This window comes from Neobacillus sp. D3-1R (assembly GCF_052180215.1).
Classification (GTDB): Bacteria; Bacillota; Bacilli; order Bacillales; family Cytobacillaceae; genus Pseudoneobacillus.
This window is the reverse complement of the sequence record NZ_CP197471.1, coordinates 346,029-403,699: the sequence shown is the minus strand read 5'-3', so window position 1 is coordinate 403,699 and position 57,671 is coordinate 346,029. Positions and strand designations below refer to the sequence as shown.

At 34.5% G+C, this 57,671-nt stretch carries 52 protein-coding genes (2 of these 52 cut by a window edge); 16 read left to right on the top strand and 36 right to left on the bottom strand.

What is annotated here, in order from left to right:
- The 6 genes from ACSBPO_RS01950 to ACSBPO_RS01925 form a co-directional block, all read right to left on the bottom strand.
- Positions 1 to 1,006 carry the 5' portion of an MBL fold metallo-hydrolase gene (locus ACSBPO_RS01950; protein WP_442598251.1) on the bottom strand. 131 nt of this gene lie to the left of the window's left edge, so the window shows 1,006 of its 1,137 coding nt (coding positions 1–1,006); its start codon is at positions 1,004 to 1,006; its stop codon lies beyond the left edge, outside the window.
- A gap of 15 nt (positions 1,007 to 1,021) precedes the next feature.
- Positions 1,022 to 1,411, bottom strand: a complete 390-nt coding sequence (locus ACSBPO_RS01945; protein WP_442598249.1) for a DsrE/DsrF/DrsH-like family protein — start codon at positions 1,409 to 1,411, stop codon at positions 1,022 to 1,024.
- Positions 1,412 to 1,424: 13 nt separating this feature from the next.
- Positions 1,425 to 2,000 (bottom strand): sulfurtransferase TusA family protein, encoded by a 576-nt coding sequence (locus ACSBPO_RS01940; protein ID WP_442598247.1) that lies wholly within the window; start codon positions 1,998 to 2,000, stop codon positions 1,425 to 1,427.
- Positions 2,001 to 2,299: 299 nt separating this feature from the next.
- A complete protein-coding gene (locus ACSBPO_RS01935) occupies positions 2,300 to 2,440 on the bottom strand; it encodes a hypothetical protein (protein WP_442598245.1) in 141 nt (46 codons plus the stop codon).
- Positions 2,441 to 2,708: 268 nt separating this feature from the next.
- Positions 2,709 to 3,425: a thermonuclease family protein gene (locus ACSBPO_RS01930; protein WP_442600289.1), complete on the bottom strand. Its 717-nt coding sequence runs from the start codon at positions 3,423 to 3,425 to the stop codon at positions 2,709 to 2,711.
- Between the two features lie 246 nt (positions 3,426 to 3,671).
- On the bottom strand, positions 3,672 to 4,157 hold the full coding sequence (locus ACSBPO_RS01925; protein WP_442598243.1) for a nitroreductase family protein: 486 nt from the start codon (positions 4,155 to 4,157) through the stop codon (positions 3,672 to 3,674).
- A 121-nt stretch (positions 4,158 to 4,278) separates the two neighbouring features.
- On the opposite strand from ACSBPO_RS01925, the gene ACSBPO_RS01920 reads away from it, so the two are divergent.
- Together ACSBPO_RS01920 and ACSBPO_RS01915 are read left to right on the top strand one after the other, a co-directional pair.
- Entirely contained in the window at positions 4,279 to 5,049 is a 771-nt protein-coding gene (locus ACSBPO_RS01920) for a metallophosphoesterase family protein (protein WP_442598241.1), read from the top strand.
- A gap of 38 nt (positions 5,050 to 5,087) precedes the next feature.
- Positions 5,088 to 6,017 carry a diacylglycerol/lipid kinase family protein gene (locus ACSBPO_RS01915; protein WP_442598239.1) on the top strand — a complete coding sequence of 310 codons (930 nt, stop codon included), beginning with the start codon at positions 5,088 to 5,090 and terminating at the stop codon, positions 6,015 to 6,017.
- A gap of 569 nt (positions 6,018 to 6,586) precedes the next feature.
- On the opposite strand, the gene opp4C is transcribed toward ACSBPO_RS01915, so the two are convergent.
- The 5 genes from opp4C to ACSBPO_RS01890 all read right to left on the bottom strand — a co-directional run bounded on the left by opp4C (position 6,587) and on the right by ACSBPO_RS01890 (position 12,624).
- Positions 6,587 to 7,405 (bottom strand): oligopeptide ABC transporter permease, encoded by an 819-nt coding sequence (gene opp4C, locus ACSBPO_RS01910; protein WP_442600288.1) that lies wholly within the window; start codon positions 7,403 to 7,405, stop codon positions 6,587 to 6,589.
- 115 nt (positions 7,406 to 7,520) lie between these two features.
- Complete coding sequence (locus ACSBPO_RS01905; RefSeq protein WP_442598237.1) at positions 7,521 to 8,486, bottom strand: ABC transporter permease; 966 nt, start codon at positions 8,484 to 8,486, stop codon at positions 7,521 to 7,523.
- Between the two features lie 287 nt (positions 8,487 to 8,773).
- Positions 8,774 to 10,537: a peptide-binding protein gene (locus ACSBPO_RS01900; protein ID WP_442598235.1), complete on the bottom strand. Its 1,764-nt coding sequence runs from the start codon at positions 10,535 to 10,537 to the stop codon at positions 8,774 to 8,776.
- An 89-nt stretch (positions 10,538 to 10,626) separates the two neighbouring features.
- Complete coding sequence (locus ACSBPO_RS01895) at positions 10,627 to 11,640, bottom strand: ABC transporter ATP-binding protein (protein WP_442598233.1); 1,014 nt, start codon at positions 11,638 to 11,640, stop codon at positions 10,627 to 10,629.
- 12 nt (positions 11,641 to 11,652) lie between these two features.
- Complete coding sequence (locus tag ACSBPO_RS01890) at positions 11,653 to 12,624, bottom strand: ABC transporter ATP-binding protein (protein ID WP_442598231.1); 972 nt, start codon at positions 12,622 to 12,624, stop codon at positions 11,653 to 11,655.
- 255 nt (positions 12,625 to 12,879) lie between these two features.
- Between ACSBPO_RS01890 and ACSBPO_RS01885 the strand changes: the two genes are divergently transcribed.
- Positions 12,880 to 13,785 carry an ABC transporter permease subunit gene (locus ACSBPO_RS01885; protein WP_442598229.1) on the top strand — a complete coding sequence of 302 codons (906 nt, stop codon included), beginning with the start codon at positions 12,880 to 12,882 and terminating at the stop codon, positions 13,783 to 13,785.
- A 50-nt stretch (positions 13,786 to 13,835) separates the two neighbouring features.
- A complete protein-coding gene (locus ACSBPO_RS01880) occupies positions 13,836 to 14,699 on the top strand; it encodes a peptide ABC transporter permease (protein WP_442598228.1) in 864 nt (287 codons plus the stop codon).
- A gap of 52 nt (positions 14,700 to 14,751) precedes the next feature.
- On the opposite strand, the gene ACSBPO_RS01875 is transcribed toward ACSBPO_RS01880, so the two are convergent.
- Together ACSBPO_RS01875 and ACSBPO_RS01870 are read right to left on the bottom strand one after the other, a co-directional pair.
- Positions 14,752 to 15,843, bottom strand: a complete 1,092-nt coding sequence (locus ACSBPO_RS01875; RefSeq protein WP_442598226.1) for a threonine aldolase family protein — start codon at positions 15,841 to 15,843, stop codon at positions 14,752 to 14,754.
- A gap of 90 nt (positions 15,844 to 15,933) precedes the next feature.
- On the bottom strand, positions 15,934 to 16,539 hold the full coding sequence (locus tag ACSBPO_RS01870) for a methyltransferase (RefSeq protein WP_442598224.1): 606 nt from the start codon (positions 16,537 to 16,539) through the stop codon (positions 15,934 to 15,936).
- 123 nt (positions 16,540 to 16,662) lie between these two features.
- Between ACSBPO_RS01870 and ACSBPO_RS01865 the strand changes: the two genes are divergently transcribed.
- Positions 16,663 to 17,475, top strand: coding sequence for a DegV family protein (locus tag ACSBPO_RS01865; RefSeq protein WP_442598222.1), 813 nt, complete (start codon positions 16,663 to 16,665; stop codon positions 17,473 to 17,475).
- Positions 17,476 to 17,602: 127 nt separating this feature from the next.
- Here the strand turns inward: ACSBPO_RS01865 and ACSBPO_RS01860 are convergent, their stop codons facing one another.
- Positions 17,603 to 19,300, bottom strand: a complete 1,698-nt coding sequence (locus ACSBPO_RS01860) for a methyl-accepting chemotaxis protein (protein ID WP_442598220.1) — start codon at positions 19,298 to 19,300, stop codon at positions 17,603 to 17,605.
- Between the two features lie 230 nt (positions 19,301 to 19,530).
- Here ACSBPO_RS01860 and ACSBPO_RS01855 point away from each other — a divergent pair, with 230 nt between their 5' ends.
- The 5 genes from ACSBPO_RS01855 to ACSBPO_RS01835 all read left to right on the top strand — a co-directional run bounded on the left by ACSBPO_RS01855 (position 19,531) and on the right by ACSBPO_RS01835 (position 24,427).
- The gene (locus tag ACSBPO_RS01855; protein WP_442598218.1) at positions 19,531 to 20,244 is read left to right on the top strand and encodes a cytochrome c biogenesis CcdA family protein; all 714 of its coding nucleotides are present in this window, start codon (positions 19,531 to 19,533) and stop codon (positions 20,242 to 20,244) included.
- A gap of 15 nt (positions 20,245 to 20,259) precedes the next feature.
- Entirely contained in the window at positions 20,260 to 20,958 is a 699-nt protein-coding gene (locus ACSBPO_RS01850; RefSeq protein ID WP_442598216.1) for a response regulator transcription factor, read from the top strand.
- Positions 20,945 to 22,015, top strand: a complete 1,071-nt coding sequence (locus ACSBPO_RS01845) for a sensor histidine kinase (RefSeq protein ID WP_442598214.1) — start codon at positions 20,945 to 20,947, stop codon at positions 22,013 to 22,015. Before ACSBPO_RS01850 ends, ACSBPO_RS01845 begins: the two co-directional genes overlap by 14 nt.
- A gap of 65 nt (positions 22,016 to 22,080) precedes the next feature.
- The gene (locus ACSBPO_RS01840) at positions 22,081 to 22,668 is read left to right on the top strand and encodes a peroxiredoxin family protein (RefSeq protein ID WP_442598212.1); all 588 of its coding nucleotides are present in this window, start codon (positions 22,081 to 22,083) and stop codon (positions 22,666 to 22,668) included.
- Positions 22,669 to 23,419: 751 nt separating this feature from the next.
- Entirely contained in the window at positions 23,420 to 24,427 is a 1,008-nt protein-coding gene (locus ACSBPO_RS01835) for a hypothetical protein (RefSeq protein ID WP_442598210.1), read from the top strand.
- A 136-nt stretch (positions 24,428 to 24,563) separates the two neighbouring features.
- Here the strand turns inward: ACSBPO_RS01835 and ACSBPO_RS01830 are convergent, their stop codons facing one another.
- The 7 genes from ACSBPO_RS01830 to ACSBPO_RS01800 all read right to left on the bottom strand — a co-directional run bounded on the left by ACSBPO_RS01830 (position 24,564) and on the right by ACSBPO_RS01800 (position 31,581).
- Positions 24,564 to 25,712, bottom strand: a complete 1,149-nt coding sequence (locus ACSBPO_RS01830; protein WP_442598208.1) for an AlbA family DNA-binding domain-containing protein — start codon at positions 25,710 to 25,712, stop codon at positions 24,564 to 24,566.
- 98 nt (positions 25,713 to 25,810) lie between these two features.
- Complete coding sequence (locus tag ACSBPO_RS01825) at positions 25,811 to 26,992, bottom strand: hypothetical protein (protein WP_442598207.1); 1,182 nt, start codon at positions 26,990 to 26,992, stop codon at positions 25,811 to 25,813.
- A gap of 26 nt (positions 26,993 to 27,018) precedes the next feature.
- Positions 27,019 to 27,552, bottom strand: coding sequence for a hypothetical protein (locus ACSBPO_RS01820; RefSeq protein ID WP_442598205.1), 534 nt, complete (start codon positions 27,550 to 27,552; stop codon positions 27,019 to 27,021).
- Positions 27,553 to 27,845: 293 nt separating this feature from the next.
- Complete coding sequence (locus ACSBPO_RS01815) at positions 27,846 to 28,478, bottom strand: hypothetical protein (protein ID WP_442598203.1); 633 nt, start codon at positions 28,476 to 28,478, stop codon at positions 27,846 to 27,848.
- A gap of 53 nt (positions 28,479 to 28,531) precedes the next feature.
- Positions 28,532 to 28,957 carry a GIY-YIG nuclease family protein gene (locus ACSBPO_RS01810; protein ID WP_442598201.1) on the bottom strand — a complete coding sequence of 142 codons (426 nt, stop codon included), beginning with the start codon at positions 28,955 to 28,957 and terminating at the stop codon, positions 28,532 to 28,534.
- A gap of 138 nt (positions 28,958 to 29,095) precedes the next feature.
- Entirely contained in the window at positions 29,096 to 31,243 is a 2,148-nt protein-coding gene (locus ACSBPO_RS01805; protein WP_442598199.1) for a phospholipase D family protein, read from the bottom strand.
- A gap of 32 nt (positions 31,244 to 31,275) precedes the next feature.
- Positions 31,276 to 31,581: a hypothetical protein gene (locus ACSBPO_RS01800; protein ID WP_442598197.1), complete on the bottom strand. Its 306-nt coding sequence runs from the start codon at positions 31,579 to 31,581 to the stop codon at positions 31,276 to 31,278.
- Between the two features lie 344 nt (positions 31,582 to 31,925).
- Between ACSBPO_RS01800 and ACSBPO_RS01795 the strand changes: the two genes are divergently transcribed.
- Positions 31,926 to 32,192 carry a DUF7417 domain-containing protein gene (locus ACSBPO_RS01795; protein ID WP_442598195.1) on the top strand — a complete coding sequence of 89 codons (267 nt, stop codon included), beginning with the start codon at positions 31,926 to 31,928 and terminating at the stop codon, positions 32,190 to 32,192.
- A 284-nt stretch (positions 32,193 to 32,476) separates the two neighbouring features.
- Here ACSBPO_RS01795 and ACSBPO_RS01790 read toward each other — a convergent pair whose 3' ends face one another.
- The 7 genes from ACSBPO_RS01790 to ACSBPO_RS01760 form a co-directional block, all read right to left on the bottom strand.
- Positions 32,477 to 34,003, bottom strand: coding sequence for a TnsD family Tn7-like transposition protein (locus ACSBPO_RS01790; RefSeq protein WP_442598193.1), 1,527 nt, complete (start codon positions 34,001 to 34,003; stop codon positions 32,477 to 32,479).
- Positions 33,979 to 35,466, bottom strand: a complete 1,488-nt coding sequence (locus ACSBPO_RS01785; RefSeq protein ID WP_442598191.1) for an ATP-binding protein — start codon at positions 35,464 to 35,466, stop codon at positions 33,979 to 33,981. Before ACSBPO_RS01785 ends, ACSBPO_RS01790 begins: the two co-directional genes overlap by 25 nt.
- Positions 35,453 to 37,603, bottom strand: a complete 2,151-nt coding sequence (locus ACSBPO_RS01780; RefSeq protein WP_442598189.1) for a Mu transposase C-terminal domain-containing protein — start codon at positions 37,601 to 37,603, stop codon at positions 35,453 to 35,455. The genes ACSBPO_RS01785 and ACSBPO_RS01780 overlap by 14 nt, the downstream gene beginning before the upstream one ends.
- 11 nt (positions 37,604 to 37,614) lie before the next feature.
- Complete coding sequence (locus ACSBPO_RS01775) at positions 37,615 to 38,430, bottom strand: TnsA endonuclease N-terminal domain-containing protein (RefSeq protein ID WP_442598187.1); 816 nt, start codon at positions 38,428 to 38,430, stop codon at positions 37,615 to 37,617.
- Between the two features lie 130 nt (positions 38,431 to 38,560).
- Positions 38,561 to 39,058 (bottom strand): recombinase family protein, encoded by a 498-nt coding sequence (locus ACSBPO_RS01770; RefSeq protein ID WP_442598185.1) that lies wholly within the window; start codon positions 39,056 to 39,058, stop codon positions 38,561 to 38,563.
- A 358-nt stretch (positions 39,059 to 39,416) separates the two neighbouring features.
- Complete coding sequence (locus ACSBPO_RS01765) at positions 39,417 to 39,605, bottom strand: hypothetical protein (RefSeq protein WP_442598183.1); 189 nt, start codon at positions 39,603 to 39,605, stop codon at positions 39,417 to 39,419.
- A gap of 210 nt (positions 39,606 to 39,815) precedes the next feature.
- Positions 39,816 to 41,045, bottom strand: a complete 1,230-nt coding sequence (locus ACSBPO_RS01760) for a zinc ribbon domain-containing protein (RefSeq protein WP_442598181.1) — start codon at positions 41,043 to 41,045, stop codon at positions 39,816 to 39,818.
- Positions 41,046 to 41,582: 537 nt separating this feature from the next.
- Here ACSBPO_RS01760 and ACSBPO_RS01755 point away from each other — a divergent pair.
- From ACSBPO_RS01755 to ACSBPO_RS01745, 3 genes are all read left to right on the top strand, one after another.
- Positions 41,583 to 42,569 carry a hypothetical protein gene (locus ACSBPO_RS01755; protein ID WP_442598179.1) on the top strand — a complete coding sequence of 329 codons (987 nt, stop codon included), beginning with the start codon at positions 41,583 to 41,585 and terminating at the stop codon, positions 42,567 to 42,569.
- A gap of 92 nt (positions 42,570 to 42,661) precedes the next feature.
- A complete protein-coding gene (locus ACSBPO_RS01750; RefSeq protein WP_442598177.1) occupies positions 42,662 to 43,066 on the top strand; it encodes a hypothetical protein in 405 nt (134 codons plus the stop codon).
- Positions 43,067 to 43,155: 89 nt separating this feature from the next.
- Positions 43,156 to 43,374 carry a hypothetical protein gene (locus ACSBPO_RS01745; RefSeq protein ID WP_442598175.1) on the top strand — a complete coding sequence of 73 codons (219 nt, stop codon included), beginning with the start codon at positions 43,156 to 43,158 and terminating at the stop codon, positions 43,372 to 43,374.
- Between the two features lie 187 nt (positions 43,375 to 43,561).
- Here the strand turns inward: ACSBPO_RS01745 and ACSBPO_RS01740 are convergent, their stop codons facing one another.
- From ACSBPO_RS01740 to ACSBPO_RS01720, 5 genes are all read right to left on the bottom strand, one after another.
- Positions 43,562 to 44,341 carry a four helix bundle protein gene (locus ACSBPO_RS01740; protein WP_442598173.1) on the bottom strand — a complete coding sequence of 260 codons (780 nt, stop codon included), beginning with the start codon at positions 44,339 to 44,341 and terminating at the stop codon, positions 43,562 to 43,564.
- 163 nt (positions 44,342 to 44,504) lie between these two features.
- Positions 44,505 to 45,281, bottom strand: coding sequence for a four helix bundle protein (locus tag ACSBPO_RS01735; RefSeq protein ID WP_442598171.1), 777 nt, complete (start codon positions 45,279 to 45,281; stop codon positions 44,505 to 44,507).
- A gap of 14 nt (positions 45,282 to 45,295) precedes the next feature.
- Entirely contained in the window at positions 45,296 to 46,063 is a 768-nt protein-coding gene (locus ACSBPO_RS01730; protein WP_442598170.1) for a hypothetical protein, read from the bottom strand.
- The gene (locus tag ACSBPO_RS01725) at positions 46,041 to 46,424 is read right to left on the bottom strand and encodes a hypothetical protein (RefSeq protein ID WP_442598168.1); all 384 of its coding nucleotides are present in this window, start codon (positions 46,422 to 46,424) and stop codon (positions 46,041 to 46,043) included. Before ACSBPO_RS01725 ends, ACSBPO_RS01730 begins: the two co-directional genes overlap by 23 nt.
- A 296-nt stretch (positions 46,425 to 46,720) precedes the next feature.
- Positions 46,721 to 47,974 (bottom strand): hypothetical protein, encoded by a 1,254-nt coding sequence (locus tag ACSBPO_RS01720; RefSeq protein ID WP_442598166.1) that lies wholly within the window; start codon positions 47,972 to 47,974, stop codon positions 46,721 to 46,723.
- A gap of 1,227 nt (positions 47,975 to 49,201) precedes the next feature.
- Here ACSBPO_RS01720 and ACSBPO_RS01715 point away from each other — a divergent pair.
- Complete coding sequence (locus tag ACSBPO_RS01715) at positions 49,202 to 50,182, top strand: hypothetical protein (RefSeq protein ID WP_442598164.1); 981 nt, start codon at positions 49,202 to 49,204, stop codon at positions 50,180 to 50,182.
- Positions 50,163 to 50,459 carry a hypothetical protein gene (locus ACSBPO_RS01710; RefSeq protein WP_442598162.1) on the top strand — a complete coding sequence of 99 codons (297 nt, stop codon included), beginning with the start codon at positions 50,163 to 50,165 and terminating at the stop codon, positions 50,457 to 50,459. Before ACSBPO_RS01715 ends, ACSBPO_RS01710 begins: the two co-directional genes overlap by 20 nt.
- 44 nt (positions 50,460 to 50,503) lie before the next feature.
- Here ACSBPO_RS01710 and brxL read toward each other — a convergent pair whose 3' ends face one another.
- From brxL to pglX, 3 genes are all read right to left on the bottom strand, one after another.
- A complete protein-coding gene (gene brxL / locus ACSBPO_RS01705; protein WP_442598160.1) occupies positions 50,504 to 52,558 on the bottom strand; it encodes a protease Lon-related BREX system protein BrxL in 2,055 nt (684 codons plus the stop codon).
- A gap of 18 nt (positions 52,559 to 52,576) precedes the next feature.
- The gene (pglZ, locus tag ACSBPO_RS01700; RefSeq protein ID WP_442598158.1) at positions 52,577 to 55,138 is read right to left on the bottom strand and encodes a BREX-1 system phosphatase PglZ type A; all 2,562 of its coding nucleotides are present in this window, start codon (positions 55,136 to 55,138) and stop codon (positions 52,577 to 52,579) included.
- Positions 55,139 to 55,207: 69 nt separating this feature from the next.
- Positions 55,208 to 57,671 carry the 3' portion of a BREX-1 system adenine-specific DNA-methyltransferase PglX gene (pglX, locus tag ACSBPO_RS01695; RefSeq protein WP_442598156.1) on the bottom strand. Its footprint extends 1,079 nt past the window's final position, so 2,464 of the gene's 3,543 nt are visible here — the last part of the coding sequence; its start codon lies off the right edge, out of view — the gene reads right to left on this strand; its stop codon occupies positions 55,208 to 55,210.

Genomic DNA, 57,671 nt, shown 5'->3' with positions numbered 1-57,671 from the left:
CTGTTCTTCTAAATTCATCTTCACTTTCAATATTAAGACCATGGTTTTCTTTATAAAGTCTTCCTAGTTTTCGAGATACACTTCCATCTTCATTCATTTCTTGTGAGGTCATAAAGTGGGCAGGTAATACTAATAATTCATCTGTAAGCTCTTTATAACGCTTGTATAAGGTATTTCTTAAATCCCCTACCCAGTCCTCTGCTTTACCGGCTAAGTCAGGTCTTCCGATTGAATCAATAAATAAAATATCGCCAGTCAGTAAATATTGATCATCCACTACGAACGAGGTACTTCCTATTGTATGGCCGGGCGAATAAACAGCTTTAATGGTTGTATCGCCTACCTGGTACTCATCCCCGTCATTAATTTGTTGATACTCAAATGTCACCTCGCCTGCATCCTTTGGCGGAAGATAGTAGGTAGCACCCAATTTTTCAGCTATTTTTCTTCCACCTGAAATATGATCGGCATGTAAATGAGTATCCAAAACATGGGTTAATTGAATTTGATGTTCTCGAATAAATGCTTCGTATGGTTCAAGCATCCGATTTGTATCTATCAATGCACCTTTTCCGTTGGACTCGATTAAATAGGACAGACATCCTTTTCCTATACGAACAAATTGATAAATAGCCCCGCCATTTTTTAAGGTACCAATTTTTATTGGCTCTAAATGTTCGCTCCAACCATTCATACCATCCGCAATCGAGTATACGTTTGTAAATCCTGCCTCAGCTACTTCTCCAGCAATATATTCAGAAGAACCACCTTTAGCACAAACAACATAAATAGCTTGATCCTTTGGGAGTTTATCAACAATGGAGTCAAGACCATCTAATAAATCAAAGTAAGGCTTATTAATGACATGTACATTTTTACCCTCAATCTTCCAATCATCAAAATCATCTGTATTTCTAACATCTAGAATAAAAACTTCTTCATGGTTTAAGATTTTTTGGGTTAGCTCTTTAGCTGTCACGGTTTTTACAGCTGTTTCCTCTGTCATGTATGCCCCTCCTTGTTAGAAAGTAAGTGTTACATCTGCATCTTTTGCAAATGACAAAAACGTTACGGCTCCGCCCACATCGATTCCTTCTACAAAGTGTTCTTTTTCTAAACTCATCACATCCATGGTCATCTGACAAGCAATCATTTTTACTCCCATCTCGGTAGCCATTGCCACTAGTTCTTCTACCGGTGGAACATTTGCTTTTTTAAATCCTTCTTGGAAATGCTCAGCACCTGCAGGCATCGATAAATTTTTATGACCTTCTTTATGGATTAAATTTAATCCTTCAAACGTAAAGAAAATACCTACCTCTGCATCTGTTGCGGCTGCAGCAGTTGCTATATTAAATACCTTATACGCATCGAACATTCCACCATTTGCTGCGATAATTGCTACTCTCATTTTTATTTCCTCCTTATGAATGGCTTTGATTAGTAGGTCCTGTCCAATCTTTCATTCCTGGAACAACATTTTTTACATTGCTAAACCCTTTTTGAGTTAATTGTTGTGCTGCAAAATCACTGCGATTTCCAGAACGACAAATTACATGTATTTCATCACTTTGATTTAATTCCTCAAAGCGCTTTTCTAATTCACCTAACGGGATGTTTATAGCACCAGGAATATGACCAAAGGCATATTCTGCTGGTTCCCTCACATCTAAAACGGTTACTTTTTCATTTCCCTCTATATGTTTTAACAAATCATCTAAATTCGTTACATGAGGGTGTTGTTTCTCTGGTTTTTCCTCTTCTGCACTTGCCTTGCGAAGATAGTGTTTTAATGTACTGCCTTCCTCAATTGTTCCTAAGTATTGATTACCAGTACTCTGAGCCCAAGCTTTTATATCAGCGGTAGACCCTTTATCAGTTGCTTGAATTTCTATCACTTGTCCTGGCTCCAGGTTGGTCATCTCTTTTTTTGTTTTTACAATCGGCATTGGACAAGCTAAGCCTTTAGCATCCAGTACTTTATTCACTGTCACTTCCATATTTTCGCACCTCTCATAAACAGCATTAATACCCTAATAGGTTGTTTCACTTAATGTTTAAATATTTATGGAAAATGAAGCAAGAACAAAAAGCGCAAGTGCCTCGATCAGCCCCGACAAGCAAATGTTCTGTAGTGTAAGAAGTTTGCACTTCAACTTCTACACTACAGGTTATTTGACCTCGAGGGGCTAGGCGCTGGAGCTGGATTACGAAAAACTTCGTCAAAGTTATCCACCAGTGTAAAATTTATAAATTCCTTAACCAAAAAAGGCATCCACCTTAGTGAACGCCTTCGTTTTTATTCTTTTATCCCTTCAAGCCAATCTTTATAACACTCTTGGCATAATGGCTTTTCTAAATGTTCATTTTGATAGATAAACGCTCCATAAAAATTGGTTTCTTCTAATGGAGCATGACAATAAAAGCATTGCTCGTCCATCATCATTCCCCCTGTTAAAAACTTATATGATGCGCTCAGGGGAGGAAAAATAATGTGGATGTTTATGCCATTCATTCCTTCATTTGTTTAGGTTCTTTTCTAAAACTTTGTGGCTTTTATAACTAATAAAGAGTGATTTTACATTAGAATTTGATTAAAATCCTTTTAAAAATCTAGAAAAGAGCTGCTCACTAGTTAAGGAAATCTGTAAAAATCCGGCTTTTGGGATTTTTACGAAAACCACAATCTATACGAAAACAGCCTTTGTTTAAGATCTTTCACAAGCATATTTGTCTTTATCCCTATCCATTTTTGCCTGATAAGCAGGATGATTTGAAGGTACGCCATTTGGATAAACTTTTCTTAATTCTGTGCAGTTTTGAAAAACTTCCTTTTTATCACTTGGCAAGGATGATGCTGGCTCTGATTTCGGTTGGCTATCCTTATTGCTTTCTTTTTGATGGAATATCTTCTTCGAATCAAGGTCTCCTTTGGTAGTTCCGTTTTCTCCATATGACCATAATCCTGTTTTATTTTTTCTAGCTTCTCTTGCAAATTGAATAAAATAATCACTGTATTTGACATCAGGTGGATAAGTAGAAGGCTCAGCATATCCCTTTAATACTAATTCTGCATTAAACATTTTGGTGCGAATTTCATTTTCATCCATCAAATCAGTTGGAACGGATAACCATATAATTCTTAACAGACGGTTATATCGATCGGTTTCGGAAACGTCCATTTGCATCCAAATTCTTTTTCCTTCTAACTTCGATTTCGTATAATGACTTGCTTCTTTTCCATATTCCTCAGTGCGTGTGGTCGACTCCGGTGTATTGACTCCAACAAAGCGAACCTTTCTGCCATCACTTAATTTAACCGTATCACCATCAACCACTCTTTCAACCATAACAGCTTCAAGATTTAGTTTTTTTGCGTCTTCTTCTATTGTTCCAGTTGTATCCTCGTTATTTACTTTCTCTATCGTTTGCCCTGTACAGGATGTAAGGACTGCCATTAGTAAAAATAGGAATATGTATCTTAAATAATTCAAAATAACGCCACCTCAGTTTTTGCTTCTTTGCTTCTTTGCTTCTTTGCTTCTTTGCTTCTTTGCTTCTTTGCTTCTTTGCTTCTATAGAAGTATACAAAAATAAGGAACTAATGAAAACTTGATAAATACCTATATTAAAAAAGAAACCCTGCTTAATGAAAAGCAGAGTAAAAATTTTTAGGGAAGATCCTTTATTTTCTCCTCAATCATGGTTCTAGGTTTAACATCTGGAATTTCTTCTGGGTAACCAACCCCGATTACACCAATTACATCATAATCCTCTGGCACAGAGAGAATAATACGATTTTTAGGAGTAATTCCAATGGATGACCAAAAAGAACCAACCCCTTCTGCCCAGGCAGACAGCATAAAATTCTGTATAAAACAGGCAGTAGCTGCACGATTCTCTTCGCGTTCCACTTCATTTTTCCCATGCTTGGATAGGACAACGAAAACCACCGGTGCATCTCCAAAGTTTGTTTTATGATTTAATTGTGCTCTTGTTTCAGGTCCAATAAAATAAACTTCCCAAGGCTCTGTCATTCGATGATTTGGCGCCATTGTTGCTACTTTTAGCCAAGAGAGGATGTCATTACGATCAATAGAATCTTTTTTAAATTTTTTAATATTACGTCGGGTTTGGATGATATCCATTACATTCATTATTTAACCTCCTTGTTAACCATATTTATGAAAAATTCAAAATAATAGTAACTCTTTCTAATTTAAAAGGTATAAAATAGAAGCAATCCAATTATTAGAGTAGTTAAAGGAGAGTTGTTTTTTGAAAAGCGTAGCCGTTATTTCTGATATACATGGAAACATGACAGCACTCGAAGCTGTTCTGGAAGATATTCGAAATCGCGACATTCAGTTCATTGTTTGTTTAGGCGATTTAGTTGGAAAAGGACCCCATTCAAGTAAAGCAGTTGACCGAATCCGCGAAGTTTGTGATGTTGTTGTTTTAGGGAACTGGGATGAATTTATTCAAAATAGTACCGACAGTGAGTACCTTAGGTGGCACCAAGAACAGCTGGGTTCCGAACGTTTGTCTTATTTAAGGACCCTACCCTTTCACTTTGATTTTTACATGAGCGGTAAATACATTCGTTTATATCATGCTTCTGCTAAAAGTGTTCATCATCGGGTTGTACCAATGGTCCATCCCCAGGAAGAAAAAGAAGCCATGTTTCTTAACACAGAATGGACCACTCCTTTAGAAGATGGAATGCAGCCTGATGTGGTTGGTTTTGGAGATATACACGCCGCATTAATTGAGCCCATTGATGAATATAAAATCTTATTTAATGCCGGAAGCGTCGGTAACCCCTTAGATATCCCTCAAGCTACATATGCAATACTGCATGGATATTATGGTTCTAAAGAAACCGGCCCATTCTCCATTGAAATTGCTCGTGTCCCTTATGATATTGAAAAAGAAATCAATATCGCAAAAGAAATGGGGATGCCCGGTATCGAAGCTTATGCACTGGAATTGCGTAAGGCGATTTACAGAGGTTCAGCCAAAGCGAAGGAATTTTTGGAGAAGGCCTAAAACATTATAAGAAATACTTAAAAAAGAGAGTGGATGAGATGAGAAAATATTTCTTTATCGTCAATCCTAATGCTGGTGGCGGAAGAGGAAAAAAGGTTTGGCACCAAGTAGAAAATGAGCTTCGAGCAAACCAAATTGACTATCAAGTATTTTTTACAGAATATCAAGGGCATGGCCGCCATTTATCTGAGGAAATTTCACTTACTTTTAAAAATGAGGTTAACATGGTCATTGCTATCGGTGGAGACGGAACGATCCATGAAGTGGCAAATGGTTTACGTAAAACTCCCGATATTCCAGTGGGCTTCATCGCTGCAGGATCTGGTAATGATTTTTCAAGAGGTTATCATGTTTCTAAGCAAACGCTTCATGCATTGCACCATATTTTAACCTATCAAAAAGAAGAAGCTAAAAGATATGATGTAGGTCAATTTCATTCAGATAGTTACGAAGGTATTTTTACAAGTTCAATTGGGATTGGTTTCGACGCTTTAATTGCCGATGTGACGAATAAAGCTCGCTATAAACGCTGGCTGAATAAAATCAAATTAGGTTTTGGCGCCTACGTCATTACATTACTTCGATTACTTTTTACATTTAAACCTTTTGATACAAAAATGAGTATTGATGGCAAAGACTTTGATTTTACCAACACATGGCTCATTGCCATCAACAATATTCCTTATTACGGTGGCGGGATGAAAATTAATCCCGCTGCCTCTCCGGAAGATGGAATACTTGATATTTGTGTAGTCAATAATTTGAGTAGATGGAAGTTACTATTGTTATTTTTAACCGTTTTTAATGGCGGGCATATCCGCTTGAAAGAAGTTAAGATTTTAAAAGGGAAAAATATCTCGGTGGATACGTCTAGAACAGTTCCCTTTCATACTGACGGGGAAGTGAATGGGGCTACGCCTGTAACTATAGAAGTTTCTCCAAAGAGCTATTATTTTGTTTCTGAATAGATTGTGTGGGTCTGGATGAAGTACTTTTTACGGTTGCTCTGGATGAGATTTGTTCTTCATCGGGGTTATGAAGTACTTCTTTCACTTCATCTTGATGGGTTTTGTTCTTCATTAGGCTTATGAAATACTTTTTTCAGTTGACCTTGATGTGCTTTGTTCTTCATCAGGCTTATGAAATACTTTTTGCACTTCATCTTGATGGGTTTTGTTTTTCATCGGGCTTATGAAGTACTTTTTACGGTTGGTCTGGATGAGTTTTGTTCTTCATCAGGCTTATGAAGTACTTTTTGCACTTCATCTTGATGAGTTTTGTTCTTCATCAGGCTTATGAAGTACTTTTTGCACTTCATCTGGATGAGTTTTGTTCTTCATCAGGCTTATGAAGTACTTTTCTCGCTTCATCTTGAGGAGTTTTGTTCTTCATCGGGGTTATGAAGAACTTTTCTCGCTTCATCTTGAGGAGTTTTGTTCTTCATCGGGGTTATGTAGTCTTTCTTCACCATAACTAAAAGCCCTCCCCCCAAAAAAAAACAAATAAACCTACTGCGTTTTTACAGTAGGTTAGATTATTAACGTTTATTACTTTTTGGATCCAAAGCATCACGAAGGCCGTCTCCAATAAAGTTAATGCAAAGTACTGTTAAGAGTATGGCTAAGCCTGGTGGTATCCAAGCTGCTGGACTGTTTCGAAGTATCCGCAAACTTTGTGCCTCGGAAATCATATTCCCCCATGTTGGTGTTGGTTGCGGGATACCAAATCCGATAAAGCTTAGAGCTGATTCTACAATAATATACGTAGCCATCATTAATGAGGCGTTTACAACGATCGGGCCAATGGCATTTGGAATAAAATGCTTGAAAATGATACGGAAATCACTAGCACCTATAGCCTTAGCACCTAGGACAAATTCCTGTTCCCGCAAAGATAAATAGGTGCCTCTTATGATCCTTGTTAAATTCGGCCAGGAGGTTAGGGCAATAATAGAGATAAATAACCCTATTGTCACTCTTTCTAATATAGCAACAACCGTTAGTGCGATAACAAGAAAAGGTAAAACTAACATCATATCAGCAGCACGCATAATAATTGCGTCCACTTTTCCACCATAATAACCAGCGATGGAACCTAATGTTACCCCTATTACTAATGTGAAAAGCATGGCACTGAATCCTACCACAAGAGAGATTCTTCCTCCATATAAAAGTCTTGCGTAAATATCTCTACCGGAACTATCCGTACCTAAGATATGTTCATTACTTGGAGGACGCTCAACTAATAATAGATTTGATTTCATTGGGTTCTGGTCTGTTAATAATGGAGCAAAGGTTACCGCTAAAATGATTAAAATTAATACAAATACACCTGCAACTGCCAATTTATTTTTCATAAAACGTCTTACGGCAATTCGAAATGGGGTATTACTTTTATCTATTTTTTTTACTGACGTTACATCTGTATGGGTTCCAATAGTAGTTTCTTGATTAGCTTCCACGTCTCTCACCTCATTCATAGCGGATTCTCGGGTCTACTACACAATAGAATACGTCGGCAAGCAGATTTCCAACAAGTATACAGACACCCAGCATTAGATTGATTGCCATAATAACCGGATAATCGCGACTTGCGATTGAGTTAATAAACAATGTCCCTAATCCAGGATATTGATAAACTCCTTCTGTTATAATCGCTCCACTTAATAAACCGCCTATTTCAAACCCTAAAAGGGTCACAATTGGAATCATCGCGTTACGTAAAGTTTGTTTATACAATACGTTTCGCTCTGTCATTCCCTTTGCTCTAGCCGTTCTTATATAATCGCTTGCCAGCACATCAAGAACCTCTGATCTCATAAAGCGCATATAGGTTGCTGTACCTGCTAAACCAAGCGTTATCCCCGGCAAGATAAGGTGATGTAGCCTATCGATAAATACCCCAAATCCTTGAATATCAGGTGAAGAAACAGTGCCTTGTGCAGGGAACCATCCGAGCTTGATAGAAAAGAAATAAATGGCCACTAAACCGAAAAAGAAGTTTGGAACAGCTAATCCAAAAAATCCAAAGGTTGTTGCCCCATAATCAAACACAGAGTATGGATTACGTGCGGAATAAATACCAATTGGGATTGAGACGATTAGCGTAATAAACAAAGTAAAGATACCTAAGTAAAACGTATTATCAATTTTATCTCCAATTAATTCTGTTACACTTCTTCCCTTATATACATAGGAGTCTCCAAAGTCTCCTTTTACTACATCCATTAACCAATGAAAATATTGAACCGGAATTGGATCATTTAACCCAAGTGCCTCTCTTCGTTGTTCAAAAACTTTCTTATCGATGTTTGGATCAAGCTGCTCTCCCGAAAAAGGATCACCAGGAGCTGCTTGCATGAGGGCAAATACAATCATGGTAAGGGCGATTAGCATCGGGATAAAGATGAGAATTCTTCGTATCAGGTATTTATACAAAATTTCCCCCTCCATTTATAAGAAAAGCGCAAGCGCCTTGATCAGCCCCGACAAGCAAATGTTCTCAACCAAGGAAAAAAGAAACTCATTTTTTCCCATATGAAGTCCGAATTTTGACTTCATATGATTAAGCTTATTTGACCAAGGAAGAAGTGGTTTTTCTTCTTCCCTCGAGGGGCTAGGCGCTGGAGCTAGACAATTTGCATAGTCCAAAACTTATACTTGCTTATCTTTAAAAGAAAAGAGCATACGGCGTCATACCGAACGCTCCTTTCTTTATCTATTTGTTACTCAGTTACATACCATTTTTGTGGATCGTTTATAAATGAGAATGGTAACACTTCTACACCTTGTAAACGTTTGTTATGTGCCCATAAACTGCTCTTTGCATATAGGATTAAGGCAGGAAGGTCATCACCAAACATAACTTGCCATTCACTGTATTTTTGTTTACGATATTCTGGGTCAAATGCTCCTGGCGGGGAATATGCTTCTACTACCAACTTATCTGCTTCTGGATTGTTCCAGCGAGAATAGTTATAAGCCGCTGTAGAGTACCATAATCCACTAGGATCTGGATCTGAAGTATCTAAGCTCCATCCTGCTAAATAAAGATCCCAGTCTTGTGCATTTAATTCAAGATCTTCGTAGTATGCAGCTGTTTCTTTCGGTTGTCTTAGCTCAATGTCAATTCCTACTTGCTCTAGCATTTCCACAATGATTGGTGCAGAACGCTCACGAATTTGGTTACCAGTTGGATAGTTCAGATTTAACACCCACTTATTTCCATCTGCATCTTCACGGAATCCATCGCCATCCACATCTTTGTAACCAGCTTCATCAAGAAGGGATTTAGCTTTTTCAGGATCATATTCGTATTGATTTGGATTTTTATCATCATATGCTTCAAATTGAGTAGCGATTGGAGAGTTTTGTACAATACCGCGGCCATATAGTAAACCATCAATGATTCCTTTACGGTCCACTGCATAGGCAATCGCTTGACGCACTGTTTTGTTAGATAGTTTTTTGTTCTCCGTCCACTTAGATGGGTCTAGAGTTAAATCACCTTTTGCACGGTGGTTGACCATCATACCCATGATTTGATAACCAAAATCCGGCTGCTCAATGATTTGTACATTTGGAAGAGCTGCAACGGTTTCATAGTCTGCAGGTTGGAATCCGTTTGGATCTGCTACGAAATCAATTTCTCCTGTTTCTAATAGTCCTAAAATAACGGCTTGATCAACAATCTTCCAAACAACGCTGTCTAGGTTTGGTTCGCCCTTCCAGTAATCTGGGTTCTTTTCAAGAACATATTGTTCGCCTTCAACCATTTTTGTTAATTTAAATGGACCTGTACCAATTACTTCGCCGGCATTACGAGATGCTCCAGCAGCAGGCATATCTTTAATAGGAATATCTTTGAAAACATGCTCTGGAATAATTGGGAAAGCTGCATCAGGAAGTGCTAGTACGTTCGGTTGTGTAAACTTAAATGTAACCGTATGGTCATCTACCGCCACAACACCTGGAAAATCAGTTGATTTGCCTTCCATAAATTCTTTAGCACCAACTAATCTTTCCACATAATTCGTTCTAACCCCTCCAGCTTCCACATAACCAGGGCTAGCGATTGTCTTGTAAGTAAACACAACGTCATTGGCTGTAAACGGCTCACCATCATGCCATTTAACGTTTTCTTCTAACTTAAAAGTAACTTCTGTTTGATCCTCATTAAATGTCCACTCTTTTGCTAAACTTGGGATAAATTCAAGATTTTTATCTTGGCCAACTAATCCTTCATGAGTAAAGGATAAAATGTTTGCTTCATAAGCATCTGAATAGAAAACTGGGTTGAAAAGGCCTGCAGGAGCTGTATCCATCGCACCAGTAATGGTACCGCCTTTTTGTGGTCCTTCACTTGTTTGTGGATCTTTATTGGTATCCTCTGGTTTGTCAGTAGTATTATCTTTTTTACCACTACATGCCGCTAACATTCCTAGAAGTAACATTAGACATAACGTTAATAACAAGCTTTTTTTCTTCAACTATTTTGCACCCCTTTTTTAATATTAAAAATTTACAACCAAACCTACCCTTCGTTCAGCACCACCTCCCTAAGATCGACGAACAAACGTCATTGTTCGTTGTTATATAAGTGGCACGCGACAAAATGACCCTCCGTTACTTCCTTTAGCTCAGGACGTACAACACTGCAGCGCTCGTGGACTCTTGGGCAACGAGTTCGAAATGCACATCCTGAAGGCGGATTAGATGGGCTTGGTAAATCTCCAGATAATAGAATCTTTTCTCTTCGACTGTGAATATTGGTAGACGGAACTGCTGATAATAAAGCTTCTGTATATGGATGTAGTGGAGTTTCATAGAGGTTCTTTTTAGGTGCAATCTCTGCTAGTCTTCCCAGATACATAACCGCAACACGATCACTAATATGTTTCACAACACTTAGATCGTGGGCAATAAATAAATAGGTTAGATTAAATTCATCCTGAAGGTCTGCCATTAAGTTAAGTACTTGCGCCTGAATGGAAACATCTAGGGCAGAAACGGGTTCATCACAAATCACAAACTTCGGATTAAGAGCTAGAGCACGTGCAATACTAATCCGTTGTCTTTGCCCACCTGAGAATTCATGCGGATATTTAAAACGATCGTCTGGTCTCAAACCGACCTTTTCTAATAGATTAATAGCTTTTTCAACTCGTTCCCTTCTCTTCATCTCGGTTTGAACAATCATAGGTTCTTCGATAAGCTCAAAAACACTCATTTTCGAATTAAGAGAAGCGAATGGATCCTGAAAAACGATTTGCATATCTCTGCGAATCGGTCGGAGCTTCCGATTCCCCATTGTGGTGATATCTTGATTTTCAAAAATAATCTGACCTTCTGTCGGGTTCATTAATCGAAGAATGACACGACCTAAGGTGGATTTTCCTGAACCCGATTCTCCGACAATTCCTAATGTTTCACCCCTTAATACATTAAGGGAGACATCATCAACTGCTTTTACGTGGCCGACGGTATGCTTCAGGATTCCGCCCTTTATAGGAAAGTACTTTTTTATATTTTTGGCTTGTAAAATATAATCCTGGTCGGTCTTTTTTTTCGATTTTAACTCGATCACTGACACTAGAAAAACCTCCTATTCATATAAATAGCAACGTACTTTGTGACCTGTTTCTATTTCTAGTAATTCTGGATGGCTTTCTAGGCATTTCGCCATGGCACTTGGACATCGGTCAGCAAATCGACACCCTTTAGGAAAACTATGTGATGGAGGGACCATCCCTTTAATAGCTCCTAATCTATCAACCTCTTTTTCTAGGCTTGGCAAACTTTCCAGCAACCCGATAGTGTAAGGATGCTTCGGTTTATCAAATAATCTTTCGATATCGGTTTCCTCGACGATTTGACCGCCATACATGACCATGACCCGATCTGCATATTCCGCTACTACACCTAAATCATGGGTAATTAAAAGGACGGCCATATTAAATTTTTTCTTCATATCATCCATTAAATCCAAAATCTGCGCCTGTATCGTTACATCTAGCGCAGTGGTTGGTTCATCTGCAATCAACAGTTTGGGATCACAAGATATGGCAATCGCGATCATGGCTCTTTGGCGCATTCCTCCAGAAAGCTGATGTGGATATTCATCCACCGTCGCTTCAGCTCGAGGAAAACCTACAATTTTAAGAAGTTCAATGGCCTTTGTACGTGCTTCTGCTTTTGAGATTTTTTTATGGCGCATTAATGTTTCAGCGATTTGTGTACCAATCGTATAAACAGGATTTAAAGCCGTCATCGGCTCTTGGAAAATCATTGCAATATCTTTGCCGCGAACCTTTGACATTTGTCTATCCGAATAGTCAACTAGATTTTTACCGCCAAAAATGATCTGGCCATCTTCAATCTTTCCCGGTTTCCCTACCAATTTCATAATGGATAGAGAGGTAATACTCTTACCGCTCCCAGATTCACCTACAAGAGCTACTGTTTCTCCTGGATTAATAGTGAAGTCCACACCATCTACCGCTTTAGCTACTTTTTCTTTGTCAATTTTAAAGTAGGTCCGTAGTCCTTTCACTTCCAATAATGGGGCTTGAGCCAACTTCCTTCACCTCTGCGAAAATTACTTTTTTTAATAATTACTCTGTCAACAGGTTTTTTAGTACAAAATTGTGGGTAAAGGCAAAAATTTATTTCAAAAAGATTACATTCATTTCAATTTTTATTTATTTCTAACTTTTCATTTAAAGATTATGAGATAAAAAGATTTATTAGTCATATAGATTTATTGTAAAACACTGGAAAATGTATTAATGGAAGTTTAACAATATAGAAATAGATTTGGAGGGGGACTTTTTTGGCTTGGAGATTAACGAAAGGGCTAGTCATTATTTTGATGATTTTAGTAGGTTTTATTTTATTACTTCTGCTGCCAAGGGAAATGAAAATTACCCACGTTCACTTTAATGTTTTTACGGCAGATTTCCCCTTTAACATGGAAATTTACAAAGAAAATATTAGTCAATTTATTCAAACAATAAAAACGGAAAGAGGGTTTGGCAAGACCAACACTGGCGTACCTATAGTACAGGAAGTCCAAACTCTTTTAAGCAGAAGTTTGTTGATTATCATTCCAAGCCTTTTGATTAGTATGATATTGGGAACTTTTTTAGGAACTCTTCAATTCTATTTTCGTGAAAAAGTATGGGGGAAACTAATCTCCGTATTTTCATGGCTCTTTTCTTCTATACCAGATTTCTTCCTTTTTATCGCTTTTCAATATCTGCTCATTAAATTAATGAATGCTGGTCTTACTCGCTTTAGTCTTTATGGACAAGACCATTGGTATAGTTTTATTATCCCGTTAATTGCCATAACCCTATTTCCGCTTGTTCATATGGCAAAATTTATTTCTATGAGTTTAGAAAAAGAAATGAGTCAGGAATATGTAAGAACCTCCTATGCGAAAGGGTTAGTTAGTATACAGGTCTTAGCCCGCATGCTAAAAAACTGTCTAAGCGGACTGTTAAATCAGACTCAAGTCGTTATGGTCTATATTTTGACGGGCTTACCCATCATCGAAAAATTATCCAGCTATCGGGGAGCGGGGTATCAATTGCTACAAAGTATCCTCGGGAATGAAGATAGGAGAGCACTAGCTCACATGATTCCATTTTTAATCATCATGCTTGTTGTTCTTCTGCTAGCCGAATCCATTAAGCGCTGGCTATTACCTCATCAGATTGGGGGAGAATCAAAGTGAACCTCATTACTTTCTTGAAAAAATACTCCCTTTTTCTGTTAGGAAGTTTTATGTTACTCCTGCTTCTTGGAATTACTTTTTTAGGGGAATACCTACCTTTTGTGGATAGGGAATTAAATGAAACGAAATATATTTGGAATGAGAAACATATCCCCATTGCTCCACCTTACGCTCCATCAGAGGACTTTATTTTAGGAAGCGATAGATTGGGGAGAGATCTGTTAAGTTTATTGATCATAGGGGCTAAAGAAACTTTGCTCTTTGTCGTTCTTATTACCATCATTCGTTATACAATGGCTGTCCCACTTGCTTATTTGGCTTACAAGCGGATTGCGGGAGCACAAAGCATCATTAATTGGTTAAATGGAGCTTTATCATATGTTCCTACTATTATCATTATTGTATTATTTGCAACACTTCCGCCCATTCTCACTATTGATGAGAGGCCGCTATATATGATGCTTTTACTAGCTTCAGTGGAAATAGGGCGAGTAGCTAAGATGGTGAAACATGAGATCGAGGATTTAACAACAAAGGATTTTATTTTAGGAGGAATATCTGTTGGCGCCTCTTCTTTCCGCTTAATCAGAAAATACTATCTGCCTTTTCTTTACGATAAAATTCTGATCAATATGGTCACGGACCTTGGAAAAGTGATGTTTCTTGTTGGTCAATTAGGCTTCATCGGTATCTTTCTTTCCCAAGAGCTCGTACAAGTTGACCCAGGCAAGTTTGAAATTTTGAATCGTTCGATTACCTGGCCAACCTTTTTTATGGATTCCTTCCGAGATATAAGAGCCTCCATCTGGATTCCTTTTTATCCAGCATTGGCCATCACTTATACCATCCTTACTTTCAATGTATTGGCACAAGGACTGCAAAATTTGTTTAAGAAAAATACGAATTTTTTTTAGAGCTTTTTGCAAAAAAACAGCCGAGAGAATTACCTCTTGGCTGTTTTTAATTTTATATAGATGTTACCTTTTCATTTAGCTCTCTAAATACTTGAGTTAATTCTTCTTTTGAAATTTTCTCGTATTGATCGCCGATGCTTACTTCACAATAACAGGAATTCTCGCTTGTCTCTCTAAGATGGCCTGTTAAACCAATCCCTTTTTCCTGATATAGCCCTACTAAAATCGGCTCTAGTTTTTCTTTTGAAATATCAAAATGAACATGGAACATATTTGAAACAGGTTCCAAAGGCAAAGTAACTATATGGCTGCATTGATTGTATAATGTCGCAAGCTCTTTCGCTTGCTCATAAAACTGTTCCATCTTATGAATTCTTTTGTCAAAATAATAATCAGCACTAATAATATAAGGAAAGAGGCTAATCAAATCTCCGCCATGCCGTCTTTTCCAAACCTTTGATTTTTCCGTAAAATCTTTTTCCCCTGCAAGAATAGCTCCAGCAATTCCGCCAATCCCTTTATAAAAAGAAACATAAACACTATCAAAAAGGGAACACACTTCCGCTGCTGTTTTTTTATAAAACGGAAGGATTTCATAAAGTCTAGCGCCATCCAAATGAAGCTTGATTCCTTTATCCCGACAATAATCAGAAATTCTTTCTAAAGTCTTATAATCTGGCAATTGTCCCCCGATTTCACGCTGTGGCAACTCCAACAATAAACAAGCAATATCTTCATTCAGACCCATTACATCCTCTAATTCAATAAGACGATTTTTATCTGCAAGTAAAATAGGATCTATATGATGTAACTCTTTTAAGCCATCTTCTTCGTGAATTTCTAAATGACTTAATGGATGGTAAGCCACTTTTTTAATCCCTTTTTCATCGCACCAGATTCTTAATGCAATTTGCTGAGCCATCGTTCCACTAGGAAAAAACACGGCACTCTCTTTTCCTAAATAGTCAGCCATTTTATTTTGAAATTCTTCTATCACTTTACCATTGCCATACATATCGCTCGGTTCGTCTCCAGCTACATTTTCAAATGCAGCCTTTAATACCTGAATGTCTCTATTCCCATGACCACCAGTTTGATATTTCGTTTGTTTAAATGCTTCTGTTAAGGAAATATTTTCGCTCAATTTCATAACTTCCTTTCTGGTAATTGGCATAAATGTGCCCGCTTTCCAAATCCTTTAATTATTTCTCCATTTTCCTTCTTAATTCCTGTACTACCTTAGACCATAAATTAAAAATCTTTCATTTTGATTTTGCTCATACAATCCAGGCAGCGGAATTTCCATTTTCAATTCAAATGAGGTGCTATTTTCTAAATAGTAAATATAATCCTGTGATGGATAATATAAAATAAGTTCAGTATCCCTTGGATTACTCTCAGCTGAATCGAGGATATTGTTGACCACTTTAATAAAAATTTGAATGGTAAACGGATTAAAAAAATAAAATCGGTTATCTTGAGTATCTATTTGGTATTCCTCTGCTAAGCAGCAATAAAACTGAATCTTTTCATCTTGGATTCTATGTTTCTTTTCAAAGCTGCTTTTATTTTTCATAGCCTCTTGATAAAATTCCTCATTCATTTCTATCCCTTTAACAGCTGCACCACTGACATGATGGATATAGAAGTTTAACCTCCCTTTGCCACACCCAAAATCGACCACTTGATCGCTGCTTTTTATATGATAATGAGCACATAACGTTTCTAATGCGCTATATGGAGTTGGTTCATATCGATGGTAATGAACGGATTTCAGGAAGCCCTTCTGCTCCCCGATTGTTTTTATGTTAAGTAAAGCATCATAGTACTTTTCTTTCATAGGTATTCTCCTGTATGTAATTTATTCACTATTGACAAGCGTACACATAGTAAAAAATAGTTCGTAATTGCTATACTTTAAAGTAACATATATGGACATGAAAACTTAAGGCGGCGAGTAAAAATGATTAAAATTATTACAGATAGCTCTGTTGATTTACCGAAAGAAATACTAGAAAAATATAATATTACTCTTATTCCTTTGAAAATCAACATGAATAATCAAGATTATTTAGAAGGCGTCGATTTAACACCGGAGGAATTCTTTACGATGATGTTCTCATCTGATGAGCTACCAAAGACTTCCCAGCCTGCCCCCGCCTCCTTTGCAAAGGCATTTTCACAATATAAAAATGAATATGAGGAGATCCTATGTCTGACGATTTCTTCAGGACTAAGTGGAACGTATCAATCTGCCTGCATTGGCAAGGACCTCTCCGATGCAAAGGTTACCGTTTTTGATACACTAGCTGGTTCGCAAGCTCACGGTATTCTTGCGATTCGTGCAGCTGAGCTTGCCCATAAAGGTCATACAATGGAGGAAATTGTATCAAATCTTACGGAGTATAGAGGTAAGATGAATATATTAGTCCTGTTAGACACATTAGAAAATATCGTTAAGGGTGGCCGACTTAGTAGATTTCAAGGATCTATCGCTAAGATACTTAATATTAAAGTCATCTTAGAAGCTGATAACGGCAAAGTAGAAATACGTGAAAAAATACGTGGAAAGAAAAAATTCCATAAGAGAGTATTAGAAATTATCGAAGAACGTGGATCTGATTTTTCAAATATAAGTTTCGGGATCACTTATACTGGAAATACCGAGGAAGCAGAAGCTTTAAAACAAGAAATTATCGAACAATTTCATCCCAAAGAGGTGCTCATTCATTATATGGAGCAACCATGGGTACTTATGCTGGAAGAGATGGAATGATTGTTTCGTTTTTATAAATAACATTAAAAGGACAGTTGAAACAACCTCAACTGTCCTTTTGTCGATTCATTCACATTGATTTCCCGATTAGCTTTCACTTAAAAATGCAATGAATGTAAATAGCCTTTTATATTGTAAATTTCTCTACTTCTTCCTTCATTTCTCGTGAGAAATTATCCAATTCCTCCGCTAAATGATTTAGTTGTTCCATTGCGGCTGTAGTTTGTTCACTGGAAGCTGAAACCTGTTCTGTCCCAGCAGCGGTTTCTTGACTAATAGAAATAATTTGTGTTGCATTTCCCATTAGTATATCTTTGTCTTTAACCATTTCTTTCATAGAGTAAACAATTTCTTGTATCTTTGTATTACTTTTTTCTATTAAAAATTGGATTGCACCAAAAGCTTTTTCAGTTTCAATAACAACTGGGTTTGCCTCTTCATTCATAACCTTATTAGTTTGATTTATATAACCTACAGTTTGCTTTGTATCTGCTTGCATTGTTCCAATGATTTCCCCTATCTGCTTCAAGGCTAATTCTGATTGCTCTGCAAGTTTTTTCACTTCATCTGCAACAACTGCAAACCCTTTCCCATGTTCACCAGCCCGCGCTGCTTCAATGGCTGCATTTAGAGCTAGTAAGTTTGTTTGGTTGGCTATTTCTGTAATCGTTTTTACAATCTCATTGATATTATTTGAACTTTTATTAAGTGATGTTACAGCATTAACAATTTCATTCATCATCTTATTTGTTTTAGAAAAACTTTGCTGAAGTAACACAACTTTTTCCATGCCTGCCTCAGAATTCTGATACATCACATTTGCTTCTACCTGTAATTCTGATGATTGAGTTTCTACCATTTTAATTTTTTCAGCTAAGTTATTAGTGGCAATCGAATTTCCTTCTAATAATTCAGCCTGAGTCATTGCACCCGAAGCAATCTGCTCCATCGTTCTTGATACTTCATTTGAGGCAGCTGTATTTTCCTCAGCACTTGCCACTAACGTTTGTGACGCGTCTGAAACCTGGAAGGAAATAAAGGAAATCTTTTTCATCATTTCCCGAAATTGCTCTAACATTAATTTAAATGTATTGGCTAATTGACCGATTTCATCCGAACCCGACTGCGGGATGGTTACAGCTAAATTCCCCCTTCCTGCTTCTTCGACCGCATTGGCAACTCCACTTAAGCGCTTTTTTAAATTGTTTGTAAAAAAATAGATTATAATTGCTGAAAAAACTGCGACCACAACTAATACTATAACAAGTTTTATTATGAAGGAGTTTGTCATATCTTTTACGTGAGACATAGGGTATGCAACAAGCCACATCCCTATTACCTCACCCTTAGCATTTTTAATAGGTCTATATTCTGCTAGATGAATGACTCCTAAAATATTAGCTTCACCTTTATAATTTTCTCCTTTATCAAGAACTACTTTGCTTATCTTAGGGTCAGCCTTAGTATTTATTTGTCTTTCTCCATCTGTATCCATAATCGTAGTAGATACCCGAACATCTCCCTGGAAGATAGTCACTTCACTTCCTGTCATTTTTTTTATAGCATCCACTACCTTATAAACACCATTTACTTTTGCGTCACCTTTATACAATTCATTATTTTTTATCGACCAATCTCCTGAGCGGGCTGCTTCAACAAAAGAATAACTTAAATTATTATCCGAAACGACTTTATCTCTAACCTGTTTTTCAATTCCATTCTTTATTTCTATTGAAGCAGTAATGCCAACTGCTATTGAAAAAATAAGTAATACTACTAAAAATAGGACATTAATCTTCGTCCCAATTCTCATCCTCTTAAACATTTAAATCCCCCGAAATTCATATTTTTTATTTTTAAAAAAGGTCTTCAATATTTAACAAAAGAAGTTTTTCCTGGGGTAATATGGAAGACATAACAATAAATTATCATTTGTAGGTTTTTAGGACTATGATGCACATCACTTAGAATTTGACCTCTGCAAAAAATCAAATTACTTTCTTAATCAAACTTTAACAAAACACACACATAATAAAATCAAAAGGAGTGTGTGATATGAATGATATTGGAGTCTTTTTTGCATTAATAGGTGGGTTACTTTCTTTCTTCTCTCCATGCGTTTTCCCATTACTGCCAGCCTATATAACCCATCTTACAGGCGGCAAAATTGAAAACTCTAAGATTCAAGTGAATAAACGAATCCTCTATGTACGATCCATTGGATTTATTATTGGGTTTAGTGTTATTTTTATTGCATTAGGAGCTTCTGCCAGTTTTATCGGAAAAATATTAATGAATTACCGAGTCATTATTATGCAGATTGCTGGGTTACTCATTATTATTTTTGGGTTACAAATGGCCGGGCTATTGAAATTTAAATTTTTAATGATGGAAAAAAAGATTGAATCTGATGTGAAATCAAAGGGTTGGTTCAGTTCCATCTTGCTTGGAATGGCTTTCGCGAGCGGATGGTCTCCTTGCGTCGGTCTTGCCCTTTCCTCGATACTATTACTAGCAAGTTCATCGGACACATTATCTCAAGGGATCATTTTATTAGGTGCTTATTCTCTAGGAATGGCTATACCGTTTTTCATTATTTCCATAGTTGTTTCTTATTCGTTAAAAACCATTAAGAAAATCAACAAATATTTATCAAAGCTAGCATTTGTGAATGGGATGATTATGGTTTTCCTTGGCTTTCTTGTATTAAGCGGACAAATGCAAAAAATCAGTGCTTGGCTATCACCATTTAGTTTATTTGATATATAAAAAGGTGGAGAAATCTTGAATCAAAAAAGCTTGATTGGCAAATCTGTGTTAGTTGTAGAAGATGATCCAAAAATCCGTAACCTGGTGAAAATCTATCTCCAAAAGGATGGGTATGAGGTGATTGAAGCGGTAAATGGATTAGAGGCAAAGCAAAAAATCGAGGAGTATGACCCCTGTATTTTAATCCTTGACCTCATGCTACCTGGTATTAGCGGTGAGGAGGTATGTACATGGGTTAGAGAGGATTTAAAAAGCTTGATGCCGATTATCATGCTTACGGCAAAGGTTTCAGAAAGGGATCGAATTAATGGGTTTCATTTAGGGGCAGATGATTATGTGGTCAAGCCCTTCAGCCCAGCTGAATTAATGGTTAGAATTGAAGCGGTTTTAAGAAGAACGGCTAGTCGCTGCGGGAAGTTAACCTTTACTGGATTTACTATTAAACCAGCAAAAGGAGAAGTTTGGATAAATGGAGAGCAACTTGAATTAACTCATTTTGAATTTAAACTTCTCCATACCTTTATGCAGCATCCCGACCAAGTTTTATCAAGAGACCAAATTCTAAATATGATTTATGAAAACAATGAAAAAGTCGTATCCGATCGAACGATTGATGTTCATATCAAGCATTTACGGGAAAAAATAAAAGAAAAAACACCTAAGGATTATATTCAGACCGTTAGAGGAATGGGGTATAAGTTTGTGGCTCTTTAGAAAATTGTCCAACCTTCTTTCAAAGCTTGTCGTTCTAAATAGCCTTGTCATTTTACTTGTCATTCTTCTTGCTGGAGCTTCAATCAAAGATTACGCCTGTTACTTAGTTAATTCTGAAAAAGTAACAGGATCCAATTTAGTTCATTATTTAGATGGATTTCTTTTGAAGGTTAGTATTATCGCATTTATTATCGTTGGCTTGTTTCACTATTTTACAGTTAAAAAACTTATCCAACCTATTAAACATTTATCGATGGCCACTAAAGATATTGAGGAAGGCAACATACCACCGAAAGTTGAAATTAAAACCACGGGAGAAATAAAGGATTTAATTCAAAATTTCAATTCCATGTCCGAGACGCTTCATTCTATTCAAGAGCAACGAGAAGAAATGCTTCGGGATATTGCTCATGAGCTACGGACACCCTTAACGAATATAAACGGTTATTTAGAAGCTTTACAAAATGAGGTTATAGAAGGAAATCCTGAATTATTCGGTTCACTGTTAGAAGAATCACGAAGAATCACAAGAATTGTTGAACTTATAACAGAATTAAATTCTTGGAATAACGGAAATTACTTTTTCGACAAGCAGTTCGAGCCAATTGCTATTAACAAAATATTAACGGATTCCTTAACCTCCTTTCAATTAAAGCTTAATCCTACATTCACAACCATAAAAATGGACATCGAACCTAAAAGAATCATAGGAAATAAAGACGGGCTTATGCAGGTTTTTACAAATATTCTTCAAAATATACTCGATTACAACACAGGTCTTTCCTTATCCGTCCAAGGAATAACAAAACAGGATCATTACATGATTTCCTTCACTCATTTTGGGCAATTTATTGACCCTCTCAAAAAGGAAATGATATTTGAACGTTTCTATCGGGTTGAAGAATCGCGAAGTACGAAATCAGAAGGTGCAGGTCTTGGTCTAGCCATCGCCAAAAGTATTATTACTGCTCACAAGGGAAAAATTAGGATTGAAACGGATGGTACTAAGCATTCCTTTTGGATTGAGCTACCTTTGCTTGTGGAAAATCATGAGTAACTCTCATGGGAACTAGCTTTAAACATCGTTATTTTGAAAATAGGCTTTAAAGGAGACCAAATTTCTTGAATAAAAATCTTTTATCATTTGCCATTATCTTACTAGCCATTGCCATAGTAGTAGTGAATTTTTGGAAACCAAATCAAACAGAGAGTCATAACTCGGATCAAGTATCACAGGAATCCCCTTCTACCGATGAAGAAATACCAGGAGTCGATCTATCGCAGGAGTTAGAAGGACAACCTGCTCCAGACTTTACCCTAACCACTTTAACAGGTGAAACTGTAAAACTATCCGATTTTAAAGGGAAAAAGGTCATCTTAAATTTTTGGGCTACATGGTGTCCACCATGTAAAGCTGAAATGCCTCATATGCAAAACTTTTATGAAGGAAACAAAGAAAATGGCATAGAAATCGTAGCAGTAAACCTTACTAGTATGGATAGCGGGAGAAAAGAAATTGAAGCTTTCGTGCAGGAATATGGACTTACGTTTAGTATCCCTTTAGATGAAGAAGGCAATATTGGTATGCAGTACCAAGCTTTCACCATTCCAACAAGCTATATAATTGATACAAAAGGAATTATTATAAAGAAAATCGTCGGTCCTATGGATGAGGGCATGATGGAAAGCTTAACAAAGGACATTGAATAAGAACAGCGCAAGCGCCTTGGTTAGCCCCGACAAGTAAATGTTCTCTAGCGTAAGAAGTCTGAGCTTTGACTTCTTACGCTAGAGGTTATTTGACCAAGGAAGAAGTGATTTTTCTTCTTCCATCGAGGGGCTATGCGCTGGAGCTAGACAATTTTCAAAGAGCCAAAAGTTTCACTTTCTTACCTAAAAAAAGGTCTTATCGATATTTTCGGTAAGACCTTTTTTGGTGGCTATGAATTTTTTTGTACTCCCACAAAATTCCCTACCGATTTTACCTCACCCAAACCCGCATTCCTACGTTTTCCAGTTAGAATAAAGTCTACTTAAATCCCGCTTTTCTCCCCTTTTCCTTCTCATTTTTTCACTTTTTCACACTCTTTTTTCACGCTTTTTTTCCCGCTTTTCCTCAAATTAGAATAAAGTTTTCTCAGTGATACAAAAAGAAAAAGGATTATCCCGTAAGGGATAGCCCTGTTTTTCTCACGCTTTTTTTACGAAATCTTTTTTCTCACTTGGAGAAGAAATCGGTAATGTTTATTGTGTGTTAAGTTAGAAATTTTGGTTAGTTACATAGTAGAAATAAGATTTAAGGAGTAAATATTCTGCTCTCTCTCTTTGAGCTATTGAACAACTTATTCACTTAAAGTATGTTTTTTCATACTTTGCTTATAAATTTTTGTTTATAATTAACTTACCAACATAAGACAATTTTAATGGCTTCTGTTTTAATAAAAAAATAAGGAGACAATACATGCGTAACGAAAAAAATGTTGAAGAATTATTTGATCCATTTTCCAATATGCACTTTGAATATGATAGGTGCTTTTTATGCGGAGTACAACTTGAAGAAGGAGAAACAGCAGAACATGTATTTCCAAAGTGGTTACAAAGAAAATTTGACCTGTGGAATCAACGAATTATCCTTCTAAATGGCACAGGATTACCATACAAACAATTAACAATACCATGTTGTGTATCTTGTAATGGTGGTTCCCTTTCCCGTATTGAAAGAGAAATAGAAATTGCTTATAGTTCTGGTTTCCAAGAATTCAAAAAGATTGACTCACAAAAATTGTTCCAGTGGATAGGAAAAATATATTACGGTATTCTATTTAAAGAGCTATCATTAGATGTTGACAGAAGAGATCCCTCTAAGGGGAAAATCACCTCACCAGATTTGCTTGAAAAGTTCAAAACCTTACATATGTTTTTACAGTCCATTCGACGACAGTTTGAATTTGAAGATACTATCCCATGGTCAATTTTTGTTGTAGAATTATCGACTTATGGAGATAAACGTGATTTTGACTATTTTGATAATCTCGTTACCCAAACATTTGCACTGAGAATGGGTAATATTGGAGTAATAGCACATTTACAAGATAATGGAATACACAAAGAATCTTTACAAGAATATTATGATGAATTTGATGGTATAAAGCTAAATCATCTTCAATTCAATGAACTTGTAGCTAAAGCTATGTATAACTCTACACTTTTAAATAGAACACCTAAATACATTACAGTGCTTCCTAATACGCCAGAAGAACCTGTTAAAGTAATTAGTCTTCCACTTCAAGGATTTTCTTCTATACCAGTTTTTGACGACTGGATTGTTGCAGATTATGCAAAATTCTTAGCATATTATTTGAAAGTTTTTGGAGTTACCTGTGACCAGATTTATAATGAATCTCTCGATAAAGCAATGACCTGGTTAAAAAATGAAGATGGGACTATAAAACAATTTGAAATACGTTAGCAACACTAATATACCAAATACCTGCATGCCAACAATTAAAAACTGCTGAGTTATTAATGTCAGCAGTTTTTTACCAAGATATTTATTTAAAAGCATTGTAATTATTGTTCAAACCTCGCCAAATAGAGGTGATATATTATTTTATTTCTAATCTATTTCTGTATTTTTCAAGGAGACTTTTTATTACCTTCCCTATCTTTATCCTTCTTACATTTACCACCTTTTCCCGCTCTGTTTCTGATTCAATCCAATCAAATGATTCTTCTTCCGCACCAACTAATTCGTTTAGAAAAGTTAAATTGTTTTCAAGATACTCCTCAAACATTTCTCTTTCTAATTCATTGTTATATATAATAATCCCCGAATAAAGTCTGTTTCTTGCCCATATTGCCTCATGATCATCTGATTGAAGAAATTTATGTAATATGTAGTCAAGGTTATCCTTTACATAAAATTTATAATAGCAAGTTTCTTCATTGTAGTTTCTATTACCTATAAATCCAGATTTTGGTACAACGGTTATATATCTTCCACCATCTAAAACAACAATTTGTCTACTGTACAGTTTTGTTCCGAAATATTTAATTTCTACCGTTCCATATGAGGTACTTTGATTTGTCATTAAGTACGAATAAAACTCAGGGTGTCCAATTTCATCATCATATTCTATTTCCACAGTAAATTCTGGATTAAAAATGTTATAGTAATTAGTTTCTTCTCCAGTCCACTCACTTATATATCGTAATTTCTGTTTTATTTGCTCTAATGGAGGTCTGTTAAGCAAGAAGCGTTTCCTCCATAGATATTCAATATGATTGATGTCAGCACTCTTGTCAATGTCAGTGTTTGTATCACCTATACGAGTGTATATATAGTTAGCTCTGACTCTTCTTTTGTGATCGTTATAGTCTTCAATTATAAAATAAGGAGTATCAGTGCTATTCTTTATTATTAATATATCTACTTGCTTTTCTTCGATTGAAATTGTTACTAATTCTACAGTTGGCCTGATTCCACCACTGAATTTTTTCCCTTTTAAAAAATCAATAATATTTTGCTGATTTTTTCTGTTTTCATCATTTTCTATGCCCTTTATTTCATAATTATCATTCACACCAAAGATGATATAACCATCCCTATCAGCTCTGTTGTTAGCCATACAAATAATATCATGTAACAAATCCGCCTTATTACTATGATATTTCTCTTTAAAATCCCAATACTCACCTTCTCTTTTGGATGAAATAATAGATTCAATATCACTACTTAGAGTTTCTGAAGCCATTTCCCCCGCTCCTCTTCAAGTTCGATAACTCTTGATTTTCCCAATACAACAATGAATTACATATAAATCTTTGATAACTTTTTGACTTCCAATAGCCCTTATTCATAAATATCATCAATTATAATTTCCACTTTCTCATTAACAAAGTCATTATTAGAAACAGGTGTCACAATACTCGCTCCATGTTTTTCAAGCCAAGTATAATATAATAGTCTAAGGTCTCGTATATCCATATCAAGCGACGCATATTTAGGTAAAACACCTTCTTCTACGAGCTTATTAAAGTGATACAACACAAGACTATCCCTCTGTTTATAAGGATTCGTAAAATATTCACTGAATTTTTCAAGATAATATCTCAACCCCCTCAATTTTTCAACTGTATTAGTCCTTGGAAAAGGATAGATACTAAGATCTATGATATTCATATTTTGAAGATTTTGATGGATTTCTTTAATAGCTGGTTTTAATTTATTCAAAAAATTAATATATAGCTTATTGTCTGTTGGAATCTTCATTGGTGCATCGAATAAACCAATAAGTTCATCAATAACCTCTTTATAACCGTAATTTCCAAATCTATTTTGATTTTCTTCTTTAAGAATTAACAGGTGTTTAAGTGGATTGTTTTCTATTGTTATAGGTATCTTGCTCCACTTATTGTTATACTCCTTTTCTTGTCTCTCAATTTCTTTTGAAAACTCTTTTAATAATAAGTAGCGTTTCTTAGCATATTTGACAAGTAGTTCGAAAGAAATCGACAGTTTTTTATCAGGTTCTCCTGGTTTATTGCTGTATAGGTAGACACTAAAATCTCCTGTACCATGCTTAGTTGACCATGAAGCAAAATACTTAAATTCCGACTCACTTCCATCCGCACTGGTGAGATTTACAGGATGGGCCGCAAACGAAGCTCGAAGGTGTGAAAAATACTTATCGTCAGAAATACTTTTATTAAAGATACTTGTATCTTTGATAAGATTATAGTTTTTTTGATTATAGAGGACTCTATAGATTTGTTGTATAGATTCTGTTAGCAAATCTATTAAATAAATGAACTGCATAACATTTATTGATTGAATGTCATCATTTTCATGATAAATATTCACATTAGGCATCCCGTTTACTACTATGTGAATCCAGTCCCTTGCTGAGAAGATTACATTTATTTTATTCTTTCCATCTAAATTACTGTAATTATGTATCAAGAAATCATCATGATCACTAATCGCTTGCTTAAAGTCCTCTAATATACCTGATTCCAGAAAATCTAAATTCACCTTACACCTCCATATTTACTTCAATTTCACATGTTTACTTTCCAAATTAAATGGATATCTTTAAGCGTTTCTTTTTCAGTTCGATATATCTCCCTAAAATAATTCAATCTTAGATGACCTTCCAACAAATGAAATGGGACACCCATTTTCATTCCTCTGTCATTCAAATAAGACGTTTCCTTATTTTCAAGAACTATAATTGGAATTGGCCATGTCATATGTTTAAGCATATAATCTTGCAACCAACTCTTATTCTCACGTTTATAAAGCTGATATCCTAAACTATTGATCATGCCATCATCATAGGACTTTATAAGACTAAATATATTATCTTTAGACCACTCTTCCTGAGTAAATTGCATCTTGTTAAAATTCAAAAAAGAATAATCCGAAACTACGCATGAATAATGTCTATGTAACCAATTTTCAAGCACACAGTCAGGTATGTTATTAGTTGATGAACTTACTCTTCCTTTATAGGACTCAAATGATTCCTTTTTAAAAGTATCATTACCTTTTGGTAAAAGAGATTTCAAAAAAAGATTTTCATATTCAGGCATCGTTTATAAACCTCCTGTATGTCCAAAGCCGACCTGTTTTACGATAGTTTAATAATAATTAAGTATATCATTGCAAAAGGTAAAATGTGGTATTATCTTAGAATGTGTTGAACTTATATAAAGAAGAAACATAGCCTTAATTAAGATGTAAAACTATAGTTTAAGGGGTAAGAAAATGAATGAAAATCAAACATTATTAATTTCTAATTGACCTTCCTGCATGGTATCAAAAATAAAGAGTCAAGGTTCTCCTTGACTCTAATTAATAACCGGTCCAGTATTTAATTATTAGTTTATACTTCTTCATTCCATGTCTTTAATCTTCTAAAGTGACCATGGTATTTTTTTCGAAGTCTTGATAAATTGGTATAACCCAATATTCCTGTTCCTGCCTTTAAGATTTCATCCCACAAATAGTTCTTAGAGAATCCATGTTTTGCGATTTCATCCAAATAAACTGTTACACTTTTAGTTAATACTTGTTTTGCATCTCTATCCAGTTCATCTCGGCTGTCTGAAACTCCGTATTCCCTTTCAAGAGCTTCATACGTTAAGCAAATTCCATAATAAACAGGAGGATTAACTGCACCATCCAAAGTATGCATTATAGCAGGATCGTAAATTGCCCCTTCAATCTCCACCCAAGAATGGCTAAATTTTATACCCTTTTCATAGTCTTCTACTTCACCAACTACAATGTCACACTCAATTCCTTGCTCAACTAATAAAATGTACAACATCGTTGAAATAAAATGACAACCACCTGATGCTTCTTCTGTTTTTGACAAATAATTTAATGTCGAAGCATATGCATTCTGAATCCCGATTTGTTGTGGATGCTGAATGTCAATTTCTTTCATAAATTTAATACATTCTGTTGTTAATAATTTTAGCAGTTCTAACTTACTTTGAGATTGCGGAATCATTTTTTACTCCTATCACTACATAGAATTGTGTGTATATTATTCTGTGTGTCACACTATTTATTAACCTTAATTGGGACTCGTTTGGGAGGGTTTTTATGGATCTCACGAAGTTTTTCCTCCTCATTTCTAATCCATTCCTCCCTCCTCAGTTTAAGTTCTTCTTGGCCCATATTGCAATTACCCCACACATTACCTGGAGGGTTGTAAAGATTAATAGAGTATATCTCGTAAATTTTTCTCTCAGTTGGACTACAATAATATACCTCGACATAAGTAAATAAATGTTTAAATGATTTTGTAGTACCGCTCTTACCTCTAAAATGTCTACTTATTCTTTTCCTAACATTTTGTGATTCTCCAATATAGATAATTTCCCCAACAGTATTTATCATGAAATAAAAGCCTGATTCATTTTGAATACATTTATAATCTGAAATAAATACACGTTCTGATAGATTCGGAAGTTCAATGTGTATCATTTAATGCCCCTCAATTCACTGCCATTATATCTTCAATTATTTTACAAAAGAATATTTTTTTATTTGTCCTCTTATCCCAGAATCTATTACATCTTAATCATTCACCAGATGCCTTGGGATAGAATGAAATCTTCCTTATTATTTCGATATTCCTTTCATATCTATTTCTTGCTCTCTTTTACTAAAAAGTGATTTTATCTTTTGAACAAAAGATTTCTCTTCCTTCTCCGACATCTCAATAAATTTGAAGAAAATCTCTTTATTGATTACCAAAACTGGACTATCCTCAATGATACACTCTGGTGGTAAGAAGTTAATTTTGTTCGCTCGTTCCTTGTTAGTTCTATCTCCAAACTCTTCAATTTTTATAAGGATTGTATTGTCATCTCTAATATCAAATACTTGCTTATGACTCCGATATAACTCTCTCCATATAAACTTTCCTCGTTCATCATAGTCATTAAACTTTTTCATCGGGAACCACTTTGGAATTTCCATCTCGCATTCCTTGTAATACTGAACAAATACCTCTCTTGCTATGGCAAGAAAGTCATCTGTCTTATAGAACTCATGCCCATCTTGAAGTCGTTTACCTATCCGATAAGTAAAGTCTTGGAACAAACTCGAATTAATTTTCGACATAATCTCACTAAGGTATTTGCTTGAATCAGCCATTGCCTCTTTCTGGAATGTATTATCAATTTGCAGATAGTAAATACGCATAGATGTCTGTGCGGTTACATCAAATCCAGTTGCATTAGTAGTACCAATCATTACAGGATGTTGTCCTTTGATTTCATTACTAATGTATTTAATTAAACGTTCTCCCTTCTTGGCCGCAGTGCTTGTGAAAAATTTAGGATCTATTTCATCAATCAAGATGGGATTCACATTAGATGAATGGAAGTAATCCCATATAACCGAAGAGTCTTTTACTTGTTCATAAGCAAAGTAAGGGTTTGTATTTCCTAACAACATTCCAATAAACTCTAATGCTGATGTCTTGCCCGACATTGATCTTCCTGCGATGATCATAAATGGTGGAAAATGACGACGAACGCTTTCTCTTCCTTCCTCACTCGCATAGTGGTCTCTCATATTCCAAATGTAGGTTGACATAAATGCGTAAAGTATGATTTCAAAAATCCTCGACTGATTCTTCAAGTCTGTTCTGGCTGTAAAAAGTTCATAAGCGTCAACGAATCTATTTATTAGAGTAAGATTTTCTCTTAATATATCAATATCGGTTATAGGTTTTGAAAATGGAATTAGCTCACTTTCCCCATCATCTATATTTATTCCATGATTAGTTGTAAGCAACATATTGTTTCCATTGTTATAAACAAGTTGAAATCTATGGTCTAATTCTTCTGACTTTTTACTTGTCTTTGAAAGAATACTTTTAATCGCTACTGATTTTTGTTTTAAACTTGCAACAGGCAGTAGTGTAAAACTATTGGATTTCTTATCTTTCTTGGTAATAACTTCAATAATTTGCTTAAATTGAGTAGCCTCTTCTTTCTCTACTTCCAACTTATCTGGTGTTAGCTTTATCTCTTCCATTTCCTCTTCACTAAGTTGAACTATCACTTTCTGACGTGTTAAATCATCAATCAGAATGTCCTTCATCATTTCTGGATCAGCAATCCAAACTTTCTCCGTTTCAGGTTGCTTTTTAAGCATCTCAGGTATGTAATCAACCGTTTGAGTAAAGATATCATTAAATCGATTTTCATAGATTTCATATAATGGGGAATTATCAAATACAAGTAACTCCTCATATTGTTTCTTATTGCCGAAGGCGGTCTCCGTAAAGTTAGCCGATCCTATAATAACCCTTGACACATCTTTACCTTTTAAAAGATAAATCTTTGAGTGAATGGGATTTCCTTTCTTTGGATATCTTATTGAAAATTTATTTGTAACAATATTTTCTTTCACATCAATTGGTAATGAATTAAAGAATTTTACTCTTTCGGGGATATCGAGCAGAGGGGCTATTCCAGTAGCAAAGGAATCAGCTACCGAGCCATCTTCTATACCCAATATTAAAGCAATATTTTTGAAGTTCTTAGTTGTGGAAAAAAAGAAATTAGGGGATGCAACGAATGATACTGCTTTAAGTTCATCGAAAAGAGTGATGTCAAATAGTTCATTAATACTCATTTGAACTATCTGATCATCCTTTACGATATTTAAGAATGTTTCATTTATTATGTCTTTGCCACCTGGTAAGTCCTCAAACATTGATAACTGGTCTTCATCAAACAGCCCTATCTGGCTCATTAAAAATCATCTCTCCTTTATCCAATTGAATCTTAATTTCTTTTCCAAATAAAATTACCACTATCATCGATAATAATATCTGGCTCTTTTCCTTGCTCTCTTATTTCATCTAACATTCTTTGGAATTCCATTTTCTTCTCTTTTGATGATTCATTAATGAGTCTCAACATTAGATTCTTAGGATTAATAACCATGGATTCGTAATGCTCATTGATAATATGCTCCAAGGCTGATGCCTTTGAAATCTTGAAGTTTAGTTGTGACTCCATGGTTTCTGCAATTTCTTCGAGTTTTTTCATAGATTCGTTATCAATTCTGACTGTTTTATAGTTACTCATTTCTTACTCCTTTTGTCCATTTTATATATACAGGATAAACAATGTTACATTATGTGTCAATATGTAACATTATATTCTTTTATAGCTATGTCTTACATTTATTTCTGGTTTCTGGATTTCTCAAAAGGTTTACACTATTTAACTACAGTATAAAATGATTTTCTTATAATTTTTGCCTAATGTATGTCAGCATTGGTTCGACTTCTATTATTCAGTTCTATCGTTATAAAGAAAAATGAAATGAATATCATTAAAAAATAACAAAGAAATCGTGAATTCTACTTGATATTAAATTCATCTAAGCGATTTTTACTTCAAAATATTTAAAAGGAGGTGGAATTAAATTGAATAAAAACGAAGTTAATATCAGCACTTTTGCTCAGACAAAAAGAAACCCGAATAATCAAATGAATGAAAAGGCATTTGAGTTTAATTTAGTTGATTTTATACTCCTATTTGAGTCAGATTATGACCTAACTGACGAAGAGATTATTGAAGGATTCCAGCACATGATTAACTCTGGAATTGTGTGGGAACTTCAAGGTTTTTATGGAAGAACAGCTCAGAATTTAATTGACAATGGTTACTGCTTTTTGCCCAAGGAGACTTAAACTAAGGACAATATTTACAAGCATATATTACTTGTGAGAGAAACTAAAATCCCATAAGTTTACCTCTTCATTAACGTAACATCTGTTACTATATTGACTAATTATCCTTAACAGCACATTTAAAGAAGCTGATACGAGCAAATACTAATGAACATTTCGCACGTTTCAACTCCTTTATTTGTGTTCTACAATACTTCAAATCTTTTTAGCTGTTTTACAATTTAATGGCTTAATTGATTATGTTTCTTCAAAGGAATAGAGTCTCTTCTTAATACATTTACCCATTACATTATAGTTTTGATAATTATATCCTTAATCCCTTTGTTGCCTCCTCCAAAACCTGCTTTTAACTGAATTTTATATACCGTTAGTTTTTCCCCCTGCTTTATCATCTCTTCAATAGCCCATACGATTTTTCTCACTCGATAGCTTTCAATATCTTCTGTTACATCGCTAATATATTGGCGGGTTTTCAAAAGTTTTGCATGATTGAACCATCGACTCACCCCAATCTCCCTTCTAATGGTACTTGGAGTAATCCTGATTGGCTTTCCCTCAGCATTCAATATTCTTTCAACTGCACTTTTTGCAAATTCTAAACATCCTTCATCACGTTTTTCCCAATCGATAATCTCCGCTTTCTGCTTCCTCTCTCTTGTCCTCGGTGTAACCTCTTCATACCATTCACGATCATTTACATATATCCATGTGTGAAGCCCCTTTCCTATTTGTTTTAACTGACTTCGGCTTACTCCAGGGTTCTTTTCGATTATCATTAACCATTGTTTTCTTCTTTCCTCAACATCAAATAAAGGAGTACGTTTAAGAAGTATAGTTTGTTTTCCAGTTGTACTCTTTGTTGAATATAGCTCTTCTACGGTAATTCCAAGGAATTGCAAAAATAACAGATGTCTCAATGGGCTTCTGTTCTTATTGTTGTTTCGAACAAAGAGCCTTAACCAGTTTGCTTCTTTTTCAATATCAACAACACTCTGCATCAACTCCAAATAATCTGATGGGTAGTAACTCAAAAAAGCCTCTATCAATCTTTCGATATAAATTTTTCCTCCTTTTGAAGCAAGGCCCCTCTCCCTCAATCTATCAATATAAAAATTAATGATAAAAGTTAAATCCTTTTTAATCACATGTTGCTTGAACAGGTACGACACATTTTCCATATATCTTAAATTAAGTAACATAAATTGATTTGGATTTGTATCCATCATCACCTCAGTATTACAAGTATCTTCATCCACACAATAGAAATCATTTCGACAATCTGTAATGACTACATTGCTATCCTTATAAAGAACCTTGTGTGTCGGGCAATATAAAGCCCCTGGAACCTGGGGAAGCCTACGCCAATAACTTTCTCCAATTTCCTCCAAATCCTCTTTATAGCATTTTGGACAATAACGCAAATAATTTGTTGATTTAACCTTACTTCCAGCCATCCCCACCATGTTTTCAATACATTTTCCGTATCCTTTCTCCATAGCAATAAATACAGATTGAGATTTCTGCTCAGATAACATAGCGGTATAAAACGGATACATCGTGTGATTGGTAATTATCTCTTTTATAGAGAGTTTTGAGGTTGGTGGAAGATTGGATACAAAAGTATCCAAATACTGAGGAAATAGAACCGATTTCCTTCCCATTCTTTTGTATATTTTAAATAAATCCATTTCCAATGCACGTTTGCTTTCCATTCCGCATATCTGCTTGTATCGTGAAATAACGCTAAATAATAGTTCATCCTCGTAAATTAAGGGGAGGAAGTTTATCATTTCCCTTCCCCTTCCATCCATAATGCCATATTGTCTATATAATCTTTTTCAACCAAAAGTTGATATGGTGTTGTGTCACCTGATATTTTTAACAGAACCCTAATGTCGTCATCTCCATTGTCGACAACCCTTTTTACGTTACGTTTCTTATGTACAGTTATCTTTTTTGTTGCTTCTTTTACTACCTTTGTCTTTGATTGAATGACTTCTATCCTTTCTTTACTTGGTTTTGAGATCTGAATATCGGAAGTATATTCAATCTTTCTTAAATCTTCGAATTGAGCCATCTTATATATATTTTTAGACCTTATTGCATCAAGCATCGGTTTCATCAACCTAAACTGATTTTCCGCACATCTTTTAATCATATCAACTGTAAACTCTTCTTTCCCATTGGTAATGCACATTTCTTGAACGTTTACAAATAATTTTACAATTAAGTCTGATACTCCTTGTGTTTGTTCGTAAAATATATCCACCAAATCCTTTGTTAATGGAACATATTTCTGATTCCATTGGTATCTCCATATAGATTCTAAGAAGAAATAGAACTCTTTATCATTCTCCATGTTATTCCAAATGATTTCTCCATTCCCCGATACTCTTCTTGATATTCTAAATTCATTTTGAAAAACAGAATAGCTTGCAGGAGTTCCGACAAAAAGAATAGGTACACCAAAGGAATTCATTAACGTAACAAAGTAATTCATCATTTGTTGGACACCTCTGTTCTGAAGGTGTTGAATTTCATCGATAATTAGCATACCGATACCGACGTTTAGAGCCACTTGCCCCATTAAAGGTAACATAGCATCTGTAGATAGATTACGAGATACTTGCTTTTGAAAAGTATTAGTCCCAAGTAATTCATCTATCTTCATAAAGAATTGTAAGGTTAATGATTTCAGACTTGAATTATGCGGAGTCTGAAGTGTTAAATGAGTAAGTTGAATTTGATTAAAATGTTGATAATTATAATAATTATGGACTACAATTTGAGGTATATTACTTATTACCCTACCCACTGTGGTTGTTTTACCCATACCACTATATCCAATTAAGGTTGCACTATTTGCAGTTGTTCTAAAATCTGCTCGACTATTTATATCAAAAGTTCGGTTAATGATTTGTTTTCCCGTTTTATTAATATACCTTCTATAATCCTTATCAAAGGGATTTCTTGCTATATATCCTTGATAAATAAGAGTATGGATTGTGTTCCAGATACTTAAATGAATTGGCAGTGGTTGAAAGAGTTTGTACAATCTATGAATTAAATGAAGTCTATAAGCACTATCCATATTTCGTTCTTCTTCCTTATAAGATATAGGAGACATCAATTTTTTTATGATTGTTTGTTTGTCAATTAAAGGAGGAAGAGCTTGTATAAAAGGGTTGCTATTATACTCTTCCAGAGGAAACTCATGATATTCTGCTTCCACTGCTCCCATGCCATTCGGTAAGAAGAAGTTATTCATCATCATCGTTCATTCCTAACACTTGAAGTCTTCTAAACACATCTAAATCGTTATTACATTCATAATTCTCGGTTTCATTTACTTGTACTTCCTCTATTAAGCTAATACTTTGTTCCTGTAGTTCCTGCCGACGCAATTCTCTTTCCTTTCTTCGGTTCTCTTTCATCCCTTTCAGTTTTTTGGTTTTGCTTATAGTGTTATCTATTTGCTCCTCTGTCTTTTGCTTTCCTACCTGAACAATTTTTGCTATATCGTCAAAGAGCTTCATCTTCTCTTTTAACTCTCTTTCTTTTCCCTCACTGTCTACCGACTTTTCATACTTTATTATTTGCTCAACCTCTTCAATGCCTTTATTTTTGAACTTCACAAAATGATCTACTAAGGTTAGCTTGTGAAATTTGTGGTCTTCTTTACCCCTGGTGTAGATATTTGTTAAGTCTCTCGGATCATACCAAACTTTAATCTTTGAACTACCTTTTATTCTTGCTGTTTGGAACCAATTGTTTTTCAAACTGTACTCAGATGCATAGAGCAATTGCCTAAACTTAACACCTTTTGATGTAATGGATGCTTTACTATCAGATGGAAGAAGATGCATCCGAATCACATCATCAGGTAATACACGTAACTGACCTTTTTGGTTTTTCAACCCAAACTCCCATATTTTCCTTGGAATCTTCTCAACCCCATGTACCAACATCTGTTCTGTTAAGGGGTAATCTTCTATAACGTGAAAATTGTTATAAAAGATTAAGCACTTTATCAGTATTGCTGTAACCTCCTCAATAGTTAAATTTGCTTTTAGGCGAGTATCACTCTCGCCTCTTTCACGAACTCTGCTCCCATTAACAACGCCTTCAACATGAGGCTTAATCATTCTATGCACCATATTATGGAACATAGACTCTATTAATCCCTTGGTCTCAGGTCTATAGCTTGGACTATTTTGTATTGAAATTCCCAATCCTTCTATAGCCCCTTCAATCTGCTTTCCATCTAATTCACCTCTATCAGTAAAAATGCGTTGGGGAATACAAGCTACATCCCATTCATCTTCTATATCAATGCCATATATCTTACAAAACTCTTTTTTAGGAGTCATGCTATTTAGTAGTGCTATCATAGCCCCACTATATGAATTCAATGATTCAAAAGTTAAGCTAAAACCAACCACAAGGCGACTATAAACATCGATTACTAAGTGAAGTAAAGGTTTACCTACTAAAACACCTCGGTTAATAGATGAAATGCAGTGGATATCTAAGGGGGTGGAATCTGTTTGCCATAGAGTCGCTGGCCCTAACCCTGCATCTTGTGTCGAATTCCCAATAATCCCTCTATATTTTTGATGATATATCCTTGATCCCTCCCTACTCGATACTTCCTTTTTAGCATCATTAAATTTTTTAAACCAATATAAAAATTGATTGTATGTGGGGATTTTTGCAAAATCCTCTAAGACTCCTATTCTTGTCCCACTTGCATCAATGTATTCTTCTGTGAAAAAATCCCGTATTGTGAATTCATAAACAGTCCGCAACGTATTTTGCTTTTCATTGTAGTAATATCTATTTAAACCTACCTTAAAATACTTTTTTATCTTTTCATCTATGTTTACTCCTTGCTTTGATTCGACTGAACTTGGTCTTCCCCGCTTTTTCTCATATGCTTTTTTCTCCTGCCCTTTTGCCCCGCACAAGTGATACGCAGGTAGGAGAGCATTTCGTATTTTCCCGCCTTTCCAGTATTCAATAAGATAATTCTTTACAGTGCTGTAGTTGACCTTAAAAACAGCACTTGCCTTTTTAATTGCATCTTCCCTGTACTTAGTAATGAAAATATGTTCTTCTATCTCCACTTGATCTAAGGCATAAGAAACGATTTTCCACGCTTGATCCCTTCTTTCTCTTTCGGCTTTGCTCAAATCCCCCTCGATTACATAGCGATGGAAAGGATCTTCATTTAATACATTGAGAACCTTTCTTTCTATTAAATCCAAAATTTTATTCTTCTCAATTGAGTAGGCCCACCTTTTCGCTTCCATATCGACAATATATATAATAGAAGAAAGGCGATTATTAAAAACAATACGTATAGTTTTTCCATCCTCATATTTCAGCAACGAACACTCAAACAGCTCCATTCACTCACCGCCTATTTCTTTAATAAGTCCTGTGCCGATAAACTAAAATCAATTGCTTTGCTCATATCAATAGATATCTCTTTTTTGGCTATTAAGTATCTAAACAGGAATATGCCAGTCCCCTTTTGCAAGCCTTTTTGCTTATCGAAAGTCCTTAACACTTCCTTTAATGAGTCACCACCATTTTCAACTAAAAACCGCAATAGCGTGATTGAAAGTATTTCTTTGTTCAGTTCTCCTTCACTACCTTCTAATAGAGTCTCTCTTACCCATTCAATGTTCTTAGCCAGTTGCCTTGGCAACTGTTTCTCGGTGATTATCTTCCAAGAGATCCCTTTACTTTCCCAATACCGTCTTTCAATTTCGAGCTTTTCCCACGTTACCTTCCGACTCAACTCTGATGTATTTTTTACAGTTCTTGCGACATACTTTTCGCTACCATCTGGTTCCTTCACAGTAAGTAGAAAACTCGTTGTAATTACAAAAGGCTCTCTCGACTCCTTATCAACAAACTTGTCAAAACGTAAATCATCCTTATGATCGATGACTTCCATGACATCCAAAAGGGGATATGACTCTCGAATGTCCAAAACTGAACTATACTCGAATGTCAGGAAAGCCCTGTACATATTGTCCGATTGCAAATGGAAAATTCTCGGTATTTTCACTCCCATTATTCGAGTTGCTCGCCCTTTCGAGGAAAACTCATGGGTTTTTACCCAAGGTATATATTCCTTACCAGCTCCATGACCTCTCCCCTCTTTTATAAATTTTCTAATTTTTGGATTTGAACTGTAATACGGTGATACATCCTTAATTCCAATCATCTTTTCACCTCATTTTAGTGGGCAAAAATAAAACCACGATTTCATATAGTCAATGCCCTCTGTTTTTTTTAAGGCTTTGGCTAAGAAATCGTGGTTCCTCTAAAAATATTCAGTTTATTAATCTTCATAATTAATTCCTTTCAATCTGTTTTACTTTACGATAAAAAGAGGTTCGAGATATATCTAACTTCGTATAAGTATTCACCGCTGTTTGTTTTCCTTCTTTCCATCGTTTATATTCTCTCATAAAATGTTCATCTATTCTTATAGGAGGTCTACCGAATTGAATTCCATTATCTTTAGCAATAGCAATACCCTCCAACTGCCTCTGTTTAATACTATCTCGTTCAAGTTCATACAAAGCACCAAAAATGGTACAAATAAATTTCCCTTGTGGAGTCGATGTATCAATGCTTTCTTTTAAACTAATAACCTCGATTCCCCTATCTGTCAAATCATTTACGATCTCCAGGAAATCTTTTGTATTCCGAGCTAATCTGGAGATAGACTCTATTATTAAAATGTCACCTTCTCTAATAAAGTTCAGCATCTCTTGTAGCTTTGGTCGATTTGTGTCTTTACCGCTTAACTTATCTAAAAAAATCTTTTCCACATTATGTTCTTCCAATGCTTTTATTTGTCTTGCTTCATTTTGGCTTTGTGAAGAAATTCTACAGTAACCTATTTTTATAGTAATCCCCTCCTACCGAATGTATGTTTGTATAGTTTCATTATAAGATGTTTCAAAACCTCTGTGAAGGGCCAGTAACATTCCAAAAGTATTAAAACGGTGTTTTGGGATACTCAATTTTATGCATCACAAATAGTATGATTTTGGGACACAAAGATAAGTTCATATTTCTACAAATCTTTATCTAATGCGATAATCATTTTATTAATAAAAATTCAAATTCCTTTTCTAAAAAGAAATAAAAAGACACCTTATCTTAGATAAGATGTCTTTTGCTATGATTTTCTACTAAATTTTAAAAAGTTACCTCAAATAGTAGTCTTGCTTTTTCATTTAAAGAAGGAGGCATTTGTTCTTGAAGGATTTCTTTTGGATGTCTTAACAATCCATCTCCATTGTGTGTAAGTGAATAGAGAATTAATTGACTCCCCTTATCAAGTAAATCATTTTCTAAGTGTTGAAATCTTAACTGCCAACGAAGCATAATTTACACATGAATCATCATTTTCTAAGTTTACTTCGCATACTGCTAAATTTAACATTATTTCAGAAAGAGTAAGAAAGTAGAAATGCCAATATTGATTATCAATAAAATCTCCATTTTGTATCTTATTCTAAAATAATTAATCATTTCTTGATATATTGGATTTAATGCAAGTTTACCCAAATTGTATTCGCCTTGGTTTATCTAAAGCTAAATCAAACTCAAATCCCTAAGACCTTCAATATATATTTTGTTTTCCGAGTAGTTACGTTTTTCCCTTTTATTAGCTATCGAACTATCCCAATCGTGCATAATAATATGACGGATAAGCATTTTCAAGTCATATTCATCTTTTACTTTTGAATCTCTATCAAAATGCCAGCCCTTATTATAGGCATGTGCATGAAAGATATAAACCAAATCCATTGTACTTATTTTATCAATTGGGTTGACAGCTATTATGATCCAGTTTGCTACAGGAGTATATATAAATAATCCTCTTTCTTTAAGCAAAAAGAAAAGTTTCGTAGACTGCAGTTTAACAACAGCTTCAACTGATGGAGTTTTATATTTAAAGACAGGTTTTAGGAGTCTATCATATATATGTACATATTCCTCTTTTTCTTTTGGTATCACAAAGTATGGTTTATCATTTTTCAAAATTTTTTTCAAGGCGAAAATATGTTCATTTTTCTTTTTAAATAATTCTTTTCTCTCCTCCTCTTGTTTTTTCCTTTCTTCTCTTTCTAATCGTTCTTTTTCCAAACGTTCTTCAAGTTGTTTCTTTTCTTTTATTTCCTTTTCTTGAAGCAATCTCTCTCTTTCTTTCTCTCTTTCTTTCTCTCTTTCTTGCTTTTCTTCTTCTTTGTGCCTCTCCCCCTCTTCCAATGACCTACTCATTAATAATATTTCTTCAATCAATAGTTCATCTATTATTTCACTTGATTTGTAAACACCTTTCTTCCGAAATATAGTTCTATAATCTGGCTTATGTAAACCATCATCATCTATTCTTACATTTAATTCGTAACCATTCTTCCGAAGTATAGTTCGAACATCTGGCTCATATAAGTTATGTATCTTAACAAAATTACAAATTAAAAATGGGTTATCACAAAAGTCTATTAGTTCTTGGATGTATTCCTTTTCAATTATTACATTGGTTATATAGGGATAAAGTGCATTAGGAACATTTTTATATCCCTTACGATCTCTTGATAACAACCTTTTATATTCAAAACACAAAACACTCCAGGGAATGTCCTTTGTTTTTGCAAAGTCACTAAATTTTACCTCTACTTGTTTTTCCACTTCTAAGGATTTATTTATCTCCTCATGATTTTTACTTATTTTTCTAATTTTCATAAACTGAATTCCACATTGATAGCAAAAGTTTGCTTTTTCAATGGATTCTGTACCACAATTTGTACAAAAGTTCATTTGTGCATCATTCCTATACCTAAAATTTTTTACAGATAAGGGTAGAGAAAGTCTAATTTTCTTTTGATACTTTCCAAACTATTTTAGTGATCCGCTATTCAAAATGTCAGGCTATAGATTTTTATCTTTTAGCCTTTTTAATCATTTTACATTATCCTTCCAAAATTAAGCATCATTAAGATTTTGACATAAAAGCCACGTAAGAGAATTCGATTCTATTTGTGTTTATTAATCGGTTGATATTGGGAGCAAGAAATCTACAGCACTTAATTGCAAACATAATAATATTTTTTTCCGATAGTTCTAACAATAATTTCGCATCAATATATAGTCTGTAATTTTTATATATTACAATTTCCAAAAGGAACATTTTGAGACAATTTAAGAGTGATATTCAAATGGATTAATAAAGTTGATTTTGTTACAAAACATTTTGTATTATTTTTACTTTTTTAAATTATCCATGAAGTATAATTTAAATATGAATAATTTCCTTTCCAACTTTCTATACAAAAATCAAAGGAGACATTAACACAAATGAATCCATTTTCATTAAAATATAAAAAGCCTGAAGACAAGATTACCAGTTTGTTTACCCATACATTATCTCAATGTAATCTAATTGAATCCCTTTTTAGATCTATATATGGACAAGAAATCTCTGAAATTAATAGAAATACATACGAAATTGGATTACAGTTACACAATAAATTTAGGATGCCAGTAAAAAAAGCATATTTACTTTCTATAAGTAATAACGGAGAAATTACAAGGGGCGTTACTTCAGTTGAAAATAAAGAGGGGAATCCTGATGCATATTTTTATGATAAACAAAATCAAATTATAGTATTATTAGAAACAAAAATTGGATCAGGAGTAATTTATGAAGATCAATTGGAAAGACATAAGACGAAAGTCGAATCCTTCACAAGCAAAAATTGGAAGCAGGAAACTGTTACATGGAATTGGGTAAAAGAGTTTTTATACAACCAATTATTTGAGCATTATCAACACAATGAGTTAGCTACATACATAATTAATAACTTTATTGGTGTACTAAATGATGAAGTGCTTGGTGTATATGACGAAAATTATTTCCTTTGGGTATCAGGGAATAGACAGACACTTATTAATAATCTCCTTAATGCTTTAAAGTCACAATTCAGCAATTATAATGTGTTATTACCAAACGGAAATCATAATGAGGTACGCCTTATGATTGGGAATAGCAGATTTGCCACATTTGTGTTAAATCAAAATAGATTTATTTTGCATCCTGGCGGTCAAAGAGGTTACAAATGGAGAGTGGACATTTGGAATAATTATAGAATTATTTATGACCAAGGTGCAAAATATCCCAATGAACTAAGTATTCCTTTTACTGCAATAGATGAAAATACTCTTACTTTAAAGTCAAACAATAATGTCAACACAAGAGATGATTATTTCAATCTAATTAATCTTATTTCAAAAACACTTATAGAAAATCCAAGGCTATCTATTTATTTAACCTTTAACACTTAACACTTGAATCTCTAAGAACCATTGTTAATCCTTTAAACTTTTCCATGTACATAAGCACACGTTTAAATATAAAGAGAAGAGCAGGTGTTTAAATGAAATACTTTTCACCAGGAAATTTGTTAGTTGGGGCATTATTGAAAACTAAGTTACAAAAAATTTATCCAAGGTTAGTTGATAATAAGTTACAAATAGCAATCGCATACCTAAAACCAAAACAGTATCTTAGCAATAATGTTGGTATAGCTTCATTACAAAAATCCAAATTATCAAAAAGAGAAGATTTTGTTGCTTTTAATAATTTGAATAGTAGACAAGATGTGAATAAGACTGATAGATTAACACTTAGGAAATTCAATCTAACAATTTGTTTAAATGATCAAGTAACTTTACCTGTAAAACGACTTGGGGTAAATAACTTAGAAATCTATGTTCCTGAAACATTAGGATTTGCCAAAAAAAGGCAAATTGTACTGAAAGAAAAATACTCTCAAAGATAATTAGAATGATGAATAAAAGGAAAATACCTAAAGGTAAACTTGAAGGGACTCTATATCTATATACTAAATTAGAACCCTGTGCTTACTGTATGACTGCTCTAAATGAATTCATTGAGCATACTGGTACAAAAGTATATCTATTATATGAAGAACTTATTTTTGAAATTGTACGTGACAATCTATCCTTCGGGCCACGTTTTATTACTAATATTATTGAACCTACTGATTATAATAAGCTCTTTGACTATGATCCAAGCCTTGCGAATAAAGTAAGACTTGATTACGCAAAGAGGGGAAAGAAATTTTAAAATAATTGTTAGTTATGAATAGAGTTTCCATCTACTAAAATTTTAACAACATAATCACAACAACATACTGCAAAAAATTAAAATAAAAAAACTCTATTCATAACTTTTAATTATAATTTAACTTCGAAATGCTGATGATTTTGAAACATTATTTTCCTCCTAACATTAATTTTATTTTTTTGTTTAACTACACCCTTAATTTATAGTTAAGTCGTGTCATCAGTTCTATTAATCCTGATTGAATAATTCCTGCCTCTTTATCCAATCTTTGATATTCCACTAATGTGATGTAATTTTCCATTACCGAAATATCTAAGAAGGAACGTACCTCAGATAGACTGCCAAGTGAGTAATTTAGATCTTGAAACCTCCTATCAGAAACAACTCCATTTGATTTAATCAGATTTTCATAGAAGCTATCTATTGCCCTTATTAATTGGTCAACTAAGTTGCTTGACTCTTCTTCAGGGAGTTTTCCAACCATCCTTTTGATAGCATCTCTAAATACTTTTGCTTTACCTATAGTAGCTTCCTGGTTTGTAGATTTCGCCTCCTTCATTGGATAACATACGGATGCCTCGACATCCGTTGACAGATAAGGTTCAATTCGTTTCATTAAAGCACCAATTATTCTTGAAATTTCTTCTGCACCATCCTGCAATCTATTATATTTTTCTCTCGTTAGCTTGCCTTGAATATACAATATATCTAACAAAGACTGACATTTTGCTAACATACATATTGCGATATCAAGATGGTCATATTCTCTACCATAATAATAATTTCCATTTCCTTCAGCCGTATTAGCCACTACAGCACAACTTGCTTTTCTCAAAGCATTCATTATAAACCTCTCAGGAGATGGCACAATTTTGATTAAGGTATATATACCCTGTACGAATAGAAGAGCCTTTTGATAGGCAATTAAATCACGAAAGTTTCCTACGTATTCCTTTCTTATCGACATATAAATCTCCTTTTATTTTTTATTCAAGTTCAAGAGTTTTAGTTGGGATTCATTTTAAAATGGAGAGTCTTTTTACTAAGGTTGATAATTAGAGGATTGGTTCTGGGAAAGTAGAAATTTAACTAACTTGATATTATCATACACAGCTTATCAAGTTTTGAGTCTATTCAACTTGCTCTATAGTGTTCGAGCTATTCAACCGACCAAAAAAGTTGTTTAATAATTTCACTACTTGAATTCTACACTCTTCAATAGTGTTCAGTTCTTCTCTTTTATTACACGTCAGTTCATTGAATTGTTGTAAATATTTACTCAATTTCTTCAGGTTATCCTGAGCCTCATTGAACATTTTTCTTCGTACCTTCATATTCAATTGCCCAATACCAGATGCAATGTAAAGGGGAGTGTGTATTGCTAATCGATATGCTTTCTCTGCCATTTCATAATGAATATCGATATCAACACTATCCACTAACCAATATATTGATTGCATTAGGTCGATTGAGCGATTGTACAAATGAGATTGACGAAAGTCTACTACCCTCCAACTTTTTACTTCTATATTTTTGACGTATTGTTTTAGCCTCTTAATTAGAGAAAAAGAAATTTTTAAAAGCTCCACTGCTTCTATATCAGCCTTTTGATATTGCTCAAACGTTATATAATCACGAACTAAAGCGAGGTCTATAAGGGATCTGCATTGACTAATGGATTTTATCGCAACATTAAGATAGTTAAATTCGTTGGCATGATACATGGTTACACGACTTTGGGCAATATTTGTTGCGATTGAAACTGCTGAATTACGTATCTTTTCCTGAATAACGGCATCAGGAAAAGATTCAGAGATATCATATAACCCCTTAGCAAAACTAAGGGATTTCATATAAACCGTTGACTTCTTTGGATCATAATTATATGGCTTTCTCATTGCTTGCATAAATTTCTTTTCTCCTACCCTTCTTGGCAGTATCCACTTGCAGGTCGTAGCGTATAAAATTGCTTCTTTTGTTTGTTTGAAGCTGTCTTAATTTCAAGTTCGAATTGATAAGCCATTTCCTTTGAATTAGAGAGGGAAAAAAGATTGGGATACTTCGAGTGTACATAAAATGAAGATTGTAAAAATGCAGGTAAGAATGGATACCTATTGGTGAACTTCTCAGTGGAAATTTTTGAAGTAATTAAAGAAGGAATCCCGTATTTGAAAGAAAGCCTTGATAATCGAGGGATAAGGTTTGAAGAATAAAAATAGTCTGTATGACTTTCCCATATAACAAATTTTATTCCTGGATTTTGTTCCAATTTTCGAGATATAAGATCGAGACAATCATGTGGCTGATGTGAGGGAAGAGTGATAATCTCTGTGTTAGTCATAAACGCATTGATTTCTAATTGGAATGATGGGGGTAGTGAGGGTAGAAAATCGAAGGTTCCTTGTCCAACTTCAGAGATTGAAAAGAACTCATGAGGGTTATATCTAAATAGCGTTCGGCTCAAATAAAGATCATTCAATGTGTATGAAGGTTGTTCTTTTTGAATTAACAAGGCTTGTGATCCTTTACTAATAAATCGCTCAGTCAGTTGAGTAACAAAGGCATCCTTCAAATATGAATCATGATATTCAAGCAAGTATATTCCTTTCTGTTTCATCCCCTCATATAATGCGTAGAAGTCGTGAAAACTCTTTTGTTCCAAGTGACTATTGTGGATTGGATTGTTCAATTCCAATTCCTCCTCTACTAATAGATTGTTTATAAGCATTTAGCATCGTTATTAACTTCATGGAGTATTCCTCTAATTCTTTTCCCAGCATCTCACCGCTCTTAATTTTACAATTAACTTCCATAACCAAATCAGTTAATTCAGCCTTAACCTGTTCCAATTCCACTAAAGACTCGATTATCTCAGACTTTTCAACAAGAGCATTACCAACTCTTCTATGAATTAAAATCATCCTTTTTCGAAGGGTTTCCATTTCCATACGACTAAAAGATTTTCGATTAATTGCTAACCAATTGAAAAGAGCCTGTCCTACTTCGTCATTGCATTCAAATAGCTGAAACTTACTTACTGTGCTATTCACTTATATTCCGCCTTTCTAATAATTTTGGTTTACCGCTACATAACCCAACTATATTAAGCCAGTTTAAGATATGGTATATACCCATTCTAATAAAAGTTCAAGCAATCTTCTACGCCTTACTTGTCGTACCTTGTTCTATAGTCTATATAGAAGTGAAAGGTTATTTTTTAAGCTACTATCTGCATTTATGGGATTCAAACGTTTTTGTGAAAATATAGTGTTGTTGGATGAAGAGGAGAAAGGAGGAGTTTCTAAACTCGAATTAATTGCTGTATTCAGTGTTGGCACAATACTTATCAAAATGGGATTTCTTCATCTATATCTTGATCATCTGAATCAGTTATTTCTTGTTTCAAATTGGTTATTTCAACTCTCTTAAACACTACTCTCGTTATTTCCTTGTGATCAAAGAAAACTGTTTTAGCAAAAACTTTTCCAAATGCCTTCGCAATGTTCTTTTCATTGATCTTTTTAATATTAGTTACTTTAGCAAGGAGTAGTTTCCTTGCTTTTTCTTCAACATAGGTAAGAAGTTCATCGGTATATTTTGGGATAGTATAGAAGGTTATGAGCCTACAATTAATCTCACCTTCTTTTTTGTTAATTGTTTTGCTTTCACGTTTCTGCATTTCTACCTTTTCTATTGTAGACGCTCTAATGTTCATCCCAATTTTCAATAATTCTAAAGGGAAATCTTTATCATGTGGAGGGATTTTGTGAATCAATCCGATTGAGGAGAATAAATTGATGACTTTAGAAATGGTGCTTGCATCTGTACCAATTAATTCATTTAGATGACGTGTTGATATATATACAACATACATATTCTTATAGGAGTGCTTCAGGAGTGGGGGGTGAATTTGCTCATTCTTCATCATTTCAACCAATATATTCATATATGATTTAGTCAACTTGTATATAGAAGGAAATCGTACCTTCCATTCTTTCATTGAGTTCTCGATAAATTCATTGTTATTCTTCTGCCGAGCTTTCTGTTCGATATCCCAGGCATTTTCTTCATAATCACATCCTAACAAATCTATGAGTCTCACTCTGATTAATTCGATACTTGTTAAATCAGGATACGCTATGTTTATAAGATCTAACAAGCTAAAACTTCTACACAGCCCATCCTTCTCCATCGAAAAATAACGATAAATCCCCTCTTTTTGATCTTTGTCAATCCAAGCAAAATGGTTCTTAAAAAGGATACATGGAAAGTATTCCTTCTCATTACAATTATTTAGATTGATAAACACATCACTGAAAAGGTTCACTTTGGTTACATACGTTATAAACTGCTTATGAGATATTACGTTTACTGGTAGTTCATGCTTAGTCCTTCTCGTCTCCAATGAATACAATCTCTTTTTCCTTTGCAGATAAATTCCTATTTCCAACATTTCCCCAACAGCAAATAAGGTTAAATAATCTTGGTCTTCCTCTTCATAACCGTTCTGTAAGGACTGAATGTTTTTATTCTTTGTGTTTCCATTGACATGATCTCTATTTGCTTTTGGTGATTCGAAATAAGAATCCCACACACTCATACACTGAAAACCTCCTTTTAATTAGTTGATTTTCAGTATATTGACTATTCTTTGACATGACAACGGATTATTTGCTCTATAGTGTTTAACTATCTTGATTAGGAGTAGATGGATAGGAACTTGAAACACAAAAAGTTCCGCAATAAAAACTAAATGTTATTTGATTGGGTTAATGCATAATCACAGCTATGTTTTTAATGGAATGATCCAATTAGACTTGAACAAATACCAATTTGAATATTCTACTGAGTCCATTGAGATAACTTCATTTTAATTAAAAAGAACTAAATAGAATTAGATAATTACAATTTGTTTATGCATCATTCAACTTGGTCAAAACATAAACCTATATATTCGATAAAAAAGTCTATCTGTTGTTACAAACTGAGATTATCATTGGTATTATGCGATATTCTTTATTCCACTTAAATTAGATTTATCCTTAATTAATAGGATGAAAAACGTAACTTTTAACTGACAAGCTACGCTTGTGTTAGAGACTCCTTCCAGTAAATCGTAGCTGTCTCAAATTTGCCATTGAAGATGGGGTTACTGAATATTCCTCTTTCAATTTATATTAGAATTTTGCAAGTGATTTGTTGCGGAATTAACAGCTTTTACTCATTTCTCTTTAAGGGTAACTTTTAATGGTCGCTAACGCTTGAAATTCATACAAACATGCAATGGAATCTGGTAAAGCCTAATGGTTCTAAGACTATATACCATCTATTAAAGATACTGGGCAACAAAAATCAACTACATCTTTTCTGCTAATACACTATACGAATCGAACTGCAATGTTTTGTAATACCAATTGTTCAACCCATGTGAAGGTTGAAGATTCCAATAAAAATACACCTATATAGGTTATAAGATAAATGAAGATTTATTTGCATACATTCTATGAAACCTGCAAAATGAGAGGAATCCGCAATATTGAGGTCATTAAATCCCCCGCATGTGATATTGTTTTGGTTCTATCAATATTACCGATAAAATTTGCACTATAAATCAAGAAATTCTCCCATTGAGTTTAGAATCTGTTCTACATAATTCCCTAAACATGGAGCCATTTGAATATATGAGCTTTAAAATCCATATAAAGAGACACTTATATGAAATATACGACATTGTAAGACAAATTTTTTCGTATAAATTCTTATATTTCATACATAATCACATATGATATAAGGATTAACAATCATTTATCGAAAGGAGAGGATAATTATGAAAGATATTTTAATAGCTTGTGATTCTGGCAAGCATAGTACCAAGGCATTATGCTTCTATAATGAAAAAGAACACTCTACTATTTTCCGCACCAAAGTACAAAAAGCAAAGAACGTTGATGTTGACCTCATAAGCGGTTCATTTAACGTTCATTTTCAAGGCGATTCCTTTTTGGTAGGTAATGTGGTAGGAGAAGACAAGGTTTCATACGAAATTACGAAAAACACCTTAGAACATCGTATTGCTATTTATACTGCCATTACACAATTATTAAGAAAAATAAATTTACCACAAGGAGCAAATATTCAATTAGCAGTTAATTTTCCTATCAGTTTATTTAAAGATCGATTGCTAAAAGATATGTATAAACATGAACTTATGAGCAATAGAGAGTTGATTCTAATATATGTAAACGACCAACTCTTCACTTTTAGAATAACTAAGGTTATGGTGATCAACGAAAGCATCGGCCCTATTTATTCGAGAATTGGTGAATTCAGAATGAAAGATTCTTTAATCATAGATTTTGGTTCCTTGAACATTTCGTTTTGTTGTTATAATGGAGTCCAATATGACCTAAATAGTATGGTAAGTTTAGACAAGGGAATCAGCACTCTACAAAATAAAATAGCTGAAAAACTGACTGAAAAGTTTGGAATCTATGTGAATAGCGATGATGCACTACGGATAATGAAAAATGGATATCTTTCTATTCGGGGAGAAAAACAAGAGAAAAGTACGGAAATAATTCAAGCTCTTACTAAAGAGCATGTTCAAGATATCTTTAACCAAGCTATGGGAAAAGGGATCAGCTACCACAACAGAGATATAATCTTTATTGGTGGCGGAAGCATCATTTTACAAAGTTTACTCCAAAAAGAATTTCCTCTCGCATCCTTTGAAGACAATCCTCAATTTTCAAACTGCAATAGCTTCCTAAGAATTCTTGGTGCTGTAAATGGTAAAGAAACCTCATAAACTAACAATTAGTTTTAGCAAAAAATACGAAGATGTTTTTCTTTTTTTAAACACGAAAGAAAACGCAAGTAAGTTTATATGCGAGCTGATTAGAAAGGAAATGAAAAACGTTGTTAATGAGGAGGATTTTGAGGAAAGGGTGTACAAGATTCTTCTACGATATCTTGAAAATAGAAACATATCATTAATTACTGATAAGGTATCACCAAATTCTTCCTTTCCCAATTCTCGTTTAAAGGATGAAGAGGTTGACTTATTAAATGATTTATTTGGATAACAAAAGAGACGGCTAAAGTTCCGTCTCTTTTGAATATTATATTTTCAACTTACACCCAATGCCTTAAACACAGCATCAATAGGATCTGAATAGAATACAGGTTGTACTTTAATTAACAAATCAGAGGGAACCGTTTGAAAGTCTACTACAGATGATGCAGGAATCAATACCTTTTTTGCTCCTGCGTCAACGCAAACCTGCAAGACGTTAGCAAACTCTTCAACCTTCTCAATGGTTCCACCAACGGTCATGTTCCCCAAAACAACTAAGCTCTCTTGTACTGGCTTCTCTAATGCTCCCGAACATAATCCAATCAATTCAGCAATGGCTAATTGAGGAGTTAGACCTATCCCTTGAAGATCAGCAATATGCATTAGGTAGTCTTTTGTTTTTATTGCAATTGTGCCACTAATGCTTTTGCTGTTCGCAGTAAAGTACCTGTACGAAGTATCCAGACTTTCTTTAACTGCTCGATTAGATCCAACACCTGACTTTTCAAATTTGCCAGAGCCAGATACAACCTGGTTTTCCAGTTTAAAGACTCCAATCATACCAGATTCACCAACACCAACTGTGTAAACGTGTCCTGGTTTGCCCATGCCTTCGGGAATCAGTTTGCCTCCACCCTGTTCAGGAACAGATACATATTCCTCTTGTAAGGACTCCTTATCTATATAAGAGAACATAACATCGTAGAATTCCATTCCACCGATTTTCTTTAGCTGTTCTTTTACACGTCTACGACCTTCAAGAGCATATTGAAGAACTTCTTCAACGTCTTCTCTTGTATATTCTCCATGTGGATATAACAGCTTCATAAAACCTGAAACTGTTTTTCTTACAGCGATAACATCACGCTGATTCAAATTATTTCCAAGTTTAAAAAATTGGTCAATAGAATCTCCGAAGGATCTTTTTCTCATTTCTCTAAAATACTCAGCTAAATAATCTACAATGAACCCATAACGATCTGTGAAGAAGTCTGGTCGCATCTTCGGAATTTCCCATCCTGGAAGGTAGTAGTGCATCCGATCAAAGAAAGCAGAATCATTATTCATCTCCTCTGGAAATGGTGCAAATAAGTGTGATGTTTTGATTAAAGAATCAACACTTTGATTAATATTTCCGACAAAAACCATGGAAGCAGATGCCGTTTTCTCTTCTTTTCCTCTGGCAAAGGAACCGCTTGCCATAAAATCTTTCATAATTTGTATTCCATCTTTATCCTTAAACCTGATACCAGCCACTTCATCAAATGCTACCGTATCCCACATACCCACAAGCCCAACCGTTCTTGATGACATATTGTAAAAAAGATTGGCTACAGTGGATTGCCCGCCAGACACTAAAATGGAGTTTGGACTGATTTCTTTGTAAACATGCGATTTCCCCGTTCCGCGTGGGCCGAGTTCGCACATATTGTAATTGTTTTCTACAAGAGGAACAAGGCGTAACAACAAATGCCATTTCACACGATCACTGAGCTGAGTAGGCTCCATTCCCGTAGAACGAACCAGTATATCAATCCATTCATCCTTAGTGAATTCTTTCCTTCCCTCGATGATTTCATTAAGATCCATATTAGGCATCTGAATGGGCTTTAGATTGCTAACACTAAAAGGACTCACATTCTTTTGCTCTTCATCATAGTAGTAATCCATCTTTAACATACACCAGATTCCCCCCGCCAAGAGCTTATCAAATTCCTTGACGTAGTTAGAGGATATTGGAACTTCTTTTAATCCTAAGTTCGAGAATTCTGCTTCATATGTATCTCTCTTTGGATTTAGGCGAACTGTCACCTTATCAATGATGGAATATTGACCGATTTCTCGAATCTTACTCTTAATCTTTTCCGCTTCATCGGGTCGCACAAAGTTTTCGGAAAGGATCTTCTTAACCCTCGCCACACCTTCTTTTATACTTTCATCATCATTAGTGGCCGCATACATCCCTAATAAGTATTCAAGTACATAAATGGGTACGTTAGCTCCTTCTTTAATGAGCTTCGTTAGATCTTTTCTAACTACTCTTCCCGCAAATACCAAGTTTAGTTTTCTATCTAATTCAAGAACATTAGATTCATTTACTCTCTCCAAATTTCTCCCTCCCTTATCTTAGAAATCAAAGTCACTTACGATTCCCAAATTGATGTTAAATGGTATCTTTTCAAGAATTACATCAGTCTCTATGTCTTTTATGGTTAGGTAATAATGCTTGTTTTTATCATAGGTCGTCGTTTTCAGGGCAAAACGTAACTTAAATGTCCGTTCTTCAGGGTTATCAGATGTTCGATCACCTATTATTGTCTCCTCATTAGAAATAACCACATCATTTTCATCTGCCATAAAAACTAATACAGTTCTCTGCACAACCTTATCTTCTACTTTTTCCATTTGGAAGAAAGAAAGATGGAATAAACTATTCGTAATTTTACGTAAGGAACTTGTCAACTTGATATCCACTTTAACAATTTCTCTGCTGTTGGCTTGTCCCTTGCGAATATTTTTGTATTTGATTAAAGGAACAACCACTTCCTGTAGGCTTGCTCCCCCATGAACAAAATTCACACCAGAACCTTGTATCTTAAAACGGATGGTTGATTTTGGAACATAAGCCCTTACTTGATGATCATTTTTAATGATAGAATTAATATTTATATTGAGAATCCCATCCATTTGTCTATTTTCCTTTGAAAGCATGTATCTTCTTTTCAATTCAATAGCCTGGATATCCTCTTTTTCAATTTTATCACTTTCTACTAACGGCTCTCTTTGGTAGACAAATCCATGATCGGCGGTTATTAAGATGTTTGTTCCAGACAAATCATCTCGAATGATTTTTATTAGTGTGGAGATTTCATCGATCGTCTTTTCCACCGCATTAAACGTATAGATTTCAGTGGAGGCTTTATCCCCCATGGCATCAATTGAATCATGGTAAATGTAAATCAACTTTTTCCCTCTAAAATGCTCTCTTCTGCCTGCTTTGTTCATGGCAAACACTTCTTGTGCATGGATGGCAACACTATCTGTAACTGTAGATTCAATGATTGCCTTCCGATTATCCAGACCACTTGATGACTTTCCATCAACCAAAACCCTTACGTTTTCATCGATATCTAATACCTTGTGCGGTAACAAAGAAGCCATGCCGAGTTTTGTAACAGAAGGAAGAACACTAAGAATTGGTTCGATCTCACAAGCACCTAACGTTTCTGCATTCAACTTCTCCACTATCTCTAATCCGACCTCGTATCTTAGAGCATCTGAAACAATGACAAAAGTCCGTTCACCCTTATACACTTTTGGAGCAACATATTGCTTATAAAATTCCTGCTGATTTGTAATCCCTGGAAGAACCCACTGATCTTTCATATCCGTTTCTACAGCCATAGACCAATGTGAGCTTAAATCTCCCATATACCAATTAGTATAGAGGTTTTCTACCATCGTTTTTAGCTTCTTCAATATCTCACTATTTGGTTCATTATCGAAAGCCACATAAAACTTGCGATAATATGTATCCATGAAGTGATACTCGTTCACATAATTCTTCCAAATATCAATCGCTGATGCCTTTGGAATGCCTGAGCTGTATTTCTTGTGGAACTCGTACATCTTCACAGTGTAGAATAACGCATCAAAGATAAATTGGTATCTTTCATAAAAATGTCTAACTCTTCTAAGATTAATGAGTTTGGTGTATTCCTCAAAATCTTCGTGCAATGCTTCAAGACTATTGGCAATATAAATGATAATAGCCTTGTCGAAATAAGGGAATGTATCTGCCTTTTTAAACGATTCAATCGGAAGTTGGCGAACAAGATCCGCTAATTGTAACTCTTGCTCTATCATTTCTGCCAATTCATTGTAGATTACATAGTCTACCTTGTGGTGCATCCAATGATCAATAAATACTAAGGAATTTGACTTGTTTCTTTCTGCAATAAAACTCTTTACGTTTGTAAGCATTGACTCCTCAACCGAATGACTTAGTGCAGTAAGAGTAAGATGCATAAATAGAGTCTTCAGAGTCTTGTTTTCCCTATCGAAGCCATATAAATGAGAGACGCACTTCCAAAACACATTCAAATCAAAAGACTTGTCCATTGAAATTATGTACTTATTTTCTTCTTCTGAAAGGCTTTCCTTTAATACCGTTCTTAGGACTTCTTCAAAATCAGGTGTTTTTAAATTACACAAAACACTCATGATTGCGATATCAATGGTCTCTTCCGAATAGACCTGAATCCCATAGGACTTAAATTTTTGTGTATTCTTTTTGTTGAAAAATTTCTCATACTTCTTCACAATTGCTCGTAATGATGGATCAATTCCCAAGTCGCTTAATAACAGAGATATCTTATCTGCATAAAACGTCTTTGAATAGTAAAGCGTATCCATAAGCCAATTTTCTTCTACACTCAAATCATCGTTGGTATAGATTAGATAATGGGAGGTCGAATCCTCCTCTTCAAGCAAATATTTTGTGTAGAAGTTGTTCTTTTCAGTTAGCTGATGAAATTTTACTTTATCAAGAGCTACTTGTTGGATTTCCTCAACAAACTCCCTATCCTTATCCACCCAAAAAACAATCTTTCTCTGTTCACCATCATTAAGCGATTCATTAAACATGGCAGTTAATGTGTTAATCACCTGTTCTAAATTCAATTCCACTCACCCCTCTACAATAAACTCCATAAAACAAGGATACACCAGTCATTACTGGTATATCCTCATGACTGCTTATATTTTTACTACAAGACCTTCAAACATTTCATAATTTTGCACTACGCCATCATCCAAATCAATTTCGATTTGCATATCAGCCATATGGTGCAACAATTCATCGTACTCTTTTAGTTCATCTATCTTCTTGTCTAATACCTTTAGTTCCTTCTTAGCATTACTTATCTCTTTTGTTGAATAATCGCCTTCAATTATGCTCAATAGATCCTTCTTCTCAGCATCAAGCCGAATTTGGTATTCATGGAGATAATCAGTACGAATACGAGATAAAGTTGTCTTATCATAGCGATGCATATAAATTAGACAATTAAATGCCTTTTGTTTCCCAGAAGTAAATAGCCAATAAATCGGTCGATTCTTGTACGTTTGAACATGATCCTTAAAGAACTCATTTAAGAAATAGCGTCTTATAGTTTCTTTTGCTGTTTCACCTTTTTTATTTCCAAGCGTTTCTGCAATAAAGTCAAGGTTTTCAGCTAATGTCTCCTTACCATATGTAGCTTGGATAAATTCGCTGAACCTTGAAACGATGTCGTCTTCAAAATAAGACTCAGGTAATATTGGCACGATATTGTCTTCATCAACAGGGTATGTTTGGTATTTATTACGTTTAAACTCCCCACCTGCATAAACAAGACCTTGTTCGTCTAATGAATAACGACCGAACATACACCCTATTACATAGGATATAAAAGATTTAATGTCTCGTATAATATCTGCCCTATAAATTATCACATCTTTTTCTTGTATATCTGGAGTAATTTCCTCGACTAAACCATATAGGTCTATAAAATATTGGTTAATTTCCTCTTCATTACGTTTTAACTCGAAAAATCTATTTTCTGTTGCAATTTTGTACTTCATCCAAACATTTTTTAATAGGCTTTCTTGTTCCTTATAAAAAAGAAGAGGATGTAACTTAAAATCCCATGATCGTTCAAATGAATCCCAATCTTCTTTTGCTAATTCTACATTTTCTTTGCTAATATTAATAATTTGTTCACTTAGTTTGCTATTTGCCTTAACGATAGGCAGTCTCTCTAAATCATTTACCTGAAAACTCATTGTCGGATTTAAAACTTGAATTAGTTGGCCAATAATTTTACTTGCTAACAAAGCAAGAACATAAAACACATTGTATTCTACGTCATTTTTAATAAATACTGATGACCCCTTCATATCGAATAAAAAACCAGGAGGGGAATATCTTACACTAAAATTATTGGTTGCTACATCCGACCAATTGATACCTTCTTTAAAATATAAGGTTGAGTCCCTTAATCTATAGTTTGTATTTTTACCTGAGTATTTGATATCATAGCCCTCATTTTCCATGTTAATCAAATACTCCATGTTTCCATACCATTTTCTATAAGAACCACCTTTAAAGTACGGAAACCATTTAAACTTGTAGTAGTTTATATCACTAAACTGCCTCATCTTAAATCCAATTTTTGAAACATTCACTTCTGTCCACATCTTTAGGAATTCATCGTTATTTCCAGTCATTATACCCGATTTGGGTTCACCAATATCCTTTAATTTTTCACCCTCAGAAAAGATCTCTATTGCTTTATCAGATAGCCAATACCCAAGTGGATATCCTTGAATTCTGAGAAAGTCCTTTTGATTTTTTTTAAAAATATATGTCTGTTCTAAACCCTCTATTGATTCTAAGGTCTTTGCCCTTTTCTCTTTTGCATTTCTAAGTTCCGTTAATCTTAGATAAATACCTTTACTTTTGGGAATATGATAATTCCTAAGAGTGAATGATGTTGTTTGTACAATCTCCCCACCTATATCTTCAAAAGCTCTTGTCCCTAAATGCAACATTGATACAAGAGAGTTTGTTGTAATTATTTTTTTTCTTAATTTCTCATAACTAAATGTAAACATCCAAGAATGTTGATTAATAAATGACATTAAGGCTTTATCTTTAAGTAGATGATTTAATTCCATAAATGGGGCAAATAGATCATTCTTTGTGTCGGGATAATTCTGATTTAAATATTCTACTAATGTTGTTGTCATATACCTTATTCCCATATAAGGTGGATTTGTTACTAAAATATCATATTGGTTAGTCAAAATCTGAGCTTGTTTAATAAGCTGTGGTAACAATAATAAGGACTTTTCTCTCAACTCAACTTGAAATAAATCTTCTACAGGATTAATCTTAATTTGGTTATATCTTATTTCAACAAGTTCTTTAGGAAATAACGTTATATTTAATAATGAACCAATTGTTTTAGCGTCTTTGAACTGAGATATGAATGACTTCATTTGGTCAGCAATTTCTCCACTTTCTTCTCCTGAAATATAGGCAATATCAGCTTCAGTTAAGTGGTTGGTTTCTTGTATAGAAATCAATTTTAATTCAAGTCCCTCTCTCTCAATACTACGTAAAAATCGAGAGTTATACTCTAATGCCTTCATTACGACAGAAAAACACGCAAGCTGG

What these genes read in the sequence shown, in the direction of transcription:
- ACSBPO_RS01945 (WP_442598249.1), bottom strand. Translation starts at nt 1,411, where the DNA reads ATGAGAGTAGCAATTATCGCAGCAAATGGTGGAATGTTCGATGCGTAT.
- ACSBPO_RS01940 (WP_442598247.1), bottom strand. Translation starts at nt 2,000, where the DNA reads ATGGAAGTGACAGTGAATAAAGTACTGGATGCTAAAGGCTTAGCTTGT.
- ACSBPO_RS01935 (WP_442598245.1), bottom strand. Translation starts at nt 2,440, where the DNA reads ATGGACGAGCAATGCTTTTATTGTCATGCTCCATTAGAAGAAACCAAT.
- ACSBPO_RS01925 (WP_442598243.1), bottom strand. Translation starts at nt 4,157, where the DNA reads ATGAATGTAATGGATATCATCCAAACCCGACGTAATATTAAAAAATTT.
- ACSBPO_RS01915 (WP_442598239.1), top strand. Translation starts at nt 5,088, where the DNA reads ATGAGAAAATATTTCTTTATCGTCAATCCTAATGCTGGTGGCGGAAGA.
- opp4C (WP_442600288.1), bottom strand. Translation starts at nt 7,405, where the DNA reads ATGAAAAATAAATTGGCAGTTGCAGGTGTATTTGTATTAATTTTAATC.
- ACSBPO_RS01880 (WP_442598228.1), top strand. Translation starts at nt 13,836, where the DNA reads ATGTTACTCCTGCTTCTTGGAATTACTTTTTTAGGGGAATACCTACCT.
- ACSBPO_RS01870 (WP_442598224.1), bottom strand. Translation starts at nt 16,539, where the DNA reads ATGAAAGAAAAGTACTATGATGCTTTACTTAACATAAAAACAATCGGG.
- ACSBPO_RS01865 (WP_442598222.1), top strand. Translation starts at nt 16,663, where the DNA reads ATGATTAAAATTATTACAGATAGCTCTGTTGATTTACCGAAAGAAATA.
- ACSBPO_RS01860 (WP_442598220.1), bottom strand. Translation starts at nt 19,300, where the DNA reads ATGTTTAAGAGGATGAGAATTGGGACGAAGATTAATGTCCTATTTTTA.
- ACSBPO_RS01855 (WP_442598218.1), top strand. Translation starts at nt 19,531, where the DNA reads ATGAATGATATTGGAGTCTTTTTTGCATTAATAGGTGGGTTACTTTCT.
- ACSBPO_RS01835 (WP_442598210.1), top strand. Translation starts at nt 23,420, where the DNA reads ATGCGTAACGAAAAAAATGTTGAAGAATTATTTGATCCATTTTCCAAT.
- ACSBPO_RS01830 (WP_442598208.1), bottom strand. Translation starts at nt 25,712, where the DNA reads ATGGCTTCAGAAACTCTAAGTAGTGATATTGAATCTATTATTTCATCC.
- ACSBPO_RS01820 (WP_442598205.1), bottom strand. Translation starts at nt 27,552, where the DNA reads ATGCCTGAATATGAAAATCTTTTTTTGAAATCTCTTTTACCAAAAGGT.
- ACSBPO_RS01815 (WP_442598203.1), bottom strand. Translation starts at nt 28,478, where the DNA reads ATGATTCCGCAATCTCAAAGTAAGTTAGAACTGCTAAAATTATTAACA.
- ACSBPO_RS01810 (WP_442598201.1), bottom strand. Translation starts at nt 28,957, where the DNA reads ATGATACACATTGAACTTCCGAATCTATCAGAACGTGTATTTATTTCA.
- ACSBPO_RS01805 (WP_442598199.1), bottom strand. Translation starts at nt 31,243, where the DNA reads ATGAGCCAGATAGGGCTGTTTGATGAAGACCAGTTATCAATGTTTGAG.
- ACSBPO_RS01800 (WP_442598197.1), bottom strand. Translation starts at nt 31,581, where the DNA reads ATGAGTAACTATAAAACAGTCAGAATTGATAACGAATCTATGAAAAAA.
- ACSBPO_RS01790 (WP_442598193.1), bottom strand. Translation starts at nt 34,003, where the DNA reads ATGGATGGAAGGGGAAGGGAAATGATAAACTTCCTCCCCTTAATTTAC.
- ACSBPO_RS01785 (WP_442598191.1), bottom strand. Translation starts at nt 35,466, where the DNA reads ATGATGATGAATAACTTCTTCTTACCGAATGGCATGGGAGCAGTGGAA.
- ACSBPO_RS01780 (WP_442598189.1), bottom strand. Translation starts at nt 37,603, where the DNA reads ATGGAGCTGTTTGAGTGTTCGTTGCTGAAATATGAGGATGGAAAAACT.
- ACSBPO_RS01775 (WP_442598187.1), bottom strand. Translation starts at nt 38,430, where the DNA reads ATGATTGGAATTAAGGATGTATCACCGTATTACAGTTCAAATCCAAAA.
- ACSBPO_RS01765 (WP_442598183.1), bottom strand. Translation starts at nt 39,605, where the DNA reads ATGCTTCGTTGGCAGTTAAGATTTCAACACTTAGAAAATGATTTACTT.
- ACSBPO_RS01760 (WP_442598181.1), bottom strand. Translation starts at nt 41,045, where the DNA reads ATGAACTTTTGTACAAATTGTGGTACAGAATCCATTGAAAAAGCAAAC.
- ACSBPO_RS01755 (WP_442598179.1), top strand. Translation starts at nt 41,583, where the DNA reads ATGAATCCATTTTCATTAAAATATAAAAAGCCTGAAGACAAGATTACC.
- ACSBPO_RS01750 (WP_442598177.1), top strand. Translation starts at nt 42,662, where the DNA reads ATGAAATACTTTTCACCAGGAAATTTGTTAGTTGGGGCATTATTGAAA.
- ACSBPO_RS01745 (WP_442598175.1), top strand. Translation starts at nt 43,156, where the DNA reads ATGACTGCTCTAAATGAATTCATTGAGCATACTGGTACAAAAGTATAT.
- ACSBPO_RS01740 (WP_442598173.1), bottom strand. Translation starts at nt 44,341, where the DNA reads ATGTCGATAAGAAAGGAATACGTAGGAAACTTTCGTGATTTAATTGCC.
- ACSBPO_RS01735 (WP_442598171.1), bottom strand. Translation starts at nt 45,281, where the DNA reads ATGCAAGCAATGAGAAAGCCATATAATTATGATCCAAAGAAGTCAACG.
- ACSBPO_RS01720 (WP_442598166.1), bottom strand. Translation starts at nt 47,974, where the DNA reads ATGAGTGTGTGGGATTCTTATTTCGAATCACCAAAAGCAAATAGAGAT.
- ACSBPO_RS01715 (WP_442598164.1), top strand. Translation starts at nt 49,202, where the DNA reads ATGAAAGATATTTTAATAGCTTGTGATTCTGGCAAGCATAGTACCAAG.
- ACSBPO_RS01710 (WP_442598162.1), top strand. Translation starts at nt 50,163, where the DNA reads ATGGTAAAGAAACCTCATAAACTAACAATTAGTTTTAGCAAAAAATAC.